We start from the raw sequence: 56156 nt of genomic DNA on the forward strand, positions 1-56156 counted from the left end.
GGCTTCTTCGGCTTCACCAATATCTCTGCCGGTGCCGCACGAATCTCGAAGATTCTGTTCTTCCTCGCCATTGCGTTGTTCGTGCTGTTCCTGATCCTGGCGTTCACCGCCGGACAGCTGGTGTTCTGACGCACCCACGCGGGCGAACTTCGGAGTCCATCGGCCGGGGATGAGGCGCTATGCTGCGAGGCTAGCGCCTTGCCCCGGTCCGTCTGATGAATCCGTCCGTCCAGCTCCGCTCCGGCCTGTTTGTCTCCGTGCTGGCCCATCTCGGGCTGGTGGCGGCGGTGTTGCTGCTGGCTGAAGTGCGGCCATTCGCCGAGGTGCCGGAGCAACGCGTCGAGGTCGACGTCGTCACCGCCGACGAGGCGCCGCCCGAGCCAGAACCGAAGCCCGAGATCAAGCCGGCGCTAGAGCTGCCGAGCGAGACGCCGACGGAGGCCAAACCCGCGGCGCAGGACCCGGCGCCGCAACAGGCCGCCAAGCCCGAGGCCTCCAAGCCCGAACAGCGCAAGCCCGAACCGCCTCGCACCGAACCTCCGAAACCGGCGCGAGCCGAGCCTGAGCCGGCCAAGCCTGAACGTCAGGCTGAAAAGCCCGACGCGCCTGCCAAGCCCGAACCGGCGCCCGAGCCTCCGGCCGGCGCGGTGTCGCAAAGCACGGTCCCGCCAAACCTGATGCCGCAAAGCGCGTTGCCGCAAAACACGTTGCCGATGGCGTTTCCTCCCGCTGTCCCGCAGGAGCCGGATCTCACCGTGAAATATTCGGTGGCGCTGGGACTGCCGGCGGATCCCACCTTCGACGCGCCTGCCGAACTTGCCGCCGACATCAGCGCCGAGGCCATCGCCGCGCTGCGTCGCAAGCTGAAGTCCTGCGCGGCGCTGCCGCCGGGCGTCGCGCCGTCCGACAACGTCAAAATCATCCTCCGCGTGCCGCTGCTTCCCGATGGCCGCCTGGCCCAGGAGCCGTTCCTGATCGAGGCCAGCGCCTCGGTCAAAGGCCCGGCGCTGATGAAGGGCGCGATCCACGCGCTGACGGCGTGCCAGCCCTATTCGATGCTGCCAGCGGACAAATACAAGGAATGGAAAGTCCTCGACCTCGACTTCACCCCGCAAAATTTCCGCGGCGGCTGACGCGGCACAGAGCGCCGAGAGGCGATCAGCAGCATCGTTTTGGAAGACAGGCCCCCCGCTTTCGCGCAGGGTGACCGTTGGGGACGGGCGGCCGGCTCGCGAGCATAAAGAAAGCTCCGGCCGGAGCCGGAGCTTCAAGTCTAGGGAGACTGCATGCCACATCCAGTGATGCATCACGGCGACGGGCTCGGCGCGAACGCAGCGCGGCAAGCGCAGCGGCCAATAATCCGCAAATTCCGAGCGAGGCGTTGATACTCACAGCAATCGTCACTGCTCGTCGGCTGCCGGTCGCTGCTGTCGATCAGCGCCCACGGCATCAACCTGGTCAGCAGATCATTCCCGACTAACTCCCATCCTTGATTCACATCAAATGCCGGCGCTCTCCATGCACGTCCGAGATGAGCTGTTGCCAAATTGCGCCATGAGCTTGCAGCATACCTTGCCGGATCGAATGATCTTTCGCTGATGAATGGCATGTGCGTTAAGCTTCACCACCTGCCAAACGCCCGCTGACTGCCACCTGGAGAGATACCTTTGACATCGCAAACGAGCTTCGCCACCGCCACCGAACTGAGCGCCGCGCTGAAGGCCAAGAAAGTCTCTGCCGTCGAACTGGCGCAGGAAGCGATCGACCGGATCGAGCGCCATGATGACAAGGTCAACGCGGTCTGCGTCCGCGACTTCGACCGGGCGCTGCAGACCGCGCGTGACGCCGACCAGGCGCTGTCGAATGGTGGAGGCGGGCCGCTCCTCGGCATTCCGATGACCGTGAAGGAGAGCTTCAACGTCGCCGGCCTGCCGACCACATGGGGCTTCCCCGATCAGAAGAATTTCGTCGCCGACAACGATGCGCTGGCGATCGAGCGGGTGCGTGCGGCGGGCGGCGTGATCGTCGGCAAGACCAACGTGCCGATCGGCCTGGGTGATTGGCAGAGCTACAACGAGATCTACGGCACGACCAACAATCCCTACGACCTCAGCCGCACGCCGGGCGGCTCGTCCGGCGGGTCGTCGGCGGCGCTGGCGGCGGGCTTCGGCGCGCTGTCGCTCGGCTCGGATATCGGCGGATCGCTGCGCGTGCCGGGGCACTATTGCGGCATCTATGCCCACAAGCCGACCTTCGCGCTGTGTCCGGCGCGCGGCCACACGCCGCCGGGCATGCCGCCGCTGCCGTCCAACCGAGACCTGTCGGTGATCGGGCCGATGGCGCGCTCGGCGGCCGATCTCGCGCTGCTGCTCGACGTCATCGCGGGGCCGGATCCGACCTTCGATGGCGTCGGCTACAAGCTCGACCTGCCGGCGGCGCGGCACACGGCGATGAAGGATTTTCGCGTGCTGCTACTCGATACGCATCCGCTGCTGCCGACCGGCACCAGCGTGCGGCAGGCGATCGAAACGCTCGCGAGCAACCTCACCAAGGCCGGCGTCAGCATCACCCGTCAGTCGCCGCTGCTGCCCGATCTCGCCGAGACCTCGCGCGTCTATATGCGGATGCTGCTGTCGTTCCTGGCGGCCGGCTTTCCGCCGGAACTACTCGCGGATGCGCAAAGTGCCACGTCCAAGCTGGCCGCCAGCGACGACAGCCTCGCCGCCGAGCGGCTGCGCGGCATGGTGCTGAGCCATCGCGACTGGGTGATCGCCGATAGCCGCCGCACCGGCCTGCGGGCGCAATGGCGCGAGCTTTTCAAGTCGTTCGACGCGGTGATCTGCCCGGTGATGCCGACCCCGGCCTATCCGCAGGATCATCACGAACCGCAGGAAGAACGCCGCATCATGATCGACAATCAGCCGCATCCTTATGTCGATCAGCTGGTGTGGCCCGGCATCGCCACCCTGCCCGGCCTGCCGTCGACCGCGATCCCCGTCGCGCTGTCGAGCGAAGGCCTGCCGGTCGGCGTGCAGATCGTCGGCCCGTGGCTGGAAGACCGCACGCCGCTGAAGCTCGCCGAACTGATCGAGCGCGAATTCGGCGGGTTCGTTCCGCCGAAGGCGTTTGTAGATTAGTAACTCCACGATCAACCTCTCCGTCATTGCGAGCGAAGCGAAGCAATCCAGCTCCGTGCACGACGCTGGATTGCTTCGTCGCTTCGCTTCTCGCAATGACGGGGAGAGTTTGTGTGTGGGGCTTTAAGCCGTCAGCATCGGCGCAACTCTGTCCATTGGCGCCGCGGCGTCGCCGAGGAGCAGTTCGGCGATCGCGTACTCTGCCTTGCCGTCGCCGCCCTTGAACGGATCGGGCGCATACAGCCGATGCTCGACGACTAACCGCGACAGCAGCGCGCGGCGGGCGTCCCCGCGCATCGCGGCGATCCTGGTGCCTTCCCAGGCGAGTGAGACGGCGCTGGCGACGTGGTAAAGCGAGCTGGTGGCGCGGCGGGCGTCTGCTTCGTTGTCGGCACGGCCGGCGACATCGCGGGCGAAGCCGATGGCGCAGTCGATCAAGCCGCGCAAACGGTCGCTCCAGGCTTGGGGCAAACCTGTGGCATCGTCCAACCGCGCATGCAGATCGGCGGCAAGCGCGGCCTCCGCACCGTGGCGGCCGACGGCGCGCTTGAGCGCGTCCAGCGCAACGATATTACCGGTGCCCTCCCAGATCGATCCGAGATGAGCGTCGCGCAACAGCCGCGCAGTCGCGAATTCCTCGACGTAGCCGATACCGCCACGCATCTCGAGCGCATCGCCGCAGACCTTGCGGGCGTCCCGGGTGGCACGGAATTTCAGGGTGGGCGTGAGGATGCGTAGTAAGGCGGCAGCGTCCTGACTGCCGGCCTCGGCGCGGTCGAGCGCGGCGGCGGTGAGGAAACTCATCGACATCGCCTGCTCGGTCGGCAACAGGATCTTCATCAGCTGACGCCGCGCCAGCGGCAGGTCGACGATGCGCTGACCGAACACGACGCGATTGTTCGCGACGGTGAGCGCGTCGTGCCAGGCGCGGCGCATCAGGGCGGTCGACTTCACGCCGTTGGAGAGGCGCGATGAGTTGACCATCTCGGCCATCTGCACGAAGCCGCGGTCGAGCTTGCCGACCGCATAGGCGATCGCACCCTCGAGCTTGATCTCGCCGGAGGCCATCGAGCGGGTGCCGAGCTTGTCCTTCAGCCGCACAATCCGATAGTGATTTGGCGCGCCGTCGTCGAGGAAGCGCGGCATCAGAAACAGGCCGACGCCGCGCGTGCCGGGGCCGGCGCCCTGCGGCCGCGCAAGTAACATTACCACCTTGGCGTCGGCGTTGGAGCAGAACCACTTCTCGCCATACAGCCGCCAGTGATCGCCTTCCGAGACCGCGACCGTGGTCAGCGTGCCGACATCGGAGCCGCCTTCCTTCTCGGTCATGAACTGACCGCCCTGCGTCAGCTTGCCCATATCGGTCTGCGTCAGACCGTCGAGATACTTCGCCTTCAGCGCGTCGTCGCCGAACTTCGACAGCAGCTTGGCGCAGCCGTCGGTGACGTTGATCGGGCAGCCCATGCCGAATTCGGCTTCGTTGAACAGCAGCGTGAAGGCATGCTTCGCCGTGACCGGATAGACCTCCGGCCAGCCCATGATGCCCTTGCGGTGCGACAGCGCGTGGATGCCGAAGGTGCCGAACGCGGCGGCCTCCAATTCGCGATACGCCGGGTGATACTCGACATATTGCGCGTCGCGGCCGAAGCGGTCGCGCTGATGCAGAATTGGCGTGTGACGATCGGCCAGTCGCGCGCACTCGTCGAGTGGACCGCCGGCGAGTTCGCCGAGCCGGTCGAGATGCGGTTCGATATGCGCGACCAGGTCAGCCGGCAGATGGATGCGCAACAGATCGGCCAGCGACGGATCGGCGCGATAGAAATTGAGGCCAGTCGTGTCAGGCGCGATCAGGTTCGCGGCATTGCCGGGCGTCGCCGCGAACGCGGCCTGGGTGTTTCCTGCCATCTGGGTCTCGTTTTGTGGTCGTGCATGGCGGCCGGTCAACATGGCCGAGCGCAAGTGAGCCACAAAGCGCAGCGCACAGCAAATCAACACGCGCGGCGTCGATTCCACGGCGCGGAATGTGCGATTGCCGACTCGCTGCGACACAGCCCGCGTATGGTTGATGGCATTGACTCGTCATGGCCGGGCTTGTCCCGGCCATCCACGCCTTTTGCGCGGAGTCTCAGCAAGGCGTGGATGCCCGGCACAAGGCCGGGCATGACGGAGGAATGTTTGTTCGCCCGAGTGCTACCCGATCCGCGGCGACCGCTCTCCCTGCAGCGCCGCGAGACGCCAGCTCGCGCAGGGGATCGTCTGGGGCGTGTAGTTCAACGTCTTGACGAAGCGGGTCTGCTTCCAGTCGAGCGAGGCGGCCAGTTGATAGCCGGCTTTGCGCGCCAGCCCGATCATCGCCGTATTCGAGCGCAGCGTATCGCCGTAGATCAGCTCTGCGCCAAGCGCGGCGGCGCGGCATTCGAGATTGGCGAGCAGCGCGGCGCCGACGCCCCGCCCCTGCCAGCGGTCGTGCACCGAGACGCCGAACTCGACCGCATGTTCGTCCTGGTGATGGACGTAGCGCAGCTCCGCCACGGCGGTCTCGCCATGATCATTCGCTACCGTCGCCAGCACCGTATAGGCGTCGGCCTCGCCCAGCTGTAGAAACCGGACGAGTTGCCCGGCCGGCAGTTCCGGCGCTGCGCCCATCAGCCGGCTGTAGCGCGAGGACGGCGACAGTGCGCGGAAGTAGTCCTGCAACAGCGCGCCATCGCCCGGCCCGGCGAACCGCAGCGTCAGCAGCACGCCGGAGTCGAGCCGCAGCTGATCGGTGTACTGAGCCGGATGGTCGAGGTCGAGGCGCATGGCGGTCGCTCCGGCTATTCAGGCGCGCCAGAACGGCTTGTCGACCTCGGCCGCCGCCTCGCTCCACGACAGGCCGACATCGTGCAGATCGCGCTCCGACAGACGCGCCAGGCTGTCCCGGTCGTGCTGACGCTGACGCCATAGCCGAACCGTCTCGGCGACCTGCGTCAGGACGCCCGAAGCATGATTGTTTGTCATCGAATGATCAGTGCAGATGGACATGGTCGACTCCTCTACGTAGGATCTGGCCGAAAATATCGGTCTGCTGCGCTGCAATGACAAACGACATTGGGTGCCGCGTCAGATGAGATAATCTCATGCGTGAGGAAGCCCGATGACGGCCCGGCTGCCGTCGCTGAACGGCCTGCGGGCGTTCGAGGCAGCGGCCCGGCACCTCAGCTTCACGCTCGCCGCGGCGGAGCTGAACGTGACGCAAACCGCGATCAGCCATCAGATCAAACGGCTCGAGCAGGAGCTCGGGCTTAAACTGTTCGTGCGGCAGAACCGGACGCTGGCGCTGACCCCACAGGCGCGCGAGTATCTCCCCGGCATCCGCGCCGCGTTCAACGATCTGCGGCTCGCCACCGACCGGCTGCTGCGCAAGGACAACGCCCGGATCCTCACCGTCAGTACGCTGTCGTCGCTCGCCGCCAAATGGCTGCTGCCGCGGCTGCCGTCGTTTCAGGAGGCGCATCCGGATATCGACGTGCGGATCACCACCTCGACCGCGCTGGTCGATTTCGCCCGCGACGACGTCGATGCCGCGATCCGCTACGGTCGGGGCCGATGGCCGGGGCTGCGCGCCGACTGGCTTATGGCCGACGAATTGTTTCCGGTGTGTAGTCCAGCGCTGCTTGCGGCCCGCAAGCCGCTGCAGCATCCGCAGGATCTCGCGCAGCATGCGCTGCTGCACACCACCGGCGGCTATGGTGACGACTGGCGGCTGTGGCTCACCGCCGCCGGCCTGCCGCCGGACATCTCCAAGCAGCCCGGCCTGTGGTTCGACGTCGCCTTCATGACCGTGCAGGCCGCGATCGACGGCCTCGGCGTCGCGATCGGCCGCACCTCCTATGTCGAGACCGATCTCGCGAAGGGACGCCTGGTGGCGCCGTTCAAGATCACATTGCCAGCCGAGTGGGGATTCTATCTGGTGTCCCCGACGGCCAGCGCGGATTCGCCAAAGCTTTCGGCGTTTCGCGACTGGCTGATGACCCACACCAGCGGCCATGCCGGAGCCCAGCCATGATGAAGGATCTCGTTCCCCTCGCCGAGAAGGTCGCCGTGCACCTGATCGCGCAGAAGCAGAGGATCGCGATCGCCGAATCCTCGACCGGCGGACTGATCTCGGCGGCGCTGCTCGCGGTGCCCGGCGCCTCGGCTTACTTCCTCGGCTCGGCGGTGGTGTACACCCGCGAGGCGCGGCGACTGCTGACCGACATCACCGACGCGGAGATGAAGGTGGAAGGCGTGCGTTCGTCCTCCGAGCCTTATGCGGAGCTGTTGGCGCAGCGGATGCGGGCACGGTTCGGCTGCGACTGGGCGCTGTCGGAGACCGGCGCCGCCGGCCCCGGCGGCAACCGCTACGGCGACGCCGCCGGCCACACCTGCATCGCGGTAGCCGGGCCGAGCAACGCGGTGATGACGCTGGAGACCGGAAACGCCGACCGGCTGGGCAACATGCACGTGTTCGCCAGCACGGCGCTGACATTTCTGCTGCACACGATGGCGAAGTAGTCGCTGCGAATCTGAACGGGGCCTCCCCGCGTCATTGCGAGCCACCGGGTCCGGCCTTCGGCCGGCCCGATGACAGGCTCCGCGAAGTAATCCAGGAGCGCTGTGCTCGGCGCTGGATTGCCTCGTCGCTTCGCTCCTCGCAATCACGGCGAGGCCTGGCTTCGCTCGCAATGACGTAGAGGCTCAGTTGTAGGATGGGTTGAGCGCAGCGAAACCCATCAAGCGGCAAAGCGGCGTGATGGGTTTCGCAAGGGCTCAACCCATCCTACAGGCTGCGGCTGCTAACGGAAAGGCTCAGGTGATCGCCCGGATCAGGGCCATGCCGGCGAACAGGCCGGCGATGGCCAGCACCACTGAGCCGAGCACGTAGAGTAGCGCCAGGCCGACGGCGCCGCGCTCGTACAATAGCGCGGCGTCGAGCGAAAACGCCGAGAATGTCGTGTAGCCGCCAAGGATGCCGGTCATCACGAACAGCCGCACGTTCTGCGCCGAGCCGCCCTTGAACGCCAGATAGCCGGCGATCAACCCCATCACGATCGAGCCGGTCACGTTGATGAAGAACGTATGATACGGAAAAGCGGTGCCGAACATCCGGCCACTGGCCGTATTGACGAAGTGGCGAAACATCGCCCCGAGGCCGCCACCGACGAATACGAGCAGATAAGCCATTCCACGTCTCTTGTGTGTTGCGCACCAGCGAGGCGTTGTGACGCAGCTTGGCGGCTGCCGCAAGAGCCGCGCCGATCAAATGAAAAGGCGGCCCGCGAGGCCGCCTTTTCGAATTCGATCTGCGCTTGCGCGGTGGCGCTTACGCCTTGGAATACAGCTCTTCGACGTATTCCCAGTTGATCAGATTGTCGACGAACGCCTTCAGATAGTCGGGGCGCTTGTTGCGATAGTCGATGTAGTAGGAGTGCTCCCAGACGTCGACGCCGAGGATCGGCGTGGCGCCGTGCACCAGCGGGTTCTCACCGTTCGGGGTCTTGGAGATTTCGAGCTTGCCGTCCTTGACCGACAGCCAGGCCCAGCCCGAGCCGAACTGGCCCGCACCGGCGGCGGCGAAATCGGCCTTGAACTTGTCGAGACCGCCGAGGTCCTCGTTGATCTTCTTTTCCAGCGCGCCGGGCAGCTTGGTGCCACCGCCATTCGGCTTCATCCACTTCCAGAAATGGATGTGGTTGAAGTGCTGGCCGGCGTTGTTGAACAGCGCCGCATTCTTGCCGAACGAGCCCTTGACGATGTCCTCGAGCGACTTGCCCTCGAATTCGGTGCCCTTCAACAGGTTGTTGCCGTTGGTGACATAGGCCTGATGATGCTTGTCGTGGTGATATTCGAGCGTTTCCTTCGACATGTACGGCTGGAGCGCGTCGTAGGCATACGGCAATTCAGGAAGCGTGAAGGTCATGGGTCATCATTTCCACAATGGTGGGGGACGTCGACTTAACGAGCCCTCTTATAGAAGGTTCCGGGCAAGGACCCAATATCTATTCTGAATTGCAACAGTCTGTCGCAGCGCAGTCTTTGGCGCAAGAGACGCAGCGTATAGAAGCAGTTACCGGCAATGGCGTGATCTTACCGGCTCGTGATCTTACCGGCCTCTGGCGCTGCGTAATACTCCGCCGATGTCATCGGCACCAACTTCTCCCCACCGTCATGCCCGGGCTCGTCCCGGGCATCCACGCCTTGCTGACGGAGAAGTAGGAAAGGCGTGGATGGCCGGGACAAGCCCGGCCATGACGAACGTGGTGAGGGATCGACGACGGAAGCGGCACGTGGTGTTGAACGTGGTGCCGCCGCGCGCTCACGCCGTCGCCGGCACCACGATCTGTTCGCGCTGGCGCGGCGGGCGGACGTTCATCAGCATTTGGGCGGTGCCGGCGATCAGGCCGATCAGCACTGCGGCCTGCCAGGCGCGATCGTAGGTGCCGAGGTGATCGTAGATCATGCCGCCGCCCCAGGCGCCGATGAAGGAGCCGACCTGATGGCTGAAAAAGGCGATGCCGGTGAGCGTCGCCATGTAGCGCAGCCCGAACAGCTGCGCGACCAGGCCGTTGACCAGCGGGATGACGCCGAGCCACAGCGCGCCCATCACCGCGGCGAACACCAGCGTCGACGCTGCCGAGGCCGGGAAGTAGAAATACGCCGCGATCGCCAGCGAGCGGACGATGTAGATGCCGCCGAGCAGATACTGCTTCGGATAGCGGCCGCCGAGCCAGCCGCACACATAGGAGCCGAGCACGTTGAACAGGCCGATCGTCGCCAGGGCGCTGGCGCCGAGCGACGGATCGAGGCCGCAGATCGCCAGATAGTTCGGCAGATGCGTGGTGATGAACACGAGCTGCAGGCCGCAGACGAAGAACGCGGTCGCCATCACGACGAATCCGGAATGGCCGAGCGCCGCCTGCACCACTTCGCCGGCCGAGCGCTCGCTGTCGTCGGCCTTATCGATGTCGATCTTGTCGGAGCCGCCGGCGAAGAACGCCGACGGCAGCATCACCGCGGCGAGACCGATGAAGCCGATCAGCGCCATCTGCCAGCCCGAATTGGTGATCAGCGTCTGCGCCAGCGGCGACGCCAGCACCAGGCCGAGCGAGCCGGCGGCCGACACCGCGCCCATCGCGACGCTGCGCTTCGCCGGCGACACGGTGCGCGACGTCGCCGTCATCGTGATGCTCGAGGCCGTGCACGACAGCGCGATGCCGACGCAGACGCCGCAGCCGAGCGTGAAGGTCAGCGCCGAGTCGGCGGTCATCATCAGCACCAGGCCCGCCGCGTAGATCACCACGCCGCCGAGCATCACCCAGCGCGAGCCGTAACGATCCGCCATCAGCCCGACGATCGGCTGGGTCACGCCCCAGATGATGTTCTGCAACGCCGTCGCCAGCGAGAAGTCGGCGCTGGTGATGCCGACGTCACGGATCACGGAAGGTTGAAACAGTCCGAAGCTCTGCCGCATGCCCATCGCAAGGCTGAGCAGCACCGAAGCGCCGATCAGGATCGACCAGCGCTGGAACGAGGTGAGCTCTGCTGCCTTCATAGGACGATTTCCTCTGAGTCTTGTATTTATGCGGGCAGTCTTGCCCTGAATTGCGGCGTTTGACCATCCTTGCGGCCGGTATCGTGGTTCTGCATAGAACGCAGGGGTGGAGCGGCGAGGAGAACGGATGAGCATCGAGATCGATATCCTGTCGGGCGACGCGGCGTGGCCGACGGTGCGTCCGCTACTCGAGGCGGTGTGGCCGCCGGACGGCGCGGCTCAGCGCGCCGCCGCAGAGCGCCACCACCCGACGCTGCGCGTGCTGATCGAGTCCTCGGGAGAGCTCGTCTGCCAGGTCGGGATTACTATCCGGATCATCACCTGGAACGGCCGCAAGTGTCAGGTCGGCGGCCTCGGTGAGCTCGCCACGCGGCCTGACCGGCGGCGCCAGGGCTTCGGCTCACTGGCGCTGACGGCCGCGGTGCAGACGCTGCGCGATCACGAGGCGATCGATTGCGGCCTGGCGTTTTGCAATGCGGAGCAGGCCGGTTTCTTCGAAGCGCGCGGCTGGCAGCGCTACGACGGCGCCATCGCGGCCGATCAAGGCGGCGGCAAAGCGCCTTATCGCGAGCTGACGCCGCTGCAGCTCGATCTGCGCCGCAAGGTTCGCGGCGGCACGCTCGACCTCTGCGGCTCGCCGTGGTGACGCCTGCTTTCGGCGCAGGCCCGGCGAGCTTGCGCGCTATTGATATGTCGATCATAATATAAACCGAGCCGCCGGCAGGGAGCGGACCACCAGGGCGGGAGCCAATGACAATCGACGCACCGGCCAACATGCCCCTGCCCGCTCCGCCGCCGAACCAGTTGCTGACTGCGCCGATCCTGCCGACGCTGACCCGGCTGGCGATTCCGAACGCCATTGCGATGGTGGGGACCGCGGTGGTGTCGATCGCGGAGACCTCCTATATCGGCCGGCTCGGCACCGAGCCGCTGGCCGCGATGGCGCTGGTATTTCCGTTCGCGATGCTGACGCAGATGATGTCGGCCGGCGCGATGGGCGGCGGCGTATCCTCGGCGATCAGCCGCGCGCTGGGTGCCGGCGATCGGGTCCGTGCCGAGGTGCTGGCGCTGCACGCCCTGATCATCGGGGTGTGCGGCGGCCTGGCGTTCACGCTGCTGATGCAGGTGTTCGGCCGATCGCTGTACACGCTGCTCGGCGGCCGCGGCGAAGTGCTCGAACAGGCCTGCAGCTACTCGGTGGTGGTGTTCGCCGGCGCGGTGTCGATCTGGCTGGTCAACACGCTCGCGTCGGTGCTGCGCGGCACCGGCGACATGGTGCTGCCCTCGGCGACGCTGATGGCGGTCGCGGTGCTGCAGATCGCGATCGGCGGCACCTTCGGCCTGGGTCTGTTCGGGATGCCGCGTTACGGCATGCCGGGCGTGGCGTCGGGGCAGCTGATCGCCTGGACGCTCGGCGCGCTGTTTCTGCTCGGCATCATGGCGAGCGGCCGCGCACGGCTGAGGCTGCAGGTGCGATCGTTCACGTTTCAGCGGTCGATGTTCGTCGACATCCTCAAGGTCGGGGCGATGGCCTGTCTGGCACCGCTGCAATCGGTGCTGACGATTCTGATCTTCACCAAGATCCTCGCCAGCTACGGCACCGCGACGCTGGCCGGCTACGGCATCGGCTCGCGTCTCGAATTCCTGCTGATCCCGATCGCCTTCGCGGTCGGCGTCGCCTCGATCCCGATGGTCGGCATGGCGGTCGGCGCCGGTCAGGTAGCGCGCGCGCGACGCGTGGCGTGGACCTCCGGCGCCGTGTCGGCGCTGGTGCTCGGCGTCATCGGCCTGGTGCTGGCGATCGCACCGGGCCTGTGGGTGTCGCTGTTCACCACCGATCCGGCGGTGACGCAGGCGGCGCACTCCTATTTCCATTGGGCGGGGCCGTCCTTCGCGTTCTTCGGCCTCGGCGTGACGCTGTACTTCGCCTCGCAAGGCGCCGCAAAGGTCGGCGGCCCGGTGCTGGCTTCGACCGCGCGACTGCTGCTGGTCGCAATCGGCGGCACCGCGCTGGCGGCGAGCGCAGCGCCGGCCTGGACGCTGTTCGCCCTGGTGACCGCCGCGATGGTGGTATACGGCGGCGGCACCGTGCTGGCGATCCATCTGTCGCGGTGGGGCAAGTGATCGCAGCCGCGCTCCGCATCTTGTGTCCGCCCCGCCTTTGCCACGAATCCTCGGCCTCTGCTATTCAGGGCTTCGCGCTGCACCGACCTGCGGTGCCGCGTGCGCAATGAGGACTGGAGGCTAGATGATCACCCGCACCGCACTGTTCGCCGCCGTCATGTTCGCCATGCTGGCGCCCGCCGCCGCGAGCGCGCAGTCCGGCCCGACCGGCACCTGGCTGACGCAGGCCGGTGACGCCAAGGTGCGGATCAGGAATTGCGGCGCGGCGCTGTGCGGCACGGTCGTGTGGCTGAGGCAGCCGATCGATCCGAACACCGGCCGTCCCCAGGTCGATGACAAGAACCCGGATCCGGCCCGCGCCTCGCGGCCGATGATCGGGCTGCAGATCTTTGGCGACATGCGTCCGGTGTCGCAGGGCAAATGGGCCGGACACATCTACAACGCCGACGACGGCAAGACCTACGAGACCAGCCTGTCGCACACCGGACCGACGACGCTGCATGTCGAGGGCTGCGTCGGCTCGCTGTGCGGCGGCGAGACCTGGACGCTCGACGGACGCTGACGACCGCGGCCGTCAGGCGCGCATCGCCTTCAAGGCCATCGCCGCGGCCGCATAGCCGCCGCCGGCGCCGTCGATGAAATGCACATGATCGCTGCGCGTCGCCGACGGCGTGAAGCAGGTCATCATCGCCGCGTCCTGGCGGAGCGCCCCGTAGTGCGCGACACCCGCCTCGGCCGCCGCCGCCAGCGTCTGCTCCAGCGCGTCGGCGAGGTCGGGCGCGCAGTCGAGGATCATGCGCAGGCCGTCGTCGTATTTGCGGAAGTCCGAATTCTCCACCACCTGCGTCAGATAGGTCTGCGGCACGAAGCCGCCGACGCTGATGCCGAACCGCATGACCACATAGGCGAACAGCGTGTAGGCCAGCACGCCGACCCGGCGGACCAGCAGCGAGCCGCCCCGGACGGTCCGCGCTTCGAGCTCGAAGCCGGCCGGCGGCCATCGCAGCCCGGGCCCTTGTGACGGGACCGGCCGGCCGGCATCGGGGCTGCGCTCGGTCAGCGCTATGACCCGTTCGACCAGCGCCCGATATGCCGGGCTGGTCGCGTCGGTGGCCGGCAGGACCAGCAGCGTCAGGATCACGCCATGCGTCGCCGGCATCGTCTCGAACCGGCAGGACAGGCCGGTGAGATCCGGCAATGTGCCGGGCGGCGCCGCATCGACGGCGAATTCGCCGCGCTTCATCGCGGCCTCGGCCCAACCAAGACCGCCGCCTGCAAACATCGCGTAGCGGACGTGCGGCGACGGCGCAAACCGTGCGATGCGAACGTCGAGCCTATGACCCCGGATCGCCGTGACCGGCACCAAAGCGATGCGCAGCGTCAGATCGAGTTCGTCGCGTGCCCAAGCGGCGGCGGCGGCCATTGCTGTGGAGGCGGCTTCGCGATCGCGCGGCGACACCGCAAAGCTCGCCCCATCGCCGCCGAACACGAACGGAAAATCGCGGCCTTGCAGCGCATTGGCGATCGCCGCGATGACCGAGGCGCCGGCCATGTTGACGGCCTTGTAGCGCTGCGCGGCGATCGCGCCCGTGGAGTCGACGATGTCGGCGGTTCCGACCACCCAGTCATCTGGCAAGGACGTGTACAGCGCCGGATCCATTAGGCTGGCAAAGCCGGAGAAGACCGCCACGCTGTCGTAAAACGAGCTGCTGTCGTCCGCCGTCATCGCCCGCAACCCCCATCGACCTCGACGTCAGATACGACCGTGCATCCGCGGAGTTTGCAGATTTCGTCCGGCCCGGCCGCTTCAATCGCCCTTGGCGCACAGCCCCAACGCGGCCGTCACCGATCCGCGCACGCAGCGCGTCAGGGTAATGTCGGCGTACAGACCATAGGCGAACACCGCCAAGGCCAGCAGGACGATAATGCCGAGCGATTTCAAACGATCCACTTCCTTCTGACACCGAATCTCCCCCGCGAGTCGGGTCCGGCCCCGGTGTGGCCGCGACTTAGAGCAGAATCACGGCGCGGCGATCAACCCATTGCATCGGCCTGCAGATTGCGCCGACACTCACCCGACCTTGCTACCGATCCGCGTTGCACCTTCGTCGGACCAGGCCGCTAAAGCCGGTCATCGCAGTTGCACAGGCCTGGGCAGCGTGCTGTGGTGCGGCATCTTCGGTGCCCTTCCGCGGAGGGGTGAAACGGGAATGCGGTGAGGCGAGCGATCGCCGAGGCCGCGGCTGCCCCCGCAACTGTAAGCGGATCGTCTCCGGTCACACGCCACTGCGGCCATCCCTGCGGCCGCGGGAAGGCGATCGGGACAACATCCGCAAAGCCAGGAGACCGGCCGGAGACCCTGCAACATGCCATTCGACGGTGGGTCGAAGAAGGACGTTCCGATGCCGCATCCGCTCCTCACGTAACCTTTCCTGCAACGCCCGCGCCTGGTTGCCGGCCTCCGCGCATGCACGTGCGGCGGCGCCGCGATCTGCCGCTCGCCGTGTCGTCCGCACCGCATCCGAACTGTCTCGCCGAAACGATTTCGCGCCATGCACGCACTGCTCGATCATCTCGAAAACCTGCCGATCACCGCCGTCGATCGATCGCTCGAACCGGCGCTGCGCGCCCGGCTCGACGGCAAGGCCAAGCCGCCGGGCTCGCTCGGCCGGCTCGAAGACCTTGCTGTTCAGCTCGGCATGATCTGGCACCCGGCGCCGCCGCGCACCAAGCGCGCCATGGTGTTCGTGTTCGCCGCGGATCACGGCCTCGCCGAGGACAACGTCTCGCCCTACCCGGCCAGCGTGACGCAGGCGATGGTGAACGCGTATCTCGCCGGCTGCGCCGGCATGAACGTGCTCGCCAGGGCGGTGACGGCTGAAGTCAGCGTCGTCGACGCCGGCATCGCCGCCGACCTGCCGCCGCATCCCGGACTGATCGACCGCAAGATCGGCCACGGCACCCGCAATGCGAGCCGCGAGCCGGCGATGAGCCTCGACGACGCGCGCCGTGCGCTCGGCGCCGCGATCGCGCTGGTGTCGGAGGCGATCGACGGCGGCGTCGATATCGTGGCGATCGGCGAAATGGGCATCGGCAACACCACCTCGGCCGCGCTGCTGACGCATCGGCTGACCGGCACGCCGATCGACGAGTGCGTCGGCCGCGGCGCCGGACTCGACGATGCCGGCGTCGCGCACAAGCGCGCGGTGGCGCGGATCGCGGCGGCCCGCAGCGACGCATCGGCGCCGCTCGAAGTCCTCGCCGACTTCGGCGGCTACGAGATCGCCATGATGGCCGGCGCGGTGCTGGCCGCCGCGGCGAAGCGGCGGCCGGTGGTGATCGACGGCTTCATCGCCAGCGCGGCGGCGCTGGTCGCGGTGCGGCTGCATCCGGCCGCGCTGGACTATTGCGTGTTCTCGCATCGCTCCGCGGAGCGCGGCCACGCCGTGCTGCTCGGCGCGATGAGCGCGACGCCGTATCTCAACCTCGGCTTCCGGCTCGGCGAAGGCACCGGCGCGCTGATGGCGGTGCCGCTGCTGCGCGCCGCCGCCGGCATCCTCACCGAACTCGCCGACCTGTCCGACGTGCTGGCCGGCCGTTTCGGACCAAGGCCGTGACCCGCGAACTCCGCCCGTTCTTCAACGCGCTGCAGTTCATGACGATCCTGCCGGCGCCGCGCGTCGCGCAGTTCGATGCCGACTGGCTGCTGCCGGCCGCAAAATACTTCCCGCTGGTCGGCGCGCTGATCGGACTGTGCTGCGGCGGCGTGCTGATCGCGGTGTCGGCGGTCTGGTCCGGCCTGGTGCCCGCCGTGCTGGCGGTGATCGCCGGCGTGGCCCTCACCGGCGCGCTGCATGAGGACGGCATTGCGGACAGCGCCGACGGGCTGTTCGGCGGCCGCACGCGCGAGCAGCGGCTGACGATCATCAAAGACAGCCGCATCGGCAATTACGGCGCCGTCACGCTGATCGCCAGCCTGGTCCTGCGCATCGCCGCGCTGGCGACACTGCCGCCCTGGCTCGGCGCCGCCGCGCTGGTCGCCAGCCACAGCCTCGGCCGCGCCGGCATTCTGGCGGCGATGGCGATGCTGCCTTATGCGGGCAATGTGGCGACCGCGAAGCTGACCTATCCGGACAGCCGGCTCGATCCGGCGGGGGCGATCGTCGCCGTGGTGCTGACGCTGCTCGGGCTGGCGTGGCTGATCGCAGCCGAACCCGGCGCCGCCGCCTGCGGGTTGATCGGCGCGGTGGCGCTCGGCGCCCTGCCGGCGCTGGCCGCCGCCCGGCTGATCGGCGGCTATGTCGGCGACGTGCTCGGCGCCACCGAACAGCTGACGCAGATCGGCCTGCTGCTCGGCGTCGCGGCGATCGCCGGCCATGGTTAGTTCGCCAGCCCCCACCCCGCGGTCATTCCGGGGCGCGCGCGCTCTTCGCGCGCGAACCCGGAATCTCCCTTCGCCATTGATGCACCGATAGGATCACGCCCGATGCGCAAACTTCTCCTGATCGGCATGGGCCCCGGCGACCCCAGCTACCTGACGCTGCAGGCCGTCGAGGCGCTGAACCGCGCCAGCGTGTTCTTCCTGCCCGATAAGGGCGCCGAGAAAGCCGAGCTGAAGACCGCGCGCGAAGCCATCTGCCGCCGCTTCATCAAGACGCCCGGCGCGCGCTTCGTCAGCATCGACATCCCGCAGCGCGCCCCGGCCGGCGACGATTATCGCGCCGTGGTCGACGACTGGCACGCCGCCATCGCGGCGCGCTACGCGGCGCTGCTGACCAGCGAACTCGCCGACGAGGGCTGCGGCGCGTTTCTGGTGTGGGGCGACCCGACGCTGTACGACAGCACGCTGCGCATCCTCGACCGCCTGCGCGCGCAGGGGCTGGCGATCGACACCGAGATCATCCCCGGCATCACCGCCGTGCAGGCGCTGGCGGCACGCCACCGCATCGCGCTCAACCGTATCGGCGAGCCGATCACCATCACCACCGGCCGCAAGCTCGCCGCCGGCCTGCCGATCGACGCCGACAGCACCGTGGTGATGCTCGACGGAGACGAGACCTTCGCCAAGATCGACCCCGCCGACCTCGAGATCTACTGGGCCGCCAATCTCGGCCTCGCCGACGAAGTCCTGATCTCGGGGCCGCTGCAAGACGTAGCCGCCGAGATCAGCCGCACGCGGCGGCAGGTGCGCGAAGCGAAGGGCTGGGTGATGGATATTTATCTGTTGCGGAGGGGTGACACCGCGAAAGCGGAAGCGTGAGACCATCGGGCTGACGCGTATTCATCGTGATGGAGAGTGCCGGGCAAACGCGCGGGCGCCGCTGTCAGCGATGCACGGCCACAAAACAAAACCCCGGCCACAAGGACCGGGGTTCGATTTGGTTGAGGGGACCCAGACTAATTGATGTTCTTCGAGCACGGTCGCCCCTTGATCGGCACAAACCCCGACCCCAAGACACAAACTAACGCGAATGCACCGAAGATCCATCGGCGGAGAGCGTGCGAAATCTCCCACGCCAAAGTGCAATGCGGTGCCGGATTGGCAGCATCCTTCGCCAACTCCAATGGATCGGCCGCAACATCTTGCGCAGCCAGACCGCTGTGACACTGATTTCATTGATAGTCGAGTGAGCCTGGAGGCTCACCGACACGAGCTGCTGCAACGATGCTTCTACCGATCCCGACCGCTCGCTTAGGAGACGCTGATACTCATCAAAAGATGCCATCTGTTGCTTCAAGGGTGCAAGTGCAACATCCACTTGCTGTGTGATAGCCTGAAGAAGCCCCTCCATTGGGAGGTCACGCGTCACGCTTCTCAACAATCGATTGCGAACCGCAACCTCTTGCTCGCGGTGCATTTGCACACCATCAACAACCGTATTGCTATAGACTGAGTTGGTCCCCGCAGTTCTGTGGTGGTAGCCAGCGAGTGTCTGTCGAATGAACCCAATATCCCCGACTCGCATCAACCTAATGTTAAAATCCCAATCCCCCAGGACCGGAAGCGCCTCGTCAAACAGCCCGATCTCCTTCACTACTGACCTTCGAAACACCAAACAAATCGGTGGAAATCTATTTGCGACAATTAGATCGGAGTACGATATCGGTCCCTGATTGAACCTCCAAAGCTCTTCGTGCACTTTCTCAACCGCACCGTCAGAGATCCGCTCAAAGACAACCTTGCAGCCCGTTGTTACGCCAACAAAGCATTTGTTTTTGCGTTCCGAAAGAAACGACACTGTCGAACTTAGAAACTCCGGGTTCCACGTATCGTCATCATCATGGATGGCTACAAATTCCTCCCGACACGCCCGAAGCGCTGCGTTGCTTGCAGCCTCCATCCCTTTACTGACCTCGTGATGCATCACCGTCAGGCGCGATCCGAAGACAGGCCTATACATTCTCAACAGATCTTCGAGCTCGAACTGATCACCACCATCGTTCACGAGGTAGAGGTGCCAACGCTCGAACGACTGGAGCAAAACACTACTCAAAGAACGATGTAGCAATAGAGGTCGATTCTTCGTCCGCATAATGACCGCGACGTCAGACGTTTCATCGGGGCGCCCGCATGGCGTATCAACCATCGGAAGCGAATTATCCAACATAACCATTACCCTTAGAGAAATTGCGAGAACGTTCGCTCATCATAGTTTGTGAGCTGACGACAAATATCCTGCCGCAGACGGGAACGACTTTCGGGATCAACGCACTTGTTTAGTGCGGCCAAAGCAGTTCCGATAGGCCACTCGGTGTCCGAAAGGGCCACTGAGTGATAGCTGTCGTTGGAGAGCGACCCTATCAATGTCTCGAATAGAGCATGCCCGAAATCACCCGAGTGTCGTATCGAACCGATCGACTGTAATTCGTTATTCGATGGCGACAGTGAAAGTCTAGCCAGGGCGGCCATTCCCGCATCCAATGACAATTCCTCCAAAGCGATTAGAGAATCCTTTTGCCGTTTGAAGATGGCCGCAATGCCCTCAAGAGTCGCAGTTTGAAAAGGTTCAATCAAGGAAGCGCTGTACGAGGTGAACTCGTTTGGCGGCGCCAATACCGGAGACATGACGCCGTTCTTGACGCCGTAACCGAGCGTTGTCCCTTCACTTGAGGAAAGTAGATTTTCAAGTATCGCTACTGAATTGTTTAACGCCCTCTGATCGTCGTGAGGGATATAATCATTACCAAACGCCGCCTCCATCCAGCCGGCACGAGGACGGTTTGATTGAGCAGCCGGCCACAAGCCAAAATAGAAACCCATGATGGTGGGTTTCAATCCACTCGCTCGGAGGATGCTGACGATTGAAGCCTGCATTGTGCCGTGCCAGCCGACATCAACGAGGCCTATTTCACCATCCTGCAGTCCCTCCTGACAAAGATAGCGAACGGCATTCTGGTACTCAACGCCGAGACACCGATAGATCTCTTCCGAATGGCGCTGAAAGAGCGACTTCAGCAAATTGACGCCATCAGGCCAACCTACAATAGCATCTAGAGAGCCGAACGCCGTCTGGGCGTCGTGTACCAACCGCTCTATGCAGTCTAAGTTCGATCGTTTAAGTATTTGAAGAACGCTGTGCGGTCTGTAAGACTGAGCAAGTGTGTCCAAGGCGATTTTACTAAGTTCCGTCGAGCTCGAGGAGACAAAGCCCGCCGCCAAGTTGAGAGCTCTTCTTGAGATGTAGAGATACCGCTCCTGAATGCTCGATGCCTCTGCCAAACCAGACGCGATCCATGCATTTCTCACCAAGTATCCGTCTCTGGCGCAGAAGTACAACTTCCTAACGCCGGCCTTCTCAGCCCGTTCTTTTAACCACTTGATATAGGAGCCGATTACAACGGCCCCCCAAGAGCGCCCAAGGACCCTCATCGTCTCAGATGGCTCTTGTCTGACCTTCTGCTGTGCAGACCACAGTTGTGCTTTCCGCGCAGCCAGAGAGAGCGGGACAATCGCCCCTTCGAGCGCCCCCCCACGCCTCCTGTTCGAAATAGCCTTCACAAACTGCAAGGCCACGATACCAGCGCATGTCGCCGACTGTACGTCGCTCCATTCGTCATCGCCGATATGGACAACCTTGGACTCTGCACCACAGATGCGACGCACAATCTCCCACTGAACACCAGCAGCCTTCGTCGCGCCGGTTTCGGACGACACGAGCAACTCGAAACTGTCGGAGTATCCTGATTCCACCAAAAAGCCGCGTATATCTCGCGAATTGTGGTACATGTCCGAAATGAAGATTACACGTTTGCCGAGACTGATCGCGAGGTCCACCGCCTTGCGAATTTCCAGGACAGGCAGAAGACACAACCTCTCAACAAGCAGTTCCAAGCGTGCAATGATGTCTGAAAACTCTTTATAGCTGGGATTGTTCTGAACTAATTCGGCCAATATTTCTGAGAAGGTGATTTCGATTCTGCCGAGGCAGCGAGCACGCTCTCGCGCCTTCTTTTCGGCCGCCTCGCGAGCGACCGAAAATCCTCGAAATGACGCTCCAAATCGTAAGATCAGCAAGCGTTCCATCAGCGCGAAAACATCGACAGGCGCCTCCACTACCCGTGTCAACGCAGTATCGAAGACATCGAAGCTAACGACATCCGCATCGCCAATAATCGATGAAAACTCTGTTAGCCAACCGTCGTCACATTTCCAGTTCGACAGAATTGCTTCTCTTTGCCGAATAAGCCGATAAAGCTCCGCCCGCTCAGCCTCTCCGAAAACCTGGTCGAGTTCATTAGGCAATGGCAACGCGACGCCGAGACTATCGTCCAGGATCTTCGCTAGTAACATTACGCACCGATAGGCTAATAACGTCGTCCCCAAATCGGGAATTTATCGACTGTCTAATCAATCCGAGCATAGACACAACCACACGATACTACCAACGATCATATACTATAATCCTACGGACCAGATAGAAGCAGTTTGGAATCCTGCGGTCCGACAATCGAAGGTAACTGTAAATGCCTCTCAAGAGCCGACGAAACATCGTAATTACCTCCGACATTCTTCGCCCCTTCCTAGAGGGCGATCACTGGTATAGTGGCACCTGGAAAAACGTTCGGTGGCTCGATGCCCTCGTGGGAACAGCTGCACGGCGCGCTGGCTGGAATGTCCGGACAGTCTCTTGGGACACATTACTGAGCGATTCGAGCGACTACGTTGATGCCCACGAACTGTACGACCTTCTGGATCTTCCACTAGATATCGAAGGATGGATTCAGTTAATTGCAAAGCCCACACTCCCCACTGAGGTGGAGCAGAAACTCCTAGCGAACTTCACTGGGGCGGATCTTGTCATCGGATACGAGTTGCCCGACTATTTACTCCGCATCTTTGATCGCGCTGGATTCTCTGTGATTGACCTTGTTCTTCACCCGATTCGATTTCTTGATGACCTAGTCATCGCGGCTCGATCTAACAGGAAGGACATTCATCGCGCCTTGTGTTTCCACGCACTTTCATCAGACACGATTGATTTGCAGGTCGCGCTGATCAAAGCGAAAGCAGCGTGGATGAGATCAACACGCCAGCTTACTGGCAAGACAGCATTATTAGTCGGTCAAGTCGCACACGATCGCTCGATAGTCGACCTTTCTACACGTCGATTCCGCAATTTTGGTGATTATAGATCTGAGATCGAGCAACTAAAAATGGAGCATTCTGCTGTTTTATTTAAGCCCCATCCATACGACCCACCAAACTCGGCATCACAGTGCGCAGTTCGAGAGCTGACGGGCATCGAGTGGGTGACGGACAACTTCTACTATCTTGTTGCTCAACCGGAGATCACCACCGTCTGTGCCATAAATTCCAGTGCTCTCCTGGAAGCGAGGCATTTCGGTAAGAGAGAGGTTTGGCTATCCGATCCTCTTTACCGCTTCGGCGATGAATTTCCGTCAGAGTCGTCAAGATACGGAGGCCTAGTTCCGCAAACTCCAGCCTGGATCTATCCGTCATTCTGGAGGAGCATTAAGAGCGGGATTTTGGAGGCTCACAACATCCCGTTCGTACGCGATCAGATTAGAAGATCGTTCAACGCGGATTGGGGCTTTTCCGGTGTTTCAAACGTAGTTGTATGACACGTTCGAGGCCGGGTGAGACGGGCAGCCAGTGACGCTTATTCGCGCACCGGTGCTTCCAAACGCACCGCCGGGGCGATGCCATGCCGCTTCAGTTCGTTCGACAGTAACGCGATATGATCATTGAGACCTGAAATCTCATGGTTGAGCTCGGCGATTTCTGCGCTCTGCTCTTCCATCGCTGCCTTGGCGAGCCGCTGATATTCCTCTGCGCCGGTCGTCTGAGAGGCGCCACGGCCCCGGAAAATTCCGCCCGTCATCCGAATTCGGGTCGTTCCCCATCACTCGCGGACGTATTCGGTGATTAGAGCTGGATCGGCGAGGTCGCGCTCGGCGCTGCGCAGGGTCTTCCCTGGAGGCTTTATCATCGCGCTCGCAACGAGTTGGCGCGGGACAGCGCCGGCCGCTGCGAGCTAGCCGAGACCAAGCTGCAGACGGTGACAAGCGCCATCGAGAAGACGGTCGACGCGATCGTCACAACCGCCAGCCGCGCATTGCAAGACCGCCTGGCCACCCAAGAGGCCGAGCGGGACGCGCTCAAGCAGGAATTGGCGACGATGGCGTGCCCGGCGATCAGCTTCCGCGCGCCGCCGCCGAGCTTGCCGAACGCGTCGGCAACCTCAACGCCATGGTGCAAGACGCCGACCCGCAAAACCGCAACCAAGCGATCTCCGCGATCCGTCAGATAGTCGAGAAGATCGTAGTGCATCCCCGGTCAACAGCAAAATGCCCGTAGACCTGTAGGTCCACGGGCATCTAGCCACTTAGCTTGGCCTGTCAGATCAAGCCGCCGAGGCGGCGGGATCTAACGGGGAGCTGGTTGCGGGGATAGGATTTGAACCTATGACCTTCAGGTTATGAGCCTGACGAGCTACCGGGCTGCTCCACCCCGCGTTAAACCTTTGCGCGATCCTCAGAAAGCAGATGACCATCAACGCCCAAGGGCGTCGATTGATCCTCCCGGAAGCTTCCTGAGAAGGGGCCCGGGGCAGTGCCCGGGGCGCGAGGGGTGTCTAGCAATGCGCGGGGGATTTGGGAAGCCCCGTGACGCAGATTTTCAAGATTATATGACGGCCGGAACCGGATGCGGTTGCGGCGGCCCCGCGCGCCTGCAAGACTTCGCCGAAAGCGGCCCAATTTCAGAACAACCGGCCGGATTGGGAGTGCGCCATGGACCAGCCGTTGGACCGGTCGCTGGACCAGCCGTCGACCGGCTTGGGGGCCAATGCCCTGCGGGACAGTTTTGATCGCATGGTCGAGCGCTCGCGCGCCGACGCTCCGGCGACGCTGGAGCAGCGGCTCGACCGCTTGAGGCGGCTGCGCAGCCTGCTGACGGACAACGAGCAGCGGTTCGAGCAGGCGATCTCGGCCGATTTCGGCCATCGCTGCGCGGTCGAGACGCTGATCGCCGAGACGCTCAGCCTGCTCGGCGACATCAAGCATACGTCCAAACACCTCAAACGCTGGATGGCGCCGCGCAAGGTGAAGACCGAGCTGCAGTTCTGGCCGGGGCAGAACCGGCTGCTGCCGCAGCCGCTCGGCGTCGTTGGCATCATCGCGCCCTGGAATTATCCCCTGCAGCTGACCGTCGCGCCGGCGATCGGTGCGCTCGCCGCGGGCAACCGGGTGATGATCAAGCCGAGCGAATTGTCGCCGGCGTTCTCGGCGCTGCTGCAGGAGACCGTCGCGGCCACCTTCGACGCCGACGAGATGGTGGTGACCGGGATCGAGGACGGCATCGCCGAGGCGTTCGCGCGGCTGCCGTTCGACCATCTGATGTTCACCGGCTCGACCCGGGTCGGCCGCATCGTCGCCGAGGCGGCCGGCCGCAACCTGACGCCGGTGACGCTCGAGCTCGGCGGCAAGTCGCCGACGCTCGTCGATCGCTCCGCCGATCTCGACGAGGTCGCGCCGCGGATCGCCTATGCCAAGCTGATGAATGCCGGCCAGACCTGCATCGCGCCGGACTACGTGCTGGCGCCGCGTGACAAGGTCGAAGCGCTGGCGGACAAGATCCGCGCCGCGATGGGGCGAATGTTCGGCAGCGATCCGGCCAACCCCGACTACACCTCGATCGTCGCCGACCGGCACTATGCGCGGCTGCAGGGCCTCGCCGACGACGCCGCCGCGCAGGGTGCCAAACTGCTGCAGCCGGCACCCGCCGACGATCCGGCGTGGAGCAGCCGGCGCAAGTTTCCGCCGACGTTGGTGCTCGGCGCGACGCCCGACATGAAGATCATGCAGGAAGAGATCTTCGGCCCGCTGCTGCCGATCCTCGGCGTGGATGATGCGGCGGAGGCGATCCGCTTCGTCAACGGCCGCGACCGACCGCTGGCGCTGTACTGGTTCGGCACCGATGAGGCCGCGCGCGACGAGGTGCTGGCCCGCACGGTGTCGGGCGGCGTGACCATCAACGATTGCCTGGTGCACTTCGCGCAGCAGAACCAGCCGATGGGCGGCGTCGGCGCGTCCGGCACCGGCGCGTATCACGGCGAATGGGGCTTCAACACGTTCAGCCAGCTCAAGCCGGTGTTCTATCGCTCGCCCTACAACCGCTTCGCCGATCTGTATCCGCCTTACGGCGGCAAGATCGCGCGGCTGTCGAAACTGCTGCGATGGCTGTCCTGAGCTGACGATGTGACGACCAGCGACCGGACGCAGAGCCGGCGCTTCTAACAAACAACAAGAATCCAGGAGGACACGATGACGGAGACGCATGACTTTGTCGTGGTCGGCGGCGGCTCGGGAGGATGCGCAGTGGCCGGACGGCTGTCGGAGGATCCCGGCACGTCGGTGGCGCTGCTCGAGGCCGGCGGCCCCGGCGACAATTGGGTAGTCAAGACGCCCTACGCGCTGTCGCTGATGGTGCCAAGCAAGCTCAACAACTGGCATTTCGAGACGGTGCCGCAGCCGGGCCTGAACGGCCGCATCGGCTATCAGCCGCGCGGCAAGGCGCTCGGCGGCTCGTCCGCCATCAACGCCATGGTGTATATCCGCGGCCACAAATGGGACTACGACCGCTGGGCCGAACTCGGCGCGAGAGGCTGGTCCTATGCGGACGTGCTGCCCTTTTTCAAGCGCGCCGAGAACAACGCCGAGTTCAACGGCGCATATCACGGCCAGAGCGGCCCCTTGCACGTCGAGCGGCTGCGCACCGACAATCCGGTGCACGAGATCTTCCTGCAGGCGGCGCGCGAGGCGCAATTCCGCGTCCGCGACGACTTCAACGGCGAGGAGCAGGAGGGCCTCGGCCTGTATCAGCTCACCCAGCACGACGGCGAGCGCTGGAGCGCCGCGCGCGCTTACGTGCATCCGCATAGGACGACGCGGCCGAACCTGCGGGTCGAGACCGGCGCGCAGGCGACGCGAATCCTGTTCGAGGGCGGCCGCGCCGTCGGCGTCGAATATCACAAGGACAACGAGACGCGGCAGCTGCGCGCACGCCGCGAAGTGATCCTCGCCTCGGGCACGTTCCAGACGCCGCAGTTGCTGCAGCTGTCCGGCGTCGGCTACGGCGAGATGCTGCAGCGGCACGGCATCGCGACGCTGCAGCACCTGCCGGGCGTCGGACAGAATCTGCAGGACCATCCCGACTTCATCTTCGCCTATCAGTCCGATGCGCCGTACTTCACCGGCACCAGCTTCACCGGCATCGGCCGGCTGCTGTCCACGATCGGCCAGTATCGCCGCGAGGGACGCGGGCCGCTGACCACCAACTTCGCCGAATGCGGCGGCTTCCTGAAGACGCGACCGGACCTCGACGTGCCGGACATCCAGCTGCATTTCGGCATGGCGATGGTCGACGACCATGGCCGCAAGCGGCACTGGGGCACGGGGTTTTCCTGCCATGTCTGCCTGCTGCGCCCGAAGAGCCGCGGCAGCGTCGGGCTCGGCAGCGCCGATCCGCTGGCGCCGCCGCGGATCGATCCGAACTTCTTCGGCGACGCCGATGATCTCGAGGCGATGGTCGCCGGCTACAAGACGACGCAGCGGCTGATGCAGGCGCCTGCGCTGCGCGCCCTGCAGCAGAAGGATCTGTTCACCGCCAACGTCCGCACCGACGACGACATCCGCGCCATCCTGCGCGCCCGCGTCGACACCGTGTACCACCCGGTCGGCACCTGCAAGATGGGCGCGGCGGACGATGCGCGTGCGGTGGTCGACCCGCGCCTGAAGGTGCGAGGCGTCGCGGGCCTGCGCATCGTCGACGCCTCGGTGATGCCATCTTTGATCGGCGGCAACACCAACGCGCCGACGATCATGATCGGCGAGAAGGCGGCGGATATGATCAAGGGGGAGATGCGGGCGAATTGAGGAGGTTGCTACGACAGAAAGCGGCGAGCCGATGCAACGGGCAGCTTCACAGATGCAACGAGAGAAGCCGCGAACGGAACAACAAAGAGAAGTCGCAAAGCCCTCTAAGCCCCAGGCACGTCATTCCGCGGCGCTCACGAAGTGAGCGAACCCGGAATCCCGAAATTGGGGCGAAGGCCGGTCGCAGAACGCTGCGAGATTCCGGGTTCACGCAGCTGCGCTGCGTGCCCCGGAATGACCGCGGTGGGGGCAGAGAAGTAGCAGACGCCAGTCCGCCCAGCCCCACGCACCGTCATTCCGGGGCGCGCGTAGCGCGAACCCGGAATCTCGATGTTGCGGAAAAGGCCGGTCGCTGAACGCTCCGGGATTCCGGGTTCACGCAGCTGCGCTGCGTGCCCCGGAATGACGTGCTTGGGGCGAGCGAACGAGAGGCTGTGTCGTGACGCGCGCCGCGGCGCCGGCGTCGCAGCGGCCTCGCGCCGCGGCTCCGGCACTACTCGCTACCCCAGCAAGAACCCGCCATCCACCGTCACCACGCTGCCCGTCATGTACCTCGACGCGTTCGACGACAGCAGCAGGATCGCGCCGTCGAGGTCGGTTTCGTGGCCGACGCGGCGTTGCGGGATGCTCTTGATCAGCTTTTCGCCAGCGGGCGTGGCCCACAGGTCGCGGTTGATGTCGGTGTCGATGTAGCCGGGGGCGAGCGCGTTGACGCGGATGCGCGACGACGCGAGTTCGAGCGCCAGCGCCTTGGTGGCCTGGATGATGCCGGCCTTGGAGATGGCGTAGGGCGAGACGAATTTCAGCACGCTCTGGCCGAGCACCGAGGCGATGTTGACGATGTTGCCGCCCTGCTGCCGGGCGATCATCCGCCGCGCCACTTCGGTGGCGAGGAAATATGCCCCCTTGAGATTGGCGCCGATCACCTTGTCCCAATCGGCCTCGCTGGTGTCGACCGCGAGCTTCTCGGTGGCGACGCCGGCGTTGTTGATCAGCACGGTGATCGGCCCGAGTGCGGCTTCGGCTTGGTCGAGCGCGCTCGCCATCGACGCCAGATCGGTGACGTCCATTTGCACCGCGACGGCGCGGCCGCCTTTATCTTTGATCTCCTGTTCCAGCGCCTTCAGCTTGTCGGTCTGGCGCGCGGCGAGCATCACGGCGGCGCCGCGCTCGGCGAGCACGCGGGCGAATTGCCGCCCGAGCCCCTGCGAGGCGCCGGTGACCAGAATGACTTCGTTGCTGACGTCGAACAGTGGATCCATGCCGCGTTTCCCGGTGATGCGTTATGCGTTGCCCTCCCCTTACCATGCCGGACCGGGATGGCTAGAGTGCCGGCCGCATCGACATCGCCAAGCATCCGGGAGTGAAACGTGGATCTGGGAATCAAAGGCCGCCGCGCGCTGGTGTGCGCATCGAGCAAGGGACTGGGGCGCGCCTGCGCCGAGGCGCTCGCCGCCGAGGGCGTGCATGTGACGATGACGGCGCGCGGCGCCGAAGCGCTCGCGGAGGCCGCCGCCGCGCTGCGCAAGGCTTATCCGGACGTCGAGATCCTGGAAGTCGCCGGCGACATCACCACGCCGGAGGGCCGCGCCGCGGCGCTGCAGGCCTGTCCCGAGCCCGACATCCTGGTCAACAACGCCGGCGGCCCGCCGCCCGGCAATTTCCGCGATTGGACCCGCGACGACTGGATCAAGGCACTCGACGCCAACATGCTGACGCCGATCGAGCTGATCAAGGCGACCGTCGACAAGATGATCGAGCGCAAGTTCGGCCGCATCGTCAACATCACCTCGGCTGCCGTGAAGGCGCCGATCGACGTGCTCGGCCTGTCCAATGGCGCACGCACCGGCCTCACCGGCTTCGTCGCCGGCCTGTCGCGCAAGACGGTGCGGCACAATGTGACGATCAATGCGCTGCTGCCCGGCCCGTTCGACACCGACCGGCTGCGCGGCGTCTCCGCCGGTCAGGCCAAGGCGTCAGGCGTACCGGTCGAGCAGATCCTGCAGACCCGGATGAACGAGAACCCCGCCGGCCGGTTCGGCGACCCGGAGGAATTCGGCCTCGCCTGCGCGTTCCTGTGCGGCGCGCGCTCGGGCTACATCACCGGGCAGAACATCCTGCTCGACGGCGGCGCCTTCCCCGGCACGCTCTGAGCGCGCCTGCCCGCGACGTCAGACCCTGGAGGCCGTCATCACGATGCGGACCAGATCGGTGGCGTTGCGGGCGCCGAGCTTCTTCATGATGTTGGCGCGGTGATACTCGATCGTGCGCGGGCTGATGCCGAGCTGACGGCCCGCCTCCTTGTTGGTGTTGCCGGATGCAAACAGCTCCAGCACCTCGCGCTCGCGCAGCGTCAGCGGTTCCTTGCCGGGGAATTTATAGGACGGCGCCTTGGCGGTCTTCCCGGGATCGCGGCGGCGCTGGAACGCTTCGATCGCCTCCTCGACGCGGCTGACGATCTCCTTGCCGCGAAACGGCTTCTCGATGAAATCGAGCGCACCGTTTTTGATGGCGTTGACCGCCATCGCGATGTCGCCCTTGCCGGAAATCATGAAGATCGGTGCGGGATAATCCTCTGCGTGCAGTTCCGCCAGGATATCGAGGCCGGACCGGCCGGGGATATGCACGTCGAGCAGGATACAGGCCGGGCTGCGGCTGCGCGCGACCGCGAGAAGTGATTCGCCGTCGGCGAAACAGATCACCTCGTAGCCGGCAGCCGACAGAACGATCGAGAGGGTTTCGCGCACGGCCGGATCGTCATCGACGACAAAAACCTCCCCTCCTGACGATGCCTCATTCATCGGTCGACCTCCAAACGGCTGCGAAAAACGCGCCTGACAACACCAGCCCTCGTATTGATAAGACTCAGCAACGACACGCTCAGAGCAACCAAATCAATTGGAACACGAACAGACAACACCAGCGGTGCTATCTGCTTCCGCTGTTATTGCGCGGAGCGATCTTGCGTGAAAAGCAGGGAGTGGGAACTCACGGCCCGAAATCCAGAACCGCCATCGCGCGACGCACAACTCATCGATTAAGATATTCATGAACAAGCAACTCTTCTTCGCATAACACCAGGAGGCGGACTCGAGCAAGCTTAGCTGTTCGCACACGGCTGTTCCGGGTGGATAACTGGTGCGGTCGTTGCGATGGACCGACTTTGGCTGCTGCGGGGCATCGGCTGTCAGCCCGGCTACGGCTTCAATACCCGCGCCGTCACTGCAGTCGCCCCGCTCAAGACCGGAGGCCGACCGATTAGGTGGCGCATCATCGCCGGGTATTTGGCGACCACCTTCGGCCGGTCCAATCATCGAGAACATTGTCGGCCTATTCCCCAAATCGCATACGCGAAGGTGTGCTGGCGCCATGGGCAAGTTTTCTGCCGCCAAACGTCACGTATCGCGATCGTCTCGTCCCCCAGCCCGGCCGGGCTTGCTCCTGGTGTTGAGGAAACGCACGTCGATTTCAGAGCCGTTGACGCGGATCAGTTCACAACGCCGATACGCCAGGCCGGTCGACGACAGCAGCAGGAAGAACTCCTTGAGGTTGAGCCCTTCGATGGAGCCCTCGAGTTCGAGTTCCGCCTCGTTGTTCGATACCGATTTGAGCACACAGCTCCGCCGCCACGTGCCGTCGATGCCCATGATCCAGACAGGGTAGCCACGGCCGAACACCACACGATCGGCACCGACAGTCTCCGAGGTCAATCCGAGCCCTCCATCACCGGCCGAAGGTACTCATCGGTTTCACCCCACCGGCACGACCGGACGCAGCGGCCGAACTCGCATTCGGCAGATCGACGCCGCGACGCGTCGGGCAGACCTTGTAGCTGTCGGGCAGGCCGACCATCGTCTGCGCTGCACCGAGCGACAGGCACCACCGGATTCGCAGACGACGCCGTCCGGCACGCATCAATTCCGGGCGTACGCCGTCGTTGACATGATCGAACGGCGTCTTGTCGCGGAAAGCGCGGATCTCGTTGCTGATAATCGCTTCGACCACGCAATGGATCAGCGTCTCCGGGCGATCCTTTATCTTCCGGACAAGTTCGCTGATACACGGCACGCCAATCCGGCGGGCGAGCAGCAGCAGCCGGCTCTCCAGCCGAGAATACGTGTCGGCCGGCAGCATCAGGCCGGAGCGACCGTTCAGTGCTTTTTGCAGATTGTCGAGTGGGGTCATGCGAAGCCTCGCAGGCACGGTCGCGCCCCGCGGATGGCGGAGAAGCGGATGCGTCGGGCTGCGCTCTGCGGCTGGGCTTCGACCCCACCCTGCGGTCGCGCGGTCCGCCGGTCCGACGCGGGCGCCGGCGCGATCTCCAAGCCCAGCCAACCGGCCGGCTCCGCGATGCACGTCGACCTGGTCAACCTCAAAGCGCCTTTCTCGACTGTCCGGCTGCGGCCGGATGACCGCCTTGATCCGAAACTCACTGACGTTCGCTGTAGCGCGGCAGACCTTCACTCTCGTTAATTTTGCGCTCGAAGCCTTACCCGCGTAGTCCAAACGAGGCCCGACGGCTAAGCCGGAGATTGTCGCCGATCGCTTTTCGGGTAAATGCTTCAATTTTCGAATATGCGATTGATCGCACGCATCGCTATGCTGCGCCAGTCGGCGTGGCCAGGCTGCAATTTTAGTTGCGAGCGGAGCGCGGGCCGCAGACGTCGCGCGACCAATGGACGACCGGCAGGCCGGGGACGTTACCGCGCAGAGAGGCCGGCGGGATGCGCAGCGAGGCGAGGCCTCGTCGCGCGCTTTCATCGGCCCGCCCCCTTTGACGCATTGCGGGCGCAGGCTCAGCATTCCGTCGCCCGAGTGAGGCTCCGCGCCTCATGCTGCGGTAGACGGCGGCTAATCAGTTCGCCGGCTATGCCACCGAGCGATCGCGGCTTAGCCCTGCCAGCGCCAGTCGCGTACCTCCGGCATGTCGTCGCCGTGCTCGGCGATGTACAGCTTGTGCCGCTGCATCGTCGACCAGTAGCGCGCGGTCGCGGCTTCGACCTCACTGGCGAGGCGGGGGATCCGACGGATTGCATCCAGCGCCAGGCGGTAACGATCGAGGTCGTTCAGCACCACCATGTCGAACGGTGTTGTGGTACTGCCCTCCTCCTTGTAGCCGCGCACATGGATGTTGAAGTGATTGCGCCGGCGATAGGTCAGCCGGTGGATCAGCCACGGATAGCCGTGATAGGCGAAGATCACCGGCTTGTCGGTGGTGAACATCTCGTCGAAGCGGCGGTCGTCGAAGCCGTGCGGGTGCTCGGAGCTCGGCTGCAGCACCATCAGGTCGACCACGTTGACGACGCGGATGCGGATGTCCGGCACGTATTGGCGCAACAGCGTGACGGCCGCCAGCGTCTCCACCGTCGGCACGTCGCCGGCGCAGGCCATCACGACATCTGGATCGCCGTCGTCATTGCTGGCCCATTCCCACACGCCGGCGCCGGCCGAGCAGTGACGGACCGCATCGTCCATGTCGAGCCACTGCCATTCCGGCTGCTTGCCGGCCACGATGACGTTGACGTAGTTGCGACTGCGCAGGCAGTGATCCGCCACCGACAGCAGCGTGTTGGCGTCCGGCGGCAGATAGACCCGGACCACGCTGGCCTTCTTGTTGAGGACGTGGTCGATGAAGCCGGGGTCCTGATGCGAGAAGCCGTTGTGATCCTGCCGCCAGACATGCGACGTCAGCAGGTAGTTCAGCGAGGCGATCGGCCGCCGCCACGGGATCGACGCGCACGCCTTCAGCCATTTGGCGTGCTGGTTGAACATCGAGTCGACGATGTGGATGAAGGCCTCGTAGCACGAGAACAGGCCGTGACGTCCGGTCAGCAGGTAGCCCTCGAGCCAGCCCTGGCACAGATGCTCGCTCAGCACCTCCATCACCCGGCCGTTCGGACCAAGCGCGACATCGACGCTTTCGATATCCGCCATCCATTCCTTATCGGTGACTTCGAGGACGCCGTCGAGCCGGTTCGAGGCGGTCTCGTCGGGCCCGAACAGCCGGAAGTTCTGGGTCTCGAGATTATCTCGCATCACGTCGCGCAGGAAGCTGCCGAGGACGCGCGTTGCTTCCGCCTTGACGGAGCCCGGCGCCGATAGCGCGACCGCGTAGTCGCGGAAGTCCGGCATCGACAGCGGCTGCAGCAGTTCACCGCCATTGGCGTGCGGATTGGCGCCCATCCGGCGATGGCCGGTCGGCGCCAGCGCCGCAAGCTCGTCGCGGAAGCGGCCGTTCGCATCGAAGAGTTCGTCGGGCCGGTAGCTGCGAAGCCACTCCTCCAGCAGCGTGATGTGTTCGGGGGTGTTGAAATTGGCGATCGGCACCTGATGCGCCCGCCAGGTGCCCTCCACCGGCTTGCCGTCGACCTGCTTCGGCCCGGTCCAGCCCTTCGGCGTCCGCATGATGATCATCGGCCAGCGCGGCCGCGCGGTGACGCCTTCATGCCTCGCCGCCGCATGGATCGCGCGGATATCGGTCAACGACTTCTCCAGCGCCGCGGCGAGCGAATGATGCACGATCGCCGGATCGTCGCCCTCGACGACGATCGGCTCGTAGCCGTAGCCGCGCATCAGATCGGTCAATTCCTGCCGGCTGATCCGCGCCAGCACCGTCGGGTTGGCGATCTTGAAGCCGTTGAGATGCAGGATCGGCAGCACGGCGCCGTCGCGCGCCGGATTGAGGAATTTGTTGGAGTGCCAGCTCGTCGCCAGCGCGCCGGTCTCGGCCTCGCCGTCTCCGACCACGCAGGCGACGATCAGATCCGGATTGTCGAACGCCGCCCCATAGGCATGCGCCAGCGAGTAGCCGAGCTCACCGCCCTCGTGGATCGAGCCGGGAGTTTCCGGAGACACATGGCTCGGCACCCCGCCCGGCCACGAGAACTGCCGAAACAGCCGCTGTAGACCATTGCTGTTGCGCTCGATCGCCGGATAGCGCTCGGTATAGGAGCCTTCGAGATAGGAATTCGCCACCAGCCCGGGACCGCCATGGCCGGGACCGATGATATAGATCATATCAAGATTGTGCGCGGTGATCATCCGGTTGAGATGCACATAAAGCAGGTTCAGTCCCGGTGTCGTGCCCCAATGGCCGAGCAGCCGCGGCTTGAGATGCTCGAGCCGCAGCGGCTCCTGCAGAAGCGGGTTGTCCTGCAGATAGATCTGCCCGACCGACAAGTAGTTCGCGGCCCGCCAATAGGCGTCCATCTTCTGCATCAACTCGTTTGACAACACGTCCGACATCGCTTTCTCCGCCTCTGCATTCCACCGCGCCGGCGCACGGAGCGCCGCCGACCTTCCGCTGGTCGAGCCACTACGTCCGAGTTCGCGACGGCAAGTGTCAGCAGGAGGTGACATTGCCGCATGCGAACGGAACGCATTGCAAGGCCCGGACCATCCCGGAGATGGTCGACGAGGGAATTGTTGAGATTACGGCGATGAAACCATGATGACAGGTTTGACGCAGATCAACCACGGCGTCGCATTCCGTTGATTGGGATCAATGTGTTTGACCTTCAACCACGGAAGATGCCGCGCGTTCGCGCAGCGGAACTTCAGAGGCCAAGCATGTCTGAGTCCCAGCTCCGTCAAAGCATCCTTGACGAGTTCGAGTTCGATCCCAGCTTCAACAGCGGACATATCAACGTCGCTGTCGAACGCGACGTCGTGATCCTCACCGGTTACGTGATCAGTTATGCCGAGAAGCTTGCGGCGATCGCGGCGACACGCCGCGTCAAGGGCGTGCACGCGATTTCGGAGCACATCGAGGTTCGCTATCCTTTCACCAAGACGGCGGACGATCGCATCGCGCAGCGCGCGGTCGATATTCTCGACTGGAATGTGCTGGTGCCGGCCAGCTCGATCGACGTCCAGGTGGAGGATGGCTGGCTGACGCTGAGCGGCCGGGTCGATTGGCACTACGAACGTGCCGCGGCCGAGGATGATGTCCGCAAGCTCGTCGGCGTCGTCGGCGTCACCAACAACATCGTCATCAACAACCCGATCGACGATCATACGCAGATCAGGGCCTGTCTGGAATCCGCGCTCGAACGTCACGCCGAAATCGCCTCGAAGGGCATTCGCGTCACGGTGAAGAACGGCAACATGGTCGTGCTTGAAGGCAGCGTCGAGACCTGGGACGAACGCCGCGCCGCCCAGAATGCGGCCTGGTCGACCCCTGGCGTGGCGGCGGTCGACGATCGGCTGATGATCAGCTGATCGTCGGCACACTTTTAGGCCTCGACATCCGCTTGCGTCATTACGAACCAACGGGTCGGCGCTCTATTTAAACCCCGGCGTCTCCCCGTCATTGCGAGGAGCGAAGCGACGAAGCAATCCAGCGCAGTGCTCGGCGCTGTGGATTGCTTCGCTGCGCTCGCAATGACGGGGAGAGGCTTTCGCTTTGGAAGATCGGACCAATCGCCTGACGTGAATTGATCGCCTGACGTGAGGTGATTGTCGGCGCCCGATTTCACCTCCGGCGTCTCCCCGTCATTGCGAGGAGCGAAGCGACGAAGCAATCCAGCGCAGTGCTCGGCGCTGGATTGCTTCGCTGCGCTCGCAATGACGGGGAGAGGCTTTCGCTTTGGAAGATCGGACCAATCGGCTGACGTGAGTTGATTGCCTGACGTGAGTTGATTGCCGGCGCCCGATTTCACCTCCGACGTCTCCCCGTCATTGCGAGGAGCACCCGGATCGGCGCTTTGCGCCGTCCGGGCACAGGCTCCGCGACGAAGCAATCCAGCTCCGGGCTCGGCGCTATGGATTGCTTCGCTGCGCTCGCAATGACGGGGGAGGTCTTACTTACACTCACACGCTTTTACGGCTATCCTGCGCGTCCGCCGGCTTGCCTGATCTCGTCAGCCGCAGCGCGGGGTCGCGGACGATGGTGACGGTGCAGTTGGCCTCGCTCGCGACCTTCGCGGAGACGCTGCCACCGAGGGTGCGCAGCATTGAGTTGCGGCGGGCGCCGATCAGGATGTGATCGACCCGGCTCGCTTGCGCGAACTCCAGGATCGCCGAGGCCGGATCGACCGCCTCGAGCACATGCGCGGTCAGGCGATCCTCGGACAGCTTGAGCGGCTCGGCCCAGTGCCGCAGCGCCACCAGCCGGTCCACGTGTTTGTTGTGGCCGTGTTCGTCGAGCGTGCGGTCGATCGTCATCCGCCCGAGCTTCAGCACGTTGAGACAGGCGAGCCGCGCCGACGGCAGGGTCGCGAGAATGCGGCCTGCGGTGATCCGCAATTCATCGTTGAGGGCCGCAGAGCCTTCGGAAATGTCGATCGCCACCGCGACGATCGGCGCCGAGGCGAGATGCGCGGCGAGCGTCTCGCGGCGCGGCCGCGTCAACTCCTTGTTGAAGCGGCGGCGCAGCACGGTGCGCAGCGGATCACGCTTCAGCTTCTCCGACCGCGTGGTGAGCTTGACTGCGCCGGGATGCGTGAGATCGAACACCAGTTGCGCCGCCGTCGGGTAGCGCCACTGCGGCTGAATCTCCAGGCAGCGCAGCACGACTTCCTGCAGCCACGGCGGATAGTCCGGCCGCAATTTGCGCGGCGGCACCGGATCGCGCCACAACCGCCGGCGCATGCCGTACATCGTTTCGGTTTCGCCGAACGGGCGGGTGCCGGTGGTGAAGAAGTAGAGCAGCACGCCGAGCGCAAACAGGTCGCTGCGCGGATCGTTGCGCACGCCAAGCAGGCGCTCCGGCGCCATGTAGGGCGCGGTGCCGAACGGCAGCCGGAATTCCTCCTGCATCAGATCAGGCAGTTGATCGCTGCAGGCGAGGCCCATGTCGAGCATCACCGCCTCGCCGCTCGGGCGAAACATGATGTTGCTCGGCTTGATATCGTGATGGATGACGTGCTGGCGATGCAAGTCGGCCACTGCCACGGCGACCTTGGCGGCGATCGCGACCGCTTCGTCATAAGGTAGCGGCAGATCCGGCAGCCGCGCCAGCAGCGGCTCACCGGCAATCCGCTCCATCACGATATAGGGGTGCCTGGAGAAATCGGACAGCGCCACGAACTGCGGCACGTGCGGCCCGGAAAGCCGCGGCATCAGCATCTGCTCCATCTCGAAGCTGACGATCGCGGCCGGGTCCTCGCCCTCGCCGGTGCGCGGGATCTTCATCACCATCGGCATCGGATTGTCGTTGCGATGGACGGCGAACAGCGACGCCATGCCGCCGCGATGCAACGCGCCCTCGATGACGTAGCCGTCGACGCTGCTGCCGGGCTCGAACGAAGGCGCATCCATGGCGATCAGCGTCCCACGAGCAGCCGCTCGGCGAGCCAGACCGGCAGGCCGTTGTCGCGGATCCGCCGCGCTGCGCCCTCGACGTCATAGGGCACGCGGCAATAGGTGAGTTCGTGCTTGGCGGTGTCGTACAGCGCGTAAGCCGCTGCAGGGTTGCCGTCGCGCGGCTGCCCGACCGAGCCGAGCACGGCGAGCCATTGCCGGCCGGGCAGCAGATGCACCGGTACGTCGCTGGTCGGCACGAAGGTGGTCATCTTGCCGGTGACCGACAGCGAATACAGCGCAGGCTTGTGCACGTGGCCGCAGAACGTCACATGCGCCGCGACCGATTGCATGCTGCGCGACGCAATCGAGGTGTCGGTGACGTAGATCCAGCCCTCCGGCCGCGTTGCTTCGGAGTGGACGAACAGCAGATTGCCGTCCTCCTGCTTCATCGGCAGATCGGCGAGAAACCGGCGCTGCGTCACGTCGAGCTGGCCGCGCGTCCACTCGATCGCCGCTTCCGCCTCGGCGTTCATCTGCACCTTCGGATTGCCGATCGCACTGTCGTGATTGCCCAGGATCGCCAGCGCGCCGTCTCCGACCAATTCGATCACCGCGCCCACGACCCAGTCGGGATCGGCGCCGTAGCCGACATAATCACCAAGCAGCACGAATTTCTCCGCGCCCTGCTCCCGCGCCTGAGTCAGGCACGCCGTGAAGGCCTGCCGGTTGGCGTGAATGTCGGCGAAAAGCGCAAGCAGCAAGTCCACCTCCCAATGTCTGATCCGCTTTGCGAGCGGCTGTCTTTTGGCAGCGCGAGAGCCGAGCTCTCACCCGCGTCGGGATGCGATCAATGCGGGCCGAAGCCGTTCGAACACAACCAGCTGTCTTTGATCCAACGCAACCCGGCCGTGCTCCTTGATCTGGCGCAATGGGATGCAGAACCTCGCTGAGTATATCAGCAAACCAGTCGCGTTGGAGGCACCCATGACTGCATCCGGCCATCCGAAGCACAACAACGCGCCCGTCATCGATGCCGTCGCCGCTGTCGTCGAACAGTGGGAAGAAATCACCGCCAGTCCGGCTGAACTCGAAGCGTTCGGACGCGCGATGGCCAATATGGTGAAGGATCTCGGGCTGTCACCCGCCGAAGTGCGCGCGCTCGCCACCAAGGGCAGCAGCGCCAAGGAACTACCCTGCCTGCTCGACGCGCTTCGCATCAGCATCCGCGCGCTCGCCGAGAAGGAGCCGATGCTGCTCAACGATCTGCGGCGCACCTGCGCGATGTGCAGCCATAAGCAGGAGTGCGACGCGGACATCGCCGCAGGCACGCTGGTGCCGGCCTACCAAAACTATTGCCTGAACGTCGATGCGATCGACGCGCTTCAACACGACAGCAACTTCACCGCGGAAACTTGACCGCTCGCAAGAGCGCGCGACTGCAAAAGTTGATGACCCGATCAACTACCAAAGCACCGTTTTGTTTGATCTGCGTCAATAATCATTGACACTTCGTGTGTCATCACTTCTTGACAATCACGGGAGAAATGTCAGTGCGCATCCTTCTCATTCACCCGAATTATCATTCCGGTGGCGCCGAAATCGCCGGCCACTGGCCGCCGGCCTGGGCGCCTTATCTGGCGGGCGCGCTGAAAGCCAACGGCTTCACCGACCTCAAATTCATCGACGCGATGACCGAGGACACCTCGGACGAGAAGCTCGCGAAGATCATTGCCGACTACCAACCCGACATGGTCGGTACCACATCGATCACGCCGTCGATCTACAAAGCCGAAGAGGCTCTGAAGATCGCCAAGCAGGTCAACCCGAAGATCGTTACCGTGCTCGGCGGCGTCCATGCTACCTTCATGTATCAGCAGGTGCTGAGCGAAGCGCCCTGGGTCGACGTCATCGTGCGCGGCGAAGGTGAAGAGATCGTGGTCGATCTCGCCCGCGCGATCGCCTCGGGCCAGTGGCCGGAAAACCGCGCCAGCATCAAGGGCCTCGCCTACACCGAAGGCATGAACGGCGAGAGCAAGATCGTCGCGACGCCGGCGGCGCCGACCGTCAAGGACCTCGACGCCATCAGCCCTGACTGGAGCGTGCTCGACTGGTCGCTGTACAAATACATCCCGATGAACACCCGCGTCGCGATTCCCAATATGGCGCGCGGCTGCCCGTTCACCTGCTCGTTCTGCTCGCAGTGGAAATTCTGGCGCGACTACCGCGTCCGCGACCCGAAGAAGGTGGTCGACGAAATCCAGGAGCTGGTCGAGAAATACCAGGTCGGCTTCTTCATCCTGGCCGACGAAGAGCCCACCATCAACCGCAAGAAGTTCATTCAGTTCTGCGAAGAGCTGATCGCGCGCGGCCTGAACAAGAAGGTGCAGTGGGGCATCAACACCCGTGTCACCGACATTTTGCGCGACGAACAGTTGCTCAAATTCTACAACGAAGCCGGCCTGATGCACGTCTCGCTCGGCACCGAGGCCGCGGCGCAGCTCAAGCTCGACCTGTTCAACAAGGAAACCAAGATCTCCGACAACAAGAAGGCGATCCGCCTCTTGCGCGAAGCCGGTATCGTGGTCGAAGCCCAGTTCATCGTCGGCCTCGATTCCGAGACGCCGGAGACGCTGGAAGAAACCTACCGCATGGCGATGGACTGGAAGCCGGACCTCGCCAACTGGTCAATGTACACGCCGTGGCCGTTCACGCCGCTGTTCAAGGAACTCAGCGACAAGGTCGAGGTGTTCGACTTCGCCAAGTACAATTTCGTCACGCCGATCGTGAAGCCGGCGGCGATGGAGCGCGGCGAGCTGCTCGACCGGGTGATGAACAACTATCGCCGCTTCTACATGTACAAGGCGTTCTTCTCCTATCCCTGGTCGGGCACCGGGCGCCGGCGGCGCTATCTGCTCGGCTGCCTGAAAGCGTTCCTCAAGGCCGGCTTCGAACGCAAGTTCTACGATCTCGGCCGCGTCGGCTATTGGGGGCCGCAGTCTAAGAAGAAGGTCGACTTCCATTTCGACGAGACCCGCAAGATCTCGCACGCCCAGATGGCCGATTGGGAAGCCAATGCCGACCGCTCGCGTAAGGCGGCGGCATCGCAAATGGCGATCGTCTCGGCCTGTGGCGGCGGCACCGAGCAGATGGAAGAGAGCGAAGCCGATGCCAAGGCCGCGCTCGCCAAATCCGTAACCAGCCGCATGGCGGACACCCATGACGCAGGTTCCGTCACACGCCACTGACAGCGGGATGCCGGCGGTGTCCGAGATCGGACCCAACGCCGTCATCCAACTGATCCACGCGCTCGACGCGGCCGGCCTCGAACCGGCCGCCGCCGACATATTCTCGGAAGCGGCGGCCAGCGACTGGCTTGCACATCCGCCGAGCGCGATGGTCGACGAGCGCCCGGTGGCCGCCATCCACCGGGCCGTGCGCAAGGTGCTGCCGCCGCTCCAAGCGGCTGCGATCCTGGCCGACGCCGGGCTGCGCACCGGCGACTACATCCTGGCCAACCGCATCCCCAAGCTGGCGCAGGCCGTGCTGAAGGTCATGCCCGCTTCGCTGGCCGCCAAGATGCTGACCAAGGCGATCACCGCCCACGCCTGGACCTTCGCGGGGTCGGGCCAGTTCTCCGCCAAGGCCGGTAAAACCGTCACGTTCGAGATCGCCCACAACCCGCTGTGCGCCGGCGAACACGCCGACCACCAGGTCTGTGTCTGGCACGCCTCCGTATTTCAACGGCTGTTTCAGGCGCTGGTATCGCCCTATACCCGGGTGACGGAAACCACTTGCGGAGCGCGCGGCGACGATTGCTGCCGCTTCGTGGCGGACTGGACCACGATACCGGATGCCGCAAACATCTACGCCAGCCGCCGATCAGCGCCGATCGCCGGCCCTTCCGAAACCATTTCCGCGCGTTGATCCGCGGGCGATGTGAGAGACCAGCAATGTCGTCTGCCCTCGACAAATACGCCAAGAGCTCCGTACCAAGGTACACCAGCTACCCCACGGCACCGCATTTCGCCAAGGAGTTCCCGGAAGCGGTGTATCGCGGCTGGCTAGCTCAGCTCGACACCGACGAGCCGATTTCGCTGTATCTGCACGTGCCGTTCTGCAAGCAGATGTGCTGGTACTGCGGCTGCAACATGAAGCTGGCCTCGAAATACGGTCCGGTCGCCGACTACGTCGAAAGCCTGATCGACGAGATCGACCTGGTGGCGGACGCGATGCCCGGCACCATGCCGGTACGTCATCTGCATTTTGGCGGCGGCACGCCGACGGTGATCTCTCCGGAAGACCTCGGCGCGATCATGACGCTGCTACGCGAACGCTTCGAGTTCGTGCCCGACGCCGAACTGGCGATCGAGAGCGACCCGCGCACGCTGAGCGACGAGATGGTAACAACCATCGGCGAACTCGGCTTCACCCGCGCCAGCTTTGGTGTGCAGGAGTTCGACCCCAAGGTTCAGGCTGCGATCAACCGCATCCAGCCGCCCGACATGGTGGCGCGCGCGATGGATCGCTTCAAGGCGGCCGGCGTGTCGAAGATCAACTTCGACCTGATCTATGGCCTGCCCTATCAGACCGCGGAAGATCTGCAACGTACCGTCGAGCAATGCGTCGAGATGCGGCCCGACCGCGTCGCGCTGTTCGGCTACGCCCACGTGCCGTGGGTCGCCAAGAACCAGCGGATGATCCCCGACGATTCGCTGCCGAAGTCGGAGCAGCGCGCCGAGCAGGCCGACGCCGCGGCGGAAGCCCTGGTCAAAGGCGGCTATGTACGGATCGGCATCGATCACTTCGCGTTGCCGGGCGACACGCTGGCGGTCGCGGCCAAGACCGGCGAACTGCACCGCAACTTCCAAGGCTACACCGCCGACGCCGCGCAGACTCTGATCGGCATCGGCGCCACCTCGATCGGCCGCACGCCGAGCGGCTACATCCAGAACATCGTCGAGACCGGCGCCTGGGCGCGCGCTGTCGCGGCCGGCAACCTGCCGGTGGCGCGGGGCCACGGCCTGACCAAGGACGACAATCTGCGCGCGCATGTGATCGAACGCATCATGTGCGACGGCAAGATCGACCTCGCCGCGGCGGGCCGCGCGTTCGGCTATGCCGACGACTGGTACGCCCCGGAGCAGGAAGCGCTCGCCGAATTGCAGCGCGACGGCGCGGTGATCTGCGATCACGGCAAGCTGACGCTCACGGCAGACGGCGTTCGGCTGTCGCGCGTGGTCGCCTCGGTCTTCGACACCTATCTGCGCAATTCGAACGTCCGGCATTCGATCGCGGTCTGACCGAGATCCGATCGCGCCCACAGCTGTCGATCCTGAACTCAACGCGCGCCCCCGGGTGCGCGTTTCGCTTTTGATGCACGTCAAATCGCGTCGGACGATCGGGTGCATAAGTACCGCAAGCGGTAATATATCACGGAGATGAGGTGTGACGGCGCGTCGTCTTAACGGAAAATCGCTCATGATCACGGCTACCTTGGCCCTGATCGCAGACCGTTAAGCTCCGGCGCCTATCGCTACCTGCGCCCAGTCCAATCGAGGGATCGATCATGACCCACAAACTCAAAGTCACCGAGGATATGGTCGCCAAGGCCACCGCTGCCTTCCGTGCGGCCGGTGGCAGCGACGCCGTTTGCCTGCGGGCCGCGCTCGAGGCAGCACTCGCGAACCAGACTTTTTCGGTCGGCGACGAAGTGACCGCGCATGGCAACGTGACTGGTATCATCCTTTCAATCAGCGGCGACGAAGCGCTGATCTCCTGGTCATGCCGCGGCAAGAGCGTCACCAAGCTGTCCGAGCTCGATCACATCGAGCACGCCGACTCGGTGTCGGCCGAGCATTTCGCCGCCTGATATCCGCCGAGCGCCGGTTAGTAGGTCAATATTGACCAGCCGGCGCCGAGCTAACCGCAAATTTCCCGATTTCAGCGGCAAACTCCACAGCTTGATAGCCGATCGCGAGCCGAGACCGGCGGTTTCAGGCCGCTTCGCTTGACAAAACCGCGTCATGGCGGCGGAATCCCGCAACTTAGGCGTGATCTGCAGCCCCAGGACGAGGATGACCGGTTTTCGAAAGCTCACCACGATACATCTGGCGATCGCGCTCGGCGCGGCGGCGCTGCCGTCGGCCGCGGGCGCCGAGTGGTGGCCGAACCGTGCACCGGTCGACTACGAAGACTGCATCGAGAAGGGTGAGAAGACAGCCGACAGCAAGGACGCCAAGGCGGCTCTCGCGACGCAATGCGACGCCAAGTTCGCAGGCCGCCGCAAACCCGGCGGCGGCTACACCTATTTCGATTTCATGCAGAACCGCAGCTTCGACATCGCCGGGCCGAACCCATCTGCCGAAGAACTGCGGAAGATGGACGAGCAATACACCGAATTTCTCGACCAGCGCCGCCGGACGATCATCGCGGCGGCCTTCGCGGAGCGGCAGCAGCAGATCGCGGCACTACAGGCGCAGCAGACGGTTGCGATCGCGCCGGAGACCAAGCCACGCCCAGCGGTCGAGAAGCCCAAGCGCGTCGCCGCCACGCCGCGTCGGCGACAGGCCAGCAACAAGCCGCACGCCAGCACCAAGCACCACGCGGCCCGGCCTGCGACGTACGCCTGCGAAGGCAACCCGGTGTCCTGCGGGCTGACAGGTCTGTCGAACAGCTTCACCGCGGTGAAGAGTTCGTTGTTCGGAACGACGGCCAAGACCGGCCGTTGAGAAGACCGGCCGTTGAGAAGACCAGCCGGCGCGTCGCGTACCGGCACGCGAAGGCTTGATCGATCGCAACACTGCTGCGCGAGAAACGGTTCAGATCAGCGGCCGGACCGCTGAATCACATCCATCAGTTCGGCGATCTTCTGGCGCTGATCGGTCTTGTCGCCGCTCGCAATCGCATGCTCGACGCAGTGCGCGACATGATCTTTGAGCACCTCTTCCTCCACCCGGCGCAACGCCGCGCGGACCGCGGAGATCTGGGTGACGATATCGATGCAGTAGCGGCCCTCCTCCATCATTTTGGAGATGCCGCGGACCTGCCCCTCGATCCTGCCGAGACGCTTCTGACATGCTGTCTTGATATCCGCTTTCATGCACGATATATACCCCTACACCGTATAGGTTTCAAGTCTGGAGTGATCCCATGCGTAGCGCCGACTCCATCGAAGGCACCACCGCGGCGACGGCGGCCGGATGTTGCGGTTCGGCGAAGTCTGAGGCGGCGGCGCCTAAGCAGGGCTCCTGCTGCGGCAACGGGGCTGATGCCGCGGCTTCCGTTGCGACAAAGGCGATCGACCCGGTGTGCGGCATGACCGTTGATCCCGCCGCCACCGCGCATCGCTATGAATTTGACGGCACGACCTATTATTTCTGCTGCGCGGGCTGCCGCAGCAAATTCGCAGCGGATCCGGCCGGCGTGCTCGCCAAGGCCGCGCAGCCAATGACGTTGCCGCCCAAGCCTGCAGCGAAGCTGCATCAACTGACCGACTTCGCCGCACCTGCGCCCTGCTGCGGCGGCCACGATCATGGTCACGGCCACGCCGATCACCACCACGATGCAACCCCGGCCGCCGGCAATGTCATCGACCCGGTGTGCGGCATGACGGTCGATCCGGCGACGGCGAAGCATCGCTTCGACTACCAGGGCCAGGCCTATTACTTCTGCGCCGCAAGCTGCCGCGGCAAGTTCGCCGCAGATCCCGAAGCGTATCTCGACACATCCAAGGCCAGGCCCGAGCCGGTGATGCCGGAAGGCACGATCTACACCTGCCCGATGGACCCGCAGATCCGCCAGATCGGCCCCGGCACCTGCCCGATCTGCGGCATGGCGCTCGAGCCCGAGCTGGTGTCGCTCGACAGCGGCCCCAATCCCGAACTGGTCGACATGACGCGCCGGTTCTGGATCGGGCTCGTGCTGACGCTGCCGGCATTCGTGCTCGAAATGGGCAGCCATCTGGTCGGCGGCCACGGACTGATCGACCCGGTCCTGTCGAACTGGATCCAGCTCGCCACCGCGACGCCGGTCGTGCTGTGGGCCGGCTGGCCATTCTTCGTGCGCGGCTGGCAATCCATAGTGACGCGTAACCTCAACATGTTCACGCTGGTCGCGATGGGCACCGGCGTTGCTTACGTCTACAGCGTCGTCGCGACGCTCGCGCCGCAGCTGTTTCCGCCCGCGTTCCGCGGCCATGGTGGTACCGTTCCGGTGTACTTCGAGGCTGCGGCGGTGATCACCGTGCTGGTGCTGCTCGGCCAAGTGCTCGAACTGCGCGCCCGCGAGGCGACGTCCGGCGCCATCAAGGCCCTGCTTGGCCTCGCGCCCAAGACCGCGCGAAAACTCGAGGCCGACGGCAGCGAGCATGAGGTCGAGATCGACAGCCTCGCAGTCGGCGACAAGCTGCGCGTCCGCCCCGGCGAGAAGGTGCCGGTCGACGGCGAGATCATCGAAGGCCGCTCCACGCTCGACGAGTCGATGGTCACCGGCGAGTCGATGCCGGTGACGCGCGAGGCCGGCGGCAAAGTGGTGGCCGGCACCATCAATCAGTCCGGCGGCTTCGTGATGCGTGCCGACCAGGTCGGCCGCGACACCATGCTGTCGCGGATCGTGCAGATGGTCGCACAGGCGCAGCGCTCGCGCGCGCCGATCCAGGGCGTCGCCGATCTGGTCGCGGGCTGGTTCGTGCCCGCAGTGCTGGTCGCCGCGATCGCCGCTTTCGCCGCCTGGGCGACGTTCGGTCCGGAGCCGCGGCTGACCTACGCGCTGGTCGCCGCCGTCAGCGTGCTGATCATCGCCTGCCCGTGCGCGCTTGGTCTCGCCACGCCGATGTCGATCATGGTCGGCGTCGGCCGCGGCGCGCAGGCCGGCGTACTGATCCGCAACGCCGAGGCGCTGGAACGGATGGAGAAGATCGACACGCTGGTGATCGACAAGACCGGCACGCTCACCGAAGGCAAGCCGAAGGTCACGGCCATCGTCACGTCCGGCGGCTTCGACGAAGCCGAGCTGCTGCGGCTCGCCGCCAGCGTCGAGCGCGCCAGCGAGCATCCGCTCGCCCACGCCATCGTGGCTGCCGCCACCGAACGCAAGCTCGAGCCCGCCAAGGTCGACGAATTCGATGCGCCGACCGGCAAGGGCGCGGCCGGCAAGGTCGAAGGCCGCGCGGTCGCGATCGGCACCGCGAGCTATCTCGGCTCGCTCGGCGTCGACACATCCGCGCTGCACGACAAGACCGAACAGATGCGCGCCGACGGCGCCACCGTCGTCAGCGTCGGCATCGACGGCAAGCTCGCCGGCCTGATCGCGATCGCCGATCCGGTGAAGGCGTCAACGCCGGGCGCATTGCAGGCGCTGGCCGCGGAAGGCCTGAAGGTGATCATGCTGACTGGCGACAATCGCACCACCGCCCAAGCCGTGGCGCGCCGGCTCGGCATTGCCGATGTCGAAGCCGAGGTGCTGCCCGATCAGAAGAGCGCCGTTGTCAGCAAACTGCGTCAGCAGGGCCGTGTCGTCGCGATGGCCGGAGACGGCGTCAACGATGCGCCCGCGCTTGCCGCAGCGGATGTCGGCATCGCCATGGGCACCGGCACCGACGTCGCGATGGAGAGCGCCGGCATCACGCTGCTGAAGGGCGATCTCGGCGGCATCGTCCGCGCCCGCAAACTGTCGCGCGCCACGATGCGCAATATCAGACAGAATCTGTTCTTCGCCTTCATCTATAATTCGGCCGGCATCCCAATCGCGGCCGGCGTGCTGTATCCAAGCTTCGGGCTTCTGCTGTCTCCCATCATCGCCGCGGCGGCGATGTCGCTGTCGTCAGTCAGCGTGATCGGCAATGCGCTGCGGCTTCGCGCGATCGATCTGAAGTGATCGTCTTCCGTCGTGCAGCGTTGTTGCGACTGATAGCCGCCGGCACTCGATTGATCTAACGCAAGGATCGGTACACGCCGCTCACTATCTTCGCGGTGGAATTATGCCGCAGCCGCGGTCTTTCCGGTCAGCGAGCAGTCGAGGTCGGCCATGTCACGAATGATTGAGATACTTCACGAAGAGCACCGCAACATAGCGAGGCTGCTCGGCGTGATCGAGCGCGAACTCGACGTGTTCGACCGGCGCGAACGGCCCGACTACGAGATCTTCCAGGCCGTGATCCAGTACTTCAAGGAGTATCCGGAACTCTGCCATCATCCGAAAGAGGACGTAGTCTATCAGATCCTCAAGGAGCGCAATCCGGCCGTCGCCGGTGCGGTCGGCGATATCGAGGCCGAGCACGTGCTGGAAGGCGAGCGCCTCGGCCGCTTCGCCCAGGTGGTCAATGACGTGCTGGCGGATCAGGAATTGCCGCGCCAGGCCTTCCACGCCGCAGCGACGGACTTCCTCGAGCATCAGCGCCGGCATATGGCCAAGGAAGAGCAGCTGCTGTTCCCCGCCGCGCTTGAGACGCTGACTGCCGAGGATTGGGCGAAGATCGACTCGCGGATCGAAGCCCGCAAGGATCCGATGTTCGACGGCGAGACGGCGCAGAAATTCCAGAACCTCTACGCGACCATTCTGCGCTGGGAGCAGGAAACCGAAGAAGACCGCGGCCGCGCCGCCGCGACCCGGTAGCTATCTCGGTCGCCCGCCTGCGCCGGCGATGACGTCGGCGTATGCGGCGCGCCTCAGGCTTCGCCGCCGTAATCGGCCCAGCAGTCCGGCGTTTCGTAAACGCGAACGTTGGACAGCGCCGCCAGCGTCGGCTTGGTGCGGTCCCAGATCCAGATCGCGATGTTTTCGGCGGTCGGGTTTTCCAGCCCTTCGACGTCGTTCAGGCAATAATGGTCGAGCCGCGCCAGCAGCGGCCCGAACGCCGCCTCGATCTCGAAAAAGTCGAGCACGAAGCCGGTGGTCGGATTGACCGGGCCGGAGAGCTGCAGCTCCACCCGGTAGGAATGCCCATGCATTCGCCGGCAGCGGTGTGTCTCCGGCACATGGGGCAATTGGTGAGCGGCTTCGAACCTGAAAGCTTGCGTGATCTTCATCGATGTCGGGGGTTGGGGCGCCTGGCGCCGGTCGTCGGTCGCGGCGGACCCTACCCGAGCGCCGCCGGCATTTGAAGCGAGTTGGCAGAGAAATGCGCCGCGCCGGCTCGGGCCGCGGCTGGCCCGTGGCCCCGCGCCGCTCCGTGGCGCCGGCGGGCGGCCGTGGTTAACGCGGGGTTAGAGCGACCTCGCTGCCGTCAGTCGTTCACTTAATTAAAACCACCCTGCAGTTTTTAGGGTTCCTCACAGACTCCGTTAAGCGCTGCCCGTGCAACTTGTCCGCAACTCGGGAACCGGCGATGAGCCACAAAAGATTCACAGATTGGGACAAGGCGCACGCTTTGCTGCGACAATGTTGAGCGTCCCGACCCTCTGGGTTGTGTTTCTGATCAATTTCTTCGCGCTGGGTCTGGTGTGGACCCATGTGATGCGGAGCTATCCGAGCTTCACGCCGGCGCGCTACTGGACGGCCGGCTGCTTCATCCTCTCGATCGGCGCGGGCATCGGCATGCTGCGCGGCGTGGTCGACAACACGATTCCATTGATCACCGGCGGCGGCGCGATCGTGCTGGCTGCGGGCCTGATCGGCATGGGCATCTACGAGTTCTACGGCCGGCGTTTGAGCTGGAAGCTGCCAATCGGCCTCACCTTGTGGTGCATGGTCGGACTGACATTCTTCCTGCTCGCCGTCGATTCGATGGCGGCGCGGATTACGATCTATTCGATCACGCAGGGCATCCCGATCGCCATGGCGCTGCCGCTGATGCTGGCCCACGCTGCCCGGCACAATCCCGGCGCCCGGATGGCTGCGACCGTGGCGATCCTGATGCTGATCACCTACGCGGTCAGGTCCGGTGCCGCGATGCTCGGCGTCGGCGGCGAATTGTCGGTGGTGAACTTCAACGACTTTCAGGCCGCCCTGGTGCTGATCCTGGTGTTCCTGTCGATGGCGCTCAATTTCGGGCTGTTGCTGATGGCGATCGATCGACTGCGTTCGGAAGTCGAGAGCCTCGCGCTGGTCGACGACCTCACCGGCATCGCCAACCGTCGGCATCTGCTGCAGCGGATGCAGGCGCAGTGCGAGGTGTCGCTGCGCTCCGGCGAGCCGTTCGCCGTGCTGGCCATCGACCTCGATGGCTTTAAGGCGATCAATGACGGCCATGGCCATGCGGCCGGCGACGACTGCCTGCGGCGGTTCGCCCGCGCGGCGCAGTCGCGGCTGCGGCCCACCGATCTGCTGGCCCGTACCGGCGGCGACGAGTTCTGCGTGGTGATGCCGGCGACGACGCTGCGCGAGGGCGCGATGCTGGCCCGCTTCATCATCGAGGAAAGCCGTGCGCTGGCGCAGCAGGACCCCGAAAGCCGGATTGCGATCGCCGCCTCGATCGGGGTCGCGCAATGGACCCCGCAGATCGGGCTGCATCCGGAGCGGCTGATCGCGGCCGCGGACGCCGCGCTGTACAACGCCAAGAAACTCGGCAAGGATTGCTATGCGGTCCACGAGCCGGCTTCGGAGACCGCACCGTCGCTGGCGCCGCTGCGCAAGATCGCCTGATCCTGCACCACGTAAGGTCCGCTGATGCATCGGCCGTTCGGATTGGCGCTGCTGATCGCAGCCGCCTGGCTGCCGCGGGTCGCGCTCGCCGAACCGCTCGCGCCCGAAGCGATCGCGCTGGCCCGCAGCGCCGGCACGCCCGACATCCCGGGTCTTCGGATCGTGTGGCTGGCGCCGTGGGGGGACTATCGCAAGGCGCCGTGGCGCAACATCCTGGTGCACCAGACCGAAGGACCGGCCGGGTCGGCCCGCAATGGCGCGCGCGAGCAGGCGAAGACTCCCATGCGGCGGGGCGTCACGATTTGGGTCGAGACCGACGGCACGGTGTACTGGGCGGTGCCTGAAACGGTGATCACCACCCATGGCGACGGCGCCAATCGCAACGACAACAAATACATCGACAACAAGCCGACCTATCGGCAGGTGACCCGCGCCAATTCGATCGGCATCGAGTTCGCCGGCAACTATCCGGACGTCACGGCGCCGCCAACGCAAGCCCAGATCGACGCTTGGCGCGTACTGGTGCGCGTGCTGCAGGTCCGCTACGCCATTCCGGCCGAGCGGGTCTACGCGCACAACTGGATCGACTACAAGGACGCGCGCTATTGCGAAGGTTGCGAGCTCGCCAGGCTGGCGCGCGATCCGGGTTTTTGAGGTCGCGCCGGCTGCTTACGCCAGCAGCGTCTCCTGGATGGTGTGCAGTCCGATCACGATGGTCAGCACGCCGACCGCGATCTGCAACCCGCGATTAACCGCAGTCAGTCCGCGCGCCGAGATCACCAGTGGCACCGCAATGGCCGCCGACAACGCGCCCATGCCGACCATCGAACCGATACCGAACAGCGCCACATAGAGCAGCCCCTGCGCCGGCGTGGGCGCCTGCGTCACCGCCAGCACCAGCAGCGCCGCGGAGCCGGCCATGCCATGCATCAGCCCGACGAGCAGCGTGCGCCAGCGAAAGCCGTGCTCGTGGCGATGCGCGGCAGGCGCGTCGTGACGTTCCTGCTGATGCGCATGGCTGTGGAGATGAATGTGCTGCGTGCCGTCGCCGTGCTGATGGACGTGGACGTGCACGCGGTCCCGCCACAGCCGCCACAGCAGGTGGGCGCCGAGCCCGACCAGCATCACGCCGACCGCGCCTTCCAGCGGCCCGGCAATGTGATCCGGGATCGCCTCGCCCAGCACGATCGCAACGCCGGCGAACAGGAACAGCGTCAGCGTGTGACCAAGCCCCCACGTCAGCCCGTGTTTGACGATGTCGCGGACACCGCTGCCACGCGCTGCGATCGTCGAGACCGCGGCGATGTGATCGACCTCGAGCGCATGCTGCATCCCCAGCAGAAAGCCCAACCCCAGAATTGCGAACATCAGCCCCTGAATGCTTGCGCTGCGCCGGTAAATTGCGGCGACACTCAAATCGTGTAAGTTCGCGATCACAACACGGCCGCAGAGCCGGAACAAGGGAGAACCAGCATGTTCGTCCGACCATTGGCGGCGGCGATGATGACGGCCGCGCTGCTGTCGCCGAGCGTCGCCGCGGCACAGGTTTCCGACGACCTCGTCAAGATCGGCGTGCTGACCGACATGAACGGTCCGGCCTCGACGCCGACCGGACAGGGCTCCGTCACCGCCGCGCAGATGGCGGTGGAGGATTTCGGCGGCAGCGTGCTCGGCAAGCCGATCAGCGTCATCGCCGGCGATCATCAGCTCAAGCCCGACATCGGCGCGTCGCTGGCACGGCGCTGGTACGATGTCGAACAGGTCGACCTGATCGTCGACGTGCCGGTCTCGGCCGTCGGTCTCGCCGTGCAGAACATCGCCAACGAGAAGAAGCGGATGTTCATCACGCAGTCGACCGGGGCAGCCGATTTCCACGGCAAGTTCTGCTCGCCCTATGCGATGCAATGGGTGTTCGACACCCGCGCGCTGGCGGTCGGCACCGCGCAGGAAGTCGTCAAGCGCGGCGGCGACAGCTGGTTCTTCATCACCGACGACTACGCGTTCGGCCAGTCGCTGGAGAGGGACGCCGCCGCGGTCGTCACCAAGACCGGCGGCAAGGTGCTGGGTTCGGTGCGGCCGCCGTTCGCGACGGCGGATCTGTCCTCGTTCGTGCTGCAGGCCCAGGCCTCCAAGGCCAAGATCATCGGCATCGCCGGCGGCCCGCCGAACAACATCAACGAGATCAAGACCGGCGCCGAATTCGGCATCTTCAAGGGCGGCCAGCAGATGGCGGCGCTGCTGGCGCTGATCACCGACATCCACTCTCTCGGCCTGCCCGCCGCGCAGGGACTGCTCCTGACCACCTCGTTCTATTGGGACATGGACGACAAGACCCGCGAATGGTCGAAGCGCTATTTCGCCAAGATGAATCGCATGCCGACGATGTGGCAGGCCGGCGTGTATTCGGCGGTGACGCACTATCTGCAGGGCATCAAGGACGCCGGCACCGACGAGCCGCTGAAGGTCGCCGCCAAGATGCGCGAGAAGCCGATCGAGGATTTCTTCGCCCGCAACGGCAAGCTGCGCGAGGACGGCCTGATGGTGCACGACCTGATGCTGGTGCAGGTGAAAAGCCCGGAGGAATCGAAATACCCGTGGGACTACTACAAGATCCTGACCAAGATCTCCGGCGACGACGCCTTCGGCCCACCCGACCCGGCTTGTCCGCTGGTGAAGAAGTAGGGGTACTGACTTCGACGGCGTCGATCGGTATCAATGCCTCGCCCCGTCATTGCGAGCGAAGCGAAGCAATCCAGCTCCCGTGCACGGAACTGGATTGCTTCGTCGCTACGCTCCTCGCAATGACGGACGCGGGCGACTATGATTTGAATTGCGGCGGCCGCCACCTGCGTTGCCACATTGAGAACGATCCCGAAGGAACACCCCATGGACTACCGCTCGCTCGGCCGCAGTGGCCTGAAGGTGTCACCTCTGTGCCTCGGCACCATGATGTTCGGCGGCGCGACCGACGAGCCGACCTCGGCGCGCATTATCGACAAAGCGCGCGACGCCGGGATCAATTTCATCGACACCGCCGACGCCTATGGGAACGGCGGCTCCGAGCAGGTTGTCGGGCGCGCAATCGCCGCGCGGCGCGATCACTGGGTGCTGGCGACCAAGCTCGCCAACCCGATGGGCGACGGCCCGAACGAGGGCGGGCTGTCGCGCCGCTGGGTGATGCAGGCCGCCGATGCCAGCCTGAAGCGGCTCGGGACCGACTGGATCGACGTCTATTATCTGCACAAGGAAGACCACGCCACGCCGCTCGATGAAACCGTGCGGGCGATCGGCGATCTGGTCCGCGCCGGCAAGATTCGCTATTTCGGCGTCTCGAATTATCGCGCCTGGCGTGTCGCCGAAATCTGCAACATCTGCGACCGGCTCGGCATCGATCGGCCGATCGTCAGCCAGCCCTATTACAATGCAATGAACCGCATGCCCGAGGTCGAGCAGATCCCGGCGTGCGGCTTCTACGGACTCGGGATCGTTCCCTATTCGCCGCTGGCACGCGGCGTGCTCACCGGGAAATATGCCCCTGACGCCGCGCCCGACAAGGACAGCCGTGCCGGCCGCGCCGACAAGCGAATGCTGCAGACCGAATGGCGGCCGGAGTCGCTGCTACTGGCGCAGCAGATCCGCGCGCATGCCGACGCCAAAGGCATCACGGCCGGACAGTTCGCGGTCGCCTGGGTGCTGAACAACGCGCTGGTGACCTCAGTGATCGCCGGCCCCCGCACCGAGGACCAATGGGACGACTACGTCCGCGCCCTCGAGGTAAGCTTCACCGCCGAGGACGAAGCACTGATCAACGGCCTGGTGGTTACCGGTCATCCCTCGACCCCAGGCTACAACGACCCGGCCTATCCGATCGAGGGGCGGCCGGTGCGGCATCGCGGCTGACGCTCGTCCGGAAAATTGCGGCCGATCAAGCGACACCCGCTGCGTCCGACCTAATGTTCGTCTTCGCGCCCTTCGCCATCGCAGCGAAGGCGCCGCCAAGCCGGAGAGACGTCATGACCAGCCCGCATTTCCACGCCGTGATCTGGATCGACCACCGGGAGGCCCGGGTATTTCACTTCAATCCGCACGAGGCGGATAAGCTGGTGGTGCATGCCGACAATGCCAATCGGCACATCCATCATCACCGCAGCATCGGCTCCGGTCACGAGCCGGAGGATCAGCATTTCCTCCGCGCCGCGATGGAGGCGATCGCCGACGCCGGCGTGGTGCTGATCGTCGGCCCCGGCCAGACCAAGCACGTATTCGAGACCTTCATCGTGGAGCACAATCCCGCCTTGAAGGCGAAGATCGCCGCCGTCGAAACCGCCGATCACCCGACCGACCCGCAAATCGTCGCCCACGCACGCAAATACTTCAAGGCCGAAGACCGGACCACGCCGCAAACGAAATAATCGCTCGCCAGCTTTGCTCACGCTGAGCGCTCATGAATACTTGAGCGCAGCCAAGCGCTTCGGCCGAGGGGGCGCAGCCGCGGCACGGCTTGCGCCCCGACAGCGGTCAGTAGTCCCAGAACGCCGGCACCCACCGAAACGCATCGCCGTCGATCGCGACGCGGCCGATCGACGGGAACGGCAGATGCGTGGCGACCAGCGGCTCGCCGGTCGCGGCGACCTCGCGCAGCAGCCTGATGCGGACGCGGGTGGCTTCATCCGGATCGTGTTCGAAGCCATTGTGCCAGTCCGGCCGTTCGAAGCTAACCGGGAACACCGCATCGCCCGCGAAGGTCAGCCGTTCACCACCCGACGACAGCTGCACCACGGCATGCCCCGGCGTATGGCCGCCCGTGCGACGAGCCACGACGCCAGGCGCAATCTCCGCCTCGTCGGCGAACGTGCGGAGGTGTTGCTGATAGGCAGCGAGAAAATTCTTCGCCGTTGCCCGGAGCGCGTCGGGGAAGCCGTCCGGCATCTTGGTCCGGGAGAAATCCGGCGACGCCCAGAATGCGACCTCGGCCTCCGCAACGTGGATCCGCAGATCGGCCCGCAACCGCTCCTTGACGCCATCGATCAGCAAGCCGCCGACGTGATCCATATGCATATGGGTCAGCACGACGTCGGTCACCGCCGACAGATCGATGTCAGCCGCCGCAAGCCGCTGCAGCAGTTGCCCGGCGCGCGGCAGGTGCAGATCCGGAGCGAGGCCGAGTCCGGCGTCGATCAGGATCGTCTGCCGGCCACTGCGCACCACCACCGCATTGAGCGGCCAATCGAACGCGTCCTGCGGCAGAAATTGCTGCTGAAGCCAGGCCGCGCGCGCGGCCGGGTCGGCGTTGTGGGCCAGCATCGCGGTCGGCAACGGCAGCACGCCGTCGCTGATGACCATTACGTCGATGGTACCGATCCGCAGCGCGTAGCGCGACGGCACGGCTTCGTTCGATCCTGCGCGGATGATCGGCGTGATGCTCAGCTTCTGCGTGGTCGCAGACGGTGGTGTACGGACGATCTGATTCATGTTCGGCTCCTGTAGTTGTTTGCTATCACCCCGGCAACGTAACGAGCGCGGCTCGCGGCTGCGCCAGAGTGATTGCTGCGATCCCTGCGGGATTGCGGTCAGCGCAGCCACCACCACGCTATCCCGCGGTCTAGGTGGCCAGAGCTGGAGATCTGGACCAATGATCAGCACGGTCAGAGCTCAGTCCGCCCGGGGTCACCGCTTTGATCCAACCGCAACATCGATGCAGGAAAAACGTCATGAATCGCATCAACTGGCTCGAAGCAGCCCCTCAGGGAGCAAAGGCTCTCGGCGGCATCCATCATTACGTCACCACCGCCACCAATCTATCGCCGCAGCTCATTCACCTCGTCTTCCTGCGCGTGTCACAGGTCAACGGCTGTGCCCACTGCATCGACCTCCACGCACGTGATTTGATGAAGAGCGGCATGTCGATCGACAAGGTCATGATGGTCCCGGTGTGGGACGAAGCTGCACACTTGTTCTCCGATCAGGAGCGCGCCGCCCTTGCATGGGCCGAGGAAGTGACGCGCGTCAGCGAGACGCACGCGTCGGACGGCGCGTACACCGCAGCCCTGGCGGCTTTCGGCCCCAGGGATCTCGTCGATCTGACGATCGCCATCGCCGCC

General features: G+C 64.7%; 53 protein-coding genes, 1 tRNA gene and 1 riboswitch (2 of these 55 cut by a window edge). Of the genes, 30 read left to right on the forward strand and 24 right to left on the reverse strand.

Going from position 1 to position 56156, the window contains the following annotated elements; all coding sequences use genetic code 11:
- The 3 genes from D4Q52_RS09670 to D4Q52_RS09680 form a co-directional block, all read left to right on the forward strand.
- Positions 1 to 129, forward strand: partial view of a DUF1328 domain-containing protein gene (locus D4Q52_RS09670; RefSeq protein ID WP_119856342.1) — the 3' portion only. 45 nt of this gene lie to the left of the window's left edge; the window shows 129 of its 174 coding nt (coding positions 46-174); its start codon lies beyond the left edge, outside the window; its stop codon occupies positions 127 to 129.
- 86 nt (positions 130 to 215) lie between these two features.
- A complete protein-coding gene (locus D4Q52_RS09675; protein ID WP_119856343.1) occupies positions 216 to 1133 on the forward strand; it encodes a hypothetical protein in 918 nt (305 codons plus the stop codon).
- Positions 1134 to 1667: 534 nt separating this feature from the next.
- Entirely contained in the window at positions 1668 to 3137 is a 1470-nt protein-coding gene (locus D4Q52_RS09680; RefSeq protein ID WP_425328468.1) for an amidase, read from the forward strand.
- 123 nt (positions 3138 to 3260) lie between these two features.
- On the opposite strand, the gene D4Q52_RS09685 is transcribed toward D4Q52_RS09680, so the two are convergent.
- From D4Q52_RS09685 to D4Q52_RS09695, 3 genes are all read right to left on the reverse strand, one after another.
- Complete coding sequence (locus tag D4Q52_RS09685; RefSeq protein ID WP_119856345.1) at positions 3261 to 5042, reverse strand: acyl-CoA dehydrogenase family protein; 1782 nt, start codon at positions 5040 to 5042, stop codon at positions 3261 to 3263.
- A 285-nt stretch (positions 5043 to 5327) separates the two neighbouring features.
- Positions 5328 to 5939, reverse strand: a complete 612-nt coding sequence (locus D4Q52_RS09690; protein WP_119856346.1) for a GNAT family N-acetyltransferase — start codon at positions 5937 to 5939, stop codon at positions 5328 to 5330.
- Positions 5940 to 5957: 18 nt separating this feature from the next.
- Positions 5958 to 6161, reverse strand: a complete 204-nt coding sequence (locus D4Q52_RS09695) for a DUF1127 domain-containing protein (RefSeq protein WP_119856347.1) — start codon at positions 6159 to 6161, stop codon at positions 5958 to 5960.
- 112 nt (positions 6162 to 6273) lie between these two features.
- Between D4Q52_RS09695 and D4Q52_RS09700 the strand changes: the two genes are divergently transcribed.
- Complete coding sequence (locus D4Q52_RS09700) at positions 6274 to 7185, forward strand: transcriptional regulator GcvA (protein WP_119856348.1); 912 nt, start codon at positions 6274 to 6276, stop codon at positions 7183 to 7185.
- Complete coding sequence (locus D4Q52_RS09705) at positions 7185 to 7673, forward strand: CinA family protein (RefSeq protein ID WP_119856349.1); 489 nt, start codon at positions 7185 to 7187, stop codon at positions 7671 to 7673. The genes D4Q52_RS09700 and D4Q52_RS09705 overlap by 1 nt, the downstream gene beginning before the upstream one ends.
- 294 nt (positions 7674 to 7967) lie before the next feature.
- On the opposite strand, the gene crcB is transcribed toward D4Q52_RS09705, so the two are convergent.
- The 3 genes from crcB to D4Q52_RS09720 all read right to left on the reverse strand — a co-directional run bounded on the left by crcB (position 7968) and on the right by D4Q52_RS09720 (position 10710).
- Positions 7968 to 8342, reverse strand: coding sequence for a fluoride efflux transporter CrcB (crcB, locus tag D4Q52_RS09710; RefSeq protein ID WP_119856350.1), 375 nt, complete (start codon positions 8340 to 8342; stop codon positions 7968 to 7970).
- A 139-nt stretch (positions 8343 to 8481) separates the two neighbouring features.
- Positions 8482 to 9078, reverse strand: a complete 597-nt coding sequence (locus tag D4Q52_RS09715) for a superoxide dismutase (protein ID WP_119856351.1) — start codon at positions 9076 to 9078, stop codon at positions 8482 to 8484.
- 396 nt (positions 9079 to 9474) lie between these two features.
- On the reverse strand, positions 9475 to 10710 hold the full coding sequence (locus D4Q52_RS09720) for an MFS transporter (RefSeq protein WP_119856352.1): 1236 nt from the start codon (positions 10708 to 10710) through the stop codon (positions 9475 to 9477).
- A gap of 127 nt (positions 10711 to 10837) precedes the next feature.
- Between D4Q52_RS09720 and D4Q52_RS09725 the strand changes: the two genes are divergently transcribed.
- The 3 genes from D4Q52_RS09725 to D4Q52_RS09735 all read left to right on the forward strand — a co-directional run bounded on the left by D4Q52_RS09725 (position 10838) and on the right by D4Q52_RS09735 (position 13396).
- Positions 10838 to 11356 (forward strand): GNAT family N-acetyltransferase, encoded by a 519-nt coding sequence (locus D4Q52_RS09725; RefSeq protein WP_119856353.1) that lies wholly within the window; start codon positions 10838 to 10840, stop codon positions 11354 to 11356.
- Positions 11357 to 11460: 104 nt separating this feature from the next.
- The gene (locus D4Q52_RS09730; RefSeq protein WP_119856354.1) at positions 11461 to 12834 is read left to right on the forward strand and encodes an MATE family efflux transporter; all 1374 of its coding nucleotides are present in this window, start codon (positions 11461 to 11463) and stop codon (positions 12832 to 12834) included.
- Between the two features lie 124 nt (positions 12835 to 12958).
- On the forward strand, positions 12959 to 13396 hold the full coding sequence (locus tag D4Q52_RS09735; RefSeq protein ID WP_119856355.1) for a DUF2147 domain-containing protein: 438 nt from the start codon (positions 12959 to 12961) through the stop codon (positions 13394 to 13396).
- A gap of 12 nt (positions 13397 to 13408) precedes the next feature.
- Here D4Q52_RS09735 and D4Q52_RS09740 read toward each other — a convergent pair whose 3' ends face one another.
- Positions 13409 to 14560 (reverse strand): DUF3095 domain-containing protein, encoded by a 1152-nt coding sequence (locus D4Q52_RS09740; RefSeq protein ID WP_119856356.1) that lies wholly within the window; start codon positions 14558 to 14560, stop codon positions 13409 to 13411.
- An 81-nt stretch (positions 14561 to 14641) separates the two neighbouring features.
- Complete coding sequence (locus D4Q52_RS26895; protein ID WP_263859008.1) at positions 14642 to 14776, reverse strand: hypothetical protein; 135 nt, start codon at positions 14774 to 14776, stop codon at positions 14642 to 14644.
- 220 nt (positions 14777 to 14996) lie between these two features.
- A riboswitch (cobalamin riboswitch) is annotated at positions 14997 to 15203 on the forward strand.
- Positions 15204 to 15386: 183 nt separating this feature from the next.
- On the opposite strand from D4Q52_RS26895, the gene cobT reads away from it, so the two are divergent.
- The 3 genes from cobT (at position 15387) to cobF (ending at position 18094) form a co-directional block, all read left to right on the forward strand.
- Entirely contained in the window at positions 15387 to 16451 is a 1065-nt protein-coding gene (gene cobT / locus D4Q52_RS09745) for a nicotinate-nucleotide--dimethylbenzimidazole phosphoribosyltransferase (protein ID WP_119856357.1), read from the forward strand.
- Positions 16448 to 17218, forward strand: coding sequence for an adenosylcobinamide-GDP ribazoletransferase (gene cobS, locus D4Q52_RS09750; RefSeq protein WP_119856358.1), 771 nt, complete (start codon positions 16448 to 16450; stop codon positions 17216 to 17218). Before cobT ends, cobS begins: the two co-directional genes overlap by 4 nt.
- A 102-nt stretch (positions 17219 to 17320) precedes the next feature.
- Positions 17321 to 18094, forward strand: a complete 774-nt coding sequence (gene cobF / locus D4Q52_RS09755; RefSeq protein ID WP_119856359.1) for a precorrin-6A synthase (deacetylating) — start codon at positions 17321 to 17323, stop codon at positions 18092 to 18094.
- A gap of 202 nt (positions 18095 to 18296) precedes the next feature.
- On the opposite strand, the gene D4Q52_RS09760 is transcribed toward cobF, so the two are convergent.
- Positions 18297 to 19442 (reverse strand): glycosyltransferase family 2 protein, encoded by a 1146-nt coding sequence (locus D4Q52_RS09760; RefSeq protein ID WP_182915277.1) that lies wholly within the window; start codon positions 19440 to 19442, stop codon positions 18297 to 18299.
- Positions 19443 to 19453: 11 nt separating this feature from the next.
- Positions 19454 to 21625, reverse strand: coding sequence for an HAD-IA family hydrolase (locus D4Q52_RS09765; protein WP_119856361.1), 2172 nt, complete (start codon positions 21623 to 21625; stop codon positions 19454 to 19456).
- 173 nt (positions 21626 to 21798) lie between these two features.
- Here D4Q52_RS09765 and D4Q52_RS09770 point away from each other — a divergent pair, with 173 nt between their 5' ends.
- Positions 21799 to 22917 (forward strand): hypothetical protein, encoded by a 1119-nt coding sequence (locus tag D4Q52_RS09770; RefSeq protein WP_119856362.1) that lies wholly within the window; start codon positions 21799 to 21801, stop codon positions 22915 to 22917.
- 38 nt (positions 22918 to 22955) lie between these two features.
- Here the strand turns inward: D4Q52_RS09770 and D4Q52_RS09775 are convergent, their stop codons facing one another.
- The 3 genes from D4Q52_RS09775 to D4Q52_RS09785 all read right to left on the reverse strand — a co-directional run bounded on the left by D4Q52_RS09775 (position 22956) and on the right by D4Q52_RS09785 (position 23811).
- The gene (locus tag D4Q52_RS09775; protein ID WP_119856363.1) at positions 22956 to 23177 is read right to left on the reverse strand and encodes a hypothetical protein; all 222 of its coding nucleotides are present in this window, start codon (positions 23175 to 23177) and stop codon (positions 22956 to 22958) included.
- Between the two features lie 104 nt (positions 23178 to 23281).
- Positions 23282 to 23626: a hypothetical protein gene (locus D4Q52_RS09780; RefSeq protein WP_119856364.1), complete on the reverse strand. Its 345-nt coding sequence runs from the start codon at positions 23624 to 23626 to the stop codon at positions 23282 to 23284.
- A gap of 108 nt (positions 23627 to 23734) precedes the next feature.
- Positions 23735 to 23811, reverse strand: a tRNA-Met gene (locus D4Q52_RS09785).
- A gap of 276 nt (positions 23812 to 24087) precedes the next feature.
- On the opposite strand from D4Q52_RS09785, the gene D4Q52_RS09790 reads away from it, so the two are divergent.
- The gene (locus D4Q52_RS09790) at positions 24088 to 25545 is read left to right on the forward strand and encodes a coniferyl aldehyde dehydrogenase (RefSeq protein WP_425328469.1); all 1458 of its coding nucleotides are present in this window, start codon (positions 24088 to 24090) and stop codon (positions 25543 to 25545) included.
- Positions 25546 to 25620: 75 nt separating this feature from the next.
- Positions 25621 to 27231, forward strand: a complete 1611-nt coding sequence (locus D4Q52_RS09795) for a GMC family oxidoreductase (protein ID WP_119856365.1) — start codon at positions 25621 to 25623, stop codon at positions 27229 to 27231.
- 500 nt (positions 27232 to 27731) lie between these two features.
- Here the strand turns inward: D4Q52_RS09795 and D4Q52_RS09800 are convergent, their stop codons facing one another.
- Positions 27732 to 28493 (reverse strand): glucose 1-dehydrogenase, encoded by a 762-nt coding sequence (locus tag D4Q52_RS09800; RefSeq protein ID WP_119856366.1) that lies wholly within the window; start codon positions 28491 to 28493, stop codon positions 27732 to 27734.
- A gap of 108 nt (positions 28494 to 28601) precedes the next feature.
- Here D4Q52_RS09800 and D4Q52_RS09805 point away from each other — a divergent pair, with 108 nt between their 5' ends.
- Positions 28602 to 29384, forward strand: a complete 783-nt coding sequence (locus D4Q52_RS09805; protein WP_119856367.1) for an SDR family oxidoreductase — start codon at positions 28602 to 28604, stop codon at positions 29382 to 29384.
- A gap of 18 nt (positions 29385 to 29402) precedes the next feature.
- On the opposite strand, the gene D4Q52_RS09810 is transcribed toward D4Q52_RS09805, so the two are convergent.
- The 4 genes from D4Q52_RS09810 to D4Q52_RS09825 all read right to left on the reverse strand — a co-directional run bounded on the left by D4Q52_RS09810 (position 29403) and on the right by D4Q52_RS09825 (position 34590).
- Complete coding sequence (locus D4Q52_RS09810) at positions 29403 to 30032, reverse strand: response regulator transcription factor (RefSeq protein ID WP_119856368.1); 630 nt, start codon at positions 30030 to 30032, stop codon at positions 29403 to 29405.
- 594 nt (positions 30033 to 30626) lie between these two features.
- On the reverse strand, positions 30627 to 30941 hold the full coding sequence (locus D4Q52_RS09815) for a PilZ domain-containing protein (RefSeq protein ID WP_119856369.1): 315 nt from the start codon (positions 30939 to 30941) through the stop codon (positions 30627 to 30629).
- A gap of 13 nt (positions 30942 to 30954) precedes the next feature.
- Positions 30955 to 31416 (reverse strand): hypothetical protein, encoded by a 462-nt coding sequence (locus tag D4Q52_RS09820; protein ID WP_119856370.1) that lies wholly within the window; start codon positions 31414 to 31416, stop codon positions 30955 to 30957.
- Between the two features lie 705 nt (positions 31417 to 32121).
- Positions 32122 to 34590 (reverse strand): phosphoketolase family protein, encoded by a 2469-nt coding sequence (locus tag D4Q52_RS09825; protein WP_425328470.1) that lies wholly within the window; start codon positions 34588 to 34590, stop codon positions 32122 to 32124.
- Between the two features lie 210 nt (positions 34591 to 34800).
- Between D4Q52_RS09825 and D4Q52_RS09830 the strand changes: the two genes are divergently transcribed.
- Positions 34801 to 35451 carry a BON domain-containing protein gene (locus D4Q52_RS09830; RefSeq protein WP_119856372.1) on the forward strand — a complete coding sequence of 217 codons (651 nt, stop codon included), beginning with the start codon at positions 34801 to 34803 and terminating at the stop codon, positions 35449 to 35451.
- Between the two features lie 591 nt (positions 35452 to 36042).
- Here D4Q52_RS09830 and D4Q52_RS09840 read toward each other — a convergent pair.
- Complete coding sequence (locus tag D4Q52_RS09840; protein WP_119856373.1) at positions 36043 to 37491, reverse strand: serine/threonine protein kinase; 1449 nt, start codon at positions 37489 to 37491, stop codon at positions 36043 to 36045.
- A gap of 5 nt (positions 37492 to 37496) precedes the next feature.
- Positions 37497 to 38237 carry a metallophosphoesterase family protein gene (locus tag D4Q52_RS09845; protein WP_119856436.1) on the reverse strand — a complete coding sequence of 247 codons (741 nt, stop codon included), beginning with the start codon at positions 38235 to 38237 and terminating at the stop codon, positions 37497 to 37499.
- Between the two features lie 223 nt (positions 38238 to 38460).
- Between D4Q52_RS09845 and D4Q52_RS09850 the strand changes: the two genes are divergently transcribed.
- The 6 genes from D4Q52_RS09850 (at position 38461) to D4Q52_RS09875 (ending at position 44204) form a co-directional block, all read left to right on the forward strand.
- Positions 38461 to 38892 (forward strand): hypothetical protein, encoded by a 432-nt coding sequence (locus D4Q52_RS09850; protein ID WP_119856374.1) that lies wholly within the window; start codon positions 38461 to 38463, stop codon positions 38890 to 38892.
- A 134-nt stretch (positions 38893 to 39026) separates the two neighbouring features.
- A complete protein-coding gene (bchE, locus tag D4Q52_RS09855; RefSeq protein WP_119856437.1) occupies positions 39027 to 40721 on the forward strand; it encodes a magnesium-protoporphyrin IX monomethyl ester anaerobic oxidative cyclase in 1695 nt (564 codons plus the stop codon).
- A 7-nt stretch (positions 40722 to 40728) separates the two neighbouring features.
- Entirely contained in the window at positions 40729 to 41400 is a 672-nt protein-coding gene (bchJ, locus tag D4Q52_RS09860; protein ID WP_234831138.1) for a bacteriochlorophyll 4-vinyl reductase, read from the forward strand.
- A 26-nt stretch (positions 41401 to 41426) separates the two neighbouring features.
- A complete protein-coding gene (hemN, locus tag D4Q52_RS09865; protein WP_119856376.1) occupies positions 41427 to 42776 on the forward strand; it encodes an oxygen-independent coproporphyrinogen III oxidase in 1350 nt (449 codons plus the stop codon).
- 266 nt (positions 42777 to 43042) lie between these two features.
- Positions 43043 to 43345, forward strand: coding sequence for a preprotein translocase subunit YajC (locus D4Q52_RS09870; RefSeq protein WP_119856377.1), 303 nt, complete (start codon positions 43043 to 43045; stop codon positions 43343 to 43345).
- Between the two features lie 205 nt (positions 43346 to 43550).
- Entirely contained in the window at positions 43551 to 44204 is a 654-nt protein-coding gene (locus D4Q52_RS09875) for a hypothetical protein (protein ID WP_119856378.1), read from the forward strand.
- A gap of 95 nt (positions 44205 to 44299) precedes the next feature.
- Here D4Q52_RS09875 and D4Q52_RS09880 read toward each other — a convergent pair whose 3' ends face one another.
- The gene (locus tag D4Q52_RS09880; RefSeq protein ID WP_119856379.1) at positions 44300 to 44575 is read right to left on the reverse strand and encodes a metal-sensitive transcriptional regulator; all 276 of its coding nucleotides are present in this window, start codon (positions 44573 to 44575) and stop codon (positions 44300 to 44302) included.
- Positions 44576 to 44790: 215 nt separating this feature from the next.
- Between D4Q52_RS09880 and D4Q52_RS09885 the strand changes: the two genes are divergently transcribed.
- Both D4Q52_RS09885 and D4Q52_RS09890 read left to right on the forward strand, forming a co-directional pair.
- A complete protein-coding gene (locus tag D4Q52_RS09885; protein ID WP_234831135.1) occupies positions 44791 to 47349 on the forward strand; it encodes a heavy metal translocating P-type ATPase in 2559 nt (852 codons plus the stop codon).
- A gap of 150 nt (positions 47350 to 47499) precedes the next feature.
- On the forward strand, positions 47500 to 48087 hold the full coding sequence (locus D4Q52_RS09890) for a hemerythrin domain-containing protein (RefSeq protein WP_119856381.1): 588 nt from the start codon (positions 47500 to 47502) through the stop codon (positions 48085 to 48087).
- 53 nt (positions 48088 to 48140) lie between these two features.
- Here D4Q52_RS09890 and queD read toward each other — a convergent pair whose 3' ends face one another.
- Positions 48141 to 48500 carry a 6-carboxytetrahydropterin synthase QueD gene (gene queD / locus D4Q52_RS09895; protein ID WP_119856382.1) on the reverse strand — a complete coding sequence of 120 codons (360 nt, stop codon included), beginning with the start codon at positions 48498 to 48500 and terminating at the stop codon, positions 48141 to 48143.
- A gap of 352 nt (positions 48501 to 48852) precedes the next feature.
- Between queD and D4Q52_RS09900 the strand changes: the two genes are divergently transcribed.
- Complete coding sequence (locus tag D4Q52_RS09900; protein WP_119856383.1) at positions 48853 to 50055, forward strand: GGDEF domain-containing protein; 1203 nt, start codon at positions 48853 to 48855, stop codon at positions 50053 to 50055.
- A gap of 24 nt (positions 50056 to 50079) precedes the next feature.
- A complete protein-coding gene (locus tag D4Q52_RS09905) occupies positions 50080 to 50709 on the forward strand; it encodes a peptidoglycan recognition protein family protein (RefSeq protein ID WP_119856384.1) in 630 nt (209 codons plus the stop codon).
- Between the two features lie 15 nt (positions 50710 to 50724).
- Here D4Q52_RS09905 and D4Q52_RS09910 read toward each other — a convergent pair whose 3' ends face one another.
- On the reverse strand, positions 50725 to 51423 hold the full coding sequence (locus D4Q52_RS09910) for an urease accessory protein (RefSeq protein ID WP_119856385.1): 699 nt from the start codon (positions 51421 to 51423) through the stop codon (positions 50725 to 50727).
- A gap of 105 nt (positions 51424 to 51528) precedes the next feature.
- Between D4Q52_RS09910 and D4Q52_RS09915 the strand changes: the two genes are divergently transcribed.
- From D4Q52_RS09915 to D4Q52_RS09925, 3 genes are all read left to right on the forward strand, one after another.
- Positions 51529 to 52737: an ABC transporter substrate-binding protein gene (locus tag D4Q52_RS09915; protein ID WP_119856386.1), complete on the forward strand. Its 1209-nt coding sequence runs from the start codon at positions 51529 to 51531 to the stop codon at positions 52735 to 52737.
- Positions 52738 to 52941: 204 nt separating this feature from the next.
- Positions 52942 to 53955 (forward strand): aldo/keto reductase, encoded by a 1014-nt coding sequence (locus D4Q52_RS09920; RefSeq protein WP_119856387.1) that lies wholly within the window; start codon positions 52942 to 52944, stop codon positions 53953 to 53955.
- Positions 53956 to 54068: 113 nt separating this feature from the next.
- Positions 54069 to 54467 carry a translational machinery protein gene (locus D4Q52_RS09925; RefSeq protein WP_119856438.1) on the forward strand — a complete coding sequence of 133 codons (399 nt, stop codon included), beginning with the start codon at positions 54069 to 54071 and terminating at the stop codon, positions 54465 to 54467.
- A 106-nt stretch (positions 54468 to 54573) separates the two neighbouring features.
- Here D4Q52_RS09925 and D4Q52_RS09930 read toward each other — a convergent pair whose 3' ends face one another.
- Complete coding sequence (locus D4Q52_RS09930) at positions 54574 to 55398, reverse strand: MBL fold metallo-hydrolase (protein ID WP_234831139.1); 825 nt, start codon at positions 55396 to 55398, stop codon at positions 54574 to 54576.
- Positions 55399 to 55766: 368 nt separating this feature from the next.
- On the opposite strand from D4Q52_RS09930, the gene D4Q52_RS09935 reads away from it, so the two are divergent.
- Positions 55767 to 56156, forward strand: partial view of a carboxymuconolactone decarboxylase family protein gene (locus tag D4Q52_RS09935; protein ID WP_119856389.1) — the 5' portion only. The gene runs 60 nt beyond the window's last position; only the first 390 of its 450 coding nucleotides appear in the window; it begins with the start codon at positions 55767 to 55769; its stop codon lies off the right edge, out of view.

The sequence above is a fragment of the Rhodopseudomonas palustris genome, assembly GCF_003591005.1.
Classification (GTDB): Bacteria; Pseudomonadota; Alphaproteobacteria; order Rhizobiales; family Xanthobacteraceae; genus Rhodopseudomonas; species Rhodopseudomonas palustris_K.

Excerpts from the sequence above, each read along its gene's own strand:
- D4Q52_RS09740 (WP_119856356.1), bottom strand. The coding sequence starts at position 14,560 with ATGACGGCGGACGACAGCAGCTCGTTTTACGACAGCGTGGCGGTCTTC.
- D4Q52_RS09765 (WP_119856361.1), bottom strand. The coding sequence starts at position 21,625 with ATGTTACTAGCGAAGATCCTGGACGATAGTCTCGGCGTCGCGTTGCCA.
- D4Q52_RS09735 (WP_119856355.1), top strand. The coding sequence starts at position 12,959 with ATGATCACCCGCACCGCACTGTTCGCCGCCGTCATGTTCGCCATGCTG.
- D4Q52_RS09930 (WP_234831139.1), bottom strand. The coding sequence starts at position 55,398 with ATGGTCATCAGCGACGGCGTGCTGCCGTTGCCGACCGCGATGCTGGCC.
- hemN (WP_119856376.1), top strand. The coding sequence starts at position 41,427 with ATGTCGTCTGCCCTCGACAAATACGCCAAGAGCTCCGTACCAAGGTAC.
- D4Q52_RS09810 (WP_119856368.1), bottom strand. The coding sequence starts at position 30,032 with ATGAATGAGGCATCGTCAGGAGGGGAGGTTTTTGTCGTCGATGACGAT.
- cobF (WP_119856359.1), top strand. The coding sequence starts at position 17,321 with ATGCGCAAACTTCTCCTGATCGGCATGGGCCCCGGCGACCCCAGCTAC.
- D4Q52_RS09725 (WP_119856353.1), top strand. The coding sequence starts at position 10,838 with ATGAGCATCGAGATCGATATCCTGTCGGGCGACGCGGCGTGGCCGACG.
- D4Q52_RS09760 (WP_182915277.1), bottom strand. The coding sequence starts at position 19,442 with ATGTTGGATAATTCGCTTCCGATGGTTGATACGCCATGCGGGCGCCCC.
- D4Q52_RS09780 (WP_119856364.1), bottom strand. The coding sequence starts at position 23,626 with ATGCACTACGATCTTCTCGACTATCTGACGGATCGCGGAGATCGCTTG.
- D4Q52_RS09715 (WP_119856351.1), bottom strand. The coding sequence starts at position 9,078 with ATGACCTTCACGCTTCCTGAATTGCCGTATGCCTACGACGCGCTCCAG.
- D4Q52_RS09910 (WP_119856385.1), bottom strand. The coding sequence starts at position 51,423 with ATGTTCGCAATTCTGGGGTTGGGCTTTCTGCTGGGGATGCAGCATGCG.
- crcB (WP_119856350.1), bottom strand. The coding sequence starts at position 8,342 with ATGGCTTATCTGCTCGTATTCGTCGGTGGCGGCCTCGGGGCGATGTTT.
- D4Q52_RS09870 (WP_119856377.1), top strand. The coding sequence starts at position 43,043 with ATGACCCACAAACTCAAAGTCACCGAGGATATGGTCGCCAAGGCCACC.
- D4Q52_RS09800 (WP_119856366.1), bottom strand. The coding sequence starts at position 28,493 with ATGGATCCACTGTTCGACGTCAGCAACGAAGTCATTCTGGTCACCGGC.
- D4Q52_RS09925 (WP_119856438.1), top strand. The coding sequence starts at position 54,069 with ATGACCAGCCCGCATTTCCACGCCGTGATCTGGATCGACCACCGGGAG.
- D4Q52_RS09700 (WP_119856348.1), top strand. The coding sequence starts at position 6,274 with ATGACGGCCCGGCTGCCGTCGCTGAACGGCCTGCGGGCGTTCGAGGCA.
- D4Q52_RS09820 (WP_119856370.1), bottom strand. The coding sequence starts at position 31,416 with ATGACCCCACTCGACAATCTGCAAAAAGCACTGAACGGTCGCTCCGGC.
- cobT (WP_119856357.1), top strand. The coding sequence starts at position 15,387 with ATGCACGCACTGCTCGATCATCTCGAAAACCTGCCGATCACCGCCGTC.
- D4Q52_RS09840 (WP_119856373.1), bottom strand. The coding sequence starts at position 37,491 with ATGGATGCGCCTTCGTTCGAGCCCGGCAGCAGCGTCGACGGCTACGTC.
- D4Q52_RS09890 (WP_119856381.1), top strand. The coding sequence starts at position 47,500 with ATGTCACGAATGATTGAGATACTTCACGAAGAGCACCGCAACATAGCG.
- D4Q52_RS09720 (WP_119856352.1), bottom strand. The coding sequence starts at position 10,710 with ATGAAGGCAGCAGAGCTCACCTCGTTCCAGCGCTGGTCGATCCTGATC.
- D4Q52_RS09790 (WP_425328469.1), top strand. The coding sequence starts at position 24,088 with ATGGACCAGCCGTTGGACCGGTCGCTGGACCAGCCGTCGACCGGCTTG.
- D4Q52_RS09875 (WP_119856378.1), top strand. The coding sequence starts at position 43,551 with ATGACCGGTTTTCGAAAGCTCACCACGATACATCTGGCGATCGCGCTC.
- D4Q52_RS09730 (WP_119856354.1), top strand. The coding sequence starts at position 11,461 with ATGACAATCGACGCACCGGCCAACATGCCCCTGCCCGCTCCGCCGCCG.
- D4Q52_RS09695 (WP_119856347.1), bottom strand. The coding sequence starts at position 6,161 with ATGTCCATCTGCACTGATCATTCGATGACAAACAATCATGCTTCGGGC.
- D4Q52_RS09905 (WP_119856384.1), top strand. The coding sequence starts at position 50,080 with ATGCATCGGCCGTTCGGATTGGCGCTGCTGATCGCAGCCGCCTGGCTG.
- D4Q52_RS09880 (WP_119856379.1), bottom strand. The coding sequence starts at position 44,575 with ATGAAAGCGGATATCAAGACAGCATGTCAGAAGCGTCTCGGCAGGATC.
- queD (WP_119856382.1), bottom strand. The coding sequence starts at position 48,500 with ATGAAGATCACGCAAGCTTTCAGGTTCGAAGCCGCTCACCAATTGCCC.
- D4Q52_RS09825 (WP_425328470.1), bottom strand. The coding sequence starts at position 34,590 with ATGTCACCTCCTGCTGACACTTGCCGTCGCGAACTCGGACGTAGTGGC.
- D4Q52_RS09885 (WP_234831135.1), top strand. The coding sequence starts at position 44,791 with ATGACCGTTGATCCCGCCGCCACCGCGCATCGCTATGAATTTGACGGC.
- bchJ (WP_234831138.1), top strand. The coding sequence starts at position 40,729 with ATGCCGGCGGTGTCCGAGATCGGACCCAACGCCGTCATCCAACTGATC.
- D4Q52_RS09795 (WP_119856365.1), top strand. The coding sequence starts at position 25,621 with ATGACGGAGACGCATGACTTTGTCGTGGTCGGCGGCGGCTCGGGAGGA.
- D4Q52_RS09775 (WP_119856363.1), bottom strand. The coding sequence starts at position 23,177 with ATGACGGGCGGAATTTTCCGGGGCCGTGGCGCCTCTCAGACGACCGGC.
- D4Q52_RS09900 (WP_119856383.1), top strand. The coding sequence starts at position 48,853 with ATGTTGAGCGTCCCGACCCTCTGGGTTGTGTTTCTGATCAATTTCTTC.
- D4Q52_RS09705 (WP_119856349.1), top strand. The coding sequence starts at position 7,185 with ATGAAGGATCTCGTTCCCCTCGCCGAGAAGGTCGCCGTGCACCTGATC.
- D4Q52_RS09675 (WP_119856343.1), top strand. The coding sequence starts at position 216 with ATGAATCCGTCCGTCCAGCTCCGCTCCGGCCTGTTTGTCTCCGTGCTG.
- D4Q52_RS09685 (WP_119856345.1), bottom strand. The coding sequence starts at position 5,042 with ATGGCAGGAAACACCCAGGCCGCGTTCGCGGCGACGCCCGGCAATGCC.
- D4Q52_RS09690 (WP_119856346.1), bottom strand. The coding sequence starts at position 5,939 with ATGCGCCTCGACCTCGACCATCCGGCTCAGTACACCGATCAGCTGCGG.
- D4Q52_RS09830 (WP_119856372.1), top strand. The coding sequence starts at position 34,801 with ATGTCTGAGTCCCAGCTCCGTCAAAGCATCCTTGACGAGTTCGAGTTC.
- D4Q52_RS09915 (WP_119856386.1), top strand. The coding sequence starts at position 51,529 with ATGTTCGTCCGACCATTGGCGGCGGCGATGATGACGGCCGCGCTGCTG.
- D4Q52_RS09920 (WP_119856387.1), top strand. The coding sequence starts at position 52,942 with ATGGACTACCGCTCGCTCGGCCGCAGTGGCCTGAAGGTGTCACCTCTG.
- D4Q52_RS09850 (WP_119856374.1), top strand. The coding sequence starts at position 38,461 with ATGACTGCATCCGGCCATCCGAAGCACAACAACGCGCCCGTCATCGAT.
- D4Q52_RS09770 (WP_119856362.1), top strand. The coding sequence starts at position 21,799 with ATGCCTCTCAAGAGCCGACGAAACATCGTAATTACCTCCGACATTCTT.